The organism is Oceanibaculum sp. (genome assembly GCF_022449305.1).
In the GTDB taxonomy this organism is placed as follows: domain Bacteria; phylum Pseudomonadota; class Alphaproteobacteria; order Oceanibaculales; family Oceanibaculaceae; genus Oceanibaculum; species Oceanibaculum indicum.
Window position 1 is genome coordinate 1 of the sequence record NZ_JAKUSO010000012.1, and the last position, 55,350, is coordinate 55,350.

General features: G+C 65.2%; 57 protein-coding genes and 1 tRNA gene (1 of these 58 only partly in view). 25 read left to right on the top strand and 33 right to left on the bottom strand.

Annotated features, from left to right (window positions below):
• Positions 1-507 (bottom strand): elements of external origin (locus tag MK313_RS05865; protein ID WP_287780443.1); only part of this gene is annotated, 507 nt, incomplete at its 3' end.
• A gap of 98 nt (positions 508-605) precedes the next feature.
• Here MK313_RS05865 and MK313_RS05870 point away from each other — a divergent pair.
• From MK313_RS05870 to MK313_RS05880, 3 genes are all read left to right on the top strand, one after another.
• Positions 606-827, top strand: coding sequence for a hypothetical protein (locus MK313_RS05870; RefSeq protein WP_287780444.1), 222 nt, complete (start codon positions 606-608; stop codon positions 825-827).
• A gap of 94 nt (positions 828-921) precedes the next feature.
• Positions 922-1,494 carry a DUF3489 domain-containing protein gene (locus tag MK313_RS05875; RefSeq protein WP_287780445.1) on the top strand — a complete coding sequence of 191 codons (573 nt, stop codon included), beginning with the start codon at positions 922-924 and terminating at the stop codon, positions 1,492-1,494.
• Between the two features lie 173 nt (positions 1,495-1,667).
• Positions 1,668-1,892 carry a hypothetical protein gene (locus MK313_RS05880; protein ID WP_287780446.1) on the top strand — a complete coding sequence of 75 codons (225 nt, stop codon included), beginning with the start codon at positions 1,668-1,670 and terminating at the stop codon, positions 1,890-1,892.
• A gap of 28 nt (positions 1,893-1,920) precedes the next feature.
• Here the strand turns inward: MK313_RS05880 and MK313_RS05885 are convergent, their stop codons facing one another.
• The 9 genes from MK313_RS05885 to MK313_RS05925 form a co-directional block, all read right to left on the bottom strand.
• Entirely contained in the window at positions 1,921-2,127 is a 207-nt protein-coding gene (locus MK313_RS05885) for a hypothetical protein (RefSeq protein WP_287780447.1), read from the bottom strand.
• Between the two features lie 14 nt (positions 2,128-2,141).
• Entirely contained in the window at positions 2,142-3,455 is a 1,314-nt protein-coding gene (locus tag MK313_RS05890) for a DNA modification methylase (RefSeq protein ID WP_287780448.1), read from the bottom strand.
• Positions 3,430-3,681, bottom strand: a complete 252-nt coding sequence (locus MK313_RS05895) for a hypothetical protein (RefSeq protein WP_287780449.1) — start codon at positions 3,679-3,681, stop codon at positions 3,430-3,432. Before MK313_RS05895 ends, MK313_RS05890 begins: the two co-directional genes overlap by 26 nt.
• Positions 3,682-4,113: 432 nt before the next feature.
• A complete protein-coding gene (locus MK313_RS05900) occupies positions 4,114-4,494 on the bottom strand; it encodes a DUF6362 family protein (RefSeq protein ID WP_287780450.1) in 381 nt (126 codons plus the stop codon).
• Positions 4,487-4,687 carry a hypothetical protein gene (locus tag MK313_RS05905; protein ID WP_287780451.1) on the bottom strand — a complete coding sequence of 67 codons (201 nt, stop codon included), beginning with the start codon at positions 4,685-4,687 and terminating at the stop codon, positions 4,487-4,489. The genes MK313_RS05900 and MK313_RS05905 overlap by 8 nt, the downstream gene beginning before the upstream one ends.
• Complete coding sequence (locus MK313_RS05910) at positions 4,684-5,172, bottom strand: crossover junction endodeoxyribonuclease RuvC (protein ID WP_287780492.1); 489 nt, start codon at positions 5,170-5,172, stop codon at positions 4,684-4,686. Before MK313_RS05910 ends, MK313_RS05905 begins: the two co-directional genes overlap by 4 nt.
• Before the next feature lie 145 nt (positions 5,173-5,317).
• The gene (locus tag MK313_RS05915) at positions 5,318-7,675 is read right to left on the bottom strand and encodes a phage/plasmid primase, P4 family (protein ID WP_287780452.1); all 2,358 of its coding nucleotides are present in this window, start codon (positions 7,673-7,675) and stop codon (positions 5,318-5,320) included.
• Positions 7,672-8,418, bottom strand: a complete 747-nt coding sequence (locus MK313_RS05920) for a hypothetical protein (RefSeq protein ID WP_287780453.1) — start codon at positions 8,416-8,418, stop codon at positions 7,672-7,674. The genes MK313_RS05915 and MK313_RS05920 overlap by 4 nt, the downstream gene beginning before the upstream one ends.
• Positions 8,418-8,702, bottom strand: coding sequence for a DUF6511 domain-containing protein (locus MK313_RS05925; RefSeq protein WP_287780454.1), 285 nt, complete (start codon positions 8,700-8,702; stop codon positions 8,418-8,420). Before MK313_RS05925 ends, MK313_RS05920 begins: the two co-directional genes overlap by 1 nt.
• A 150-nt stretch (positions 8,703-8,852) precedes the next feature.
• Between MK313_RS05925 and MK313_RS05930 the strand changes: the two genes are divergently transcribed.
• The 14 genes from MK313_RS05930 (at position 8,853) to MK313_RS05995 (ending at position 24,287) form a co-directional block, all read left to right on the top strand.
• Complete coding sequence (locus MK313_RS05930) at positions 8,853-10,052, top strand: hypothetical protein (protein ID WP_287780455.1); 1,200 nt, start codon at positions 8,853-8,855, stop codon at positions 10,050-10,052.
• Positions 10,015-11,145 carry a hypothetical protein gene (locus MK313_RS05935; RefSeq protein ID WP_287780456.1) on the top strand — a complete coding sequence of 377 codons (1,131 nt, stop codon included), beginning with the start codon at positions 10,015-10,017 and terminating at the stop codon, positions 11,143-11,145. Before MK313_RS05930 ends, MK313_RS05935 begins: the two co-directional genes overlap by 38 nt.
• 168 nt (positions 11,146-11,313) lie before the next feature.
• Positions 11,314-11,925, top strand: a complete 612-nt coding sequence (locus MK313_RS05940; protein ID WP_287780457.1) for a sigma-70 family RNA polymerase sigma factor — start codon at positions 11,314-11,316, stop codon at positions 11,923-11,925.
• Positions 11,926-12,103: 178 nt separating this feature from the next.
• Entirely contained in the window at positions 12,104-12,397 is a 294-nt protein-coding gene (locus tag MK313_RS05945) for a hypothetical protein (RefSeq protein WP_287780458.1), read from the top strand.
• Positions 12,394-13,290 carry an ATP-binding protein gene (locus MK313_RS05950; RefSeq protein ID WP_287780459.1) on the top strand — a complete coding sequence of 299 codons (897 nt, stop codon included), beginning with the start codon at positions 12,394-12,396 and terminating at the stop codon, positions 13,288-13,290. The genes MK313_RS05945 and MK313_RS05950 overlap by 4 nt, the downstream gene beginning before the upstream one ends.
• Before the next feature lie 2 nt (positions 13,291-13,292).
• Positions 13,293-13,922, top strand: coding sequence for a hypothetical protein (locus MK313_RS05955; RefSeq protein ID WP_287780460.1), 630 nt, complete (start codon positions 13,293-13,295; stop codon positions 13,920-13,922).
• Between the two features lie 11 nt (positions 13,923-13,933).
• Positions 13,934-15,616: a DEAD/DEAH box helicase gene (locus tag MK313_RS05960; protein ID WP_287780461.1), complete on the top strand. Its 1,683-nt coding sequence runs from the start codon at positions 13,934-13,936 to the stop codon at positions 15,614-15,616.
• Between the two features lie 196 nt (positions 15,617-15,812).
• Positions 15,813-16,268, top strand: a complete 456-nt coding sequence (locus MK313_RS05965) for a DUF2924 domain-containing protein (protein WP_287780462.1) — start codon at positions 15,813-15,815, stop codon at positions 16,266-16,268.
• The gene (locus tag MK313_RS05970; RefSeq protein ID WP_287780463.1) at positions 16,265-17,572 is read left to right on the top strand and encodes a recombinase family protein; all 1,308 of its coding nucleotides are present in this window, start codon (positions 16,265-16,267) and stop codon (positions 17,570-17,572) included. Before MK313_RS05965 ends, MK313_RS05970 begins: the two co-directional genes overlap by 4 nt.
• Positions 17,569-18,039 (top strand): hypothetical protein, encoded by a 471-nt coding sequence (locus MK313_RS05975; RefSeq protein ID WP_287780464.1) that lies wholly within the window; start codon positions 17,569-17,571, stop codon positions 18,037-18,039. The genes MK313_RS05970 and MK313_RS05975 overlap by 4 nt, the downstream gene beginning before the upstream one ends.
• The gene (locus MK313_RS05980; protein ID WP_287780465.1) at positions 18,036-18,551 is read left to right on the top strand and encodes a DUF488 family protein; all 516 of its coding nucleotides are present in this window, start codon (positions 18,036-18,038) and stop codon (positions 18,549-18,551) included. The genes MK313_RS05975 and MK313_RS05980 overlap by 4 nt, the downstream gene beginning before the upstream one ends.
• On the top strand, positions 18,490-19,254 hold the full coding sequence (locus MK313_RS05985; RefSeq protein WP_287780466.1) for a hypothetical protein: 765 nt from the start codon (positions 18,490-18,492) through the stop codon (positions 19,252-19,254). Before MK313_RS05980 ends, MK313_RS05985 begins: the two co-directional genes overlap by 62 nt.
• Positions 19,255-19,583: 329 nt before the next feature.
• The gene (locus tag MK313_RS05990; RefSeq protein ID WP_287780467.1) at positions 19,584-21,695 is read left to right on the top strand and encodes a site-specific DNA-methyltransferase; all 2,112 of its coding nucleotides are present in this window, start codon (positions 19,584-19,586) and stop codon (positions 21,693-21,695) included.
• A 3-nt stretch (positions 21,696-21,698) separates the two neighbouring features.
• A complete protein-coding gene (locus tag MK313_RS05995) occupies positions 21,699-24,287 on the top strand; it encodes a DEAD/DEAH box helicase (protein ID WP_287780468.1) in 2,589 nt (862 codons plus the stop codon).
• A 274-nt stretch (positions 24,288-24,561) separates the two neighbouring features.
• Here the strand turns inward: MK313_RS05995 and MK313_RS06000 are convergent.
• Together MK313_RS06000 and MK313_RS06005 are read right to left on the bottom strand one after the other, a co-directional pair.
• Positions 24,562-24,653: transfer RNA gene (locus tag MK313_RS06000), tRNA-Ser, on the bottom strand.
• A gap of 160 nt (positions 24,654-24,813) precedes the next feature.
• Complete coding sequence (locus MK313_RS06005; RefSeq protein ID WP_287780469.1) at positions 24,814-25,434, bottom strand: glutathione S-transferase family protein; 621 nt, start codon at positions 25,432-25,434, stop codon at positions 24,814-24,816.
• A 173-nt stretch (positions 25,435-25,607) separates the two neighbouring features.
• Here MK313_RS06005 and MK313_RS06010 point away from each other — a divergent pair, with 173 nt between their 5' ends.
• Positions 25,608-26,996 carry a tetratricopeptide repeat protein gene (locus MK313_RS06010; protein WP_287780470.1) on the top strand — a complete coding sequence of 463 codons (1,389 nt, stop codon included), beginning with the start codon at positions 25,608-25,610 and terminating at the stop codon, positions 26,994-26,996.
• Positions 26,997-27,081: 85 nt separating this feature from the next.
• A complete protein-coding gene (locus MK313_RS06015) occupies positions 27,082-28,059 on the top strand; it encodes a DMT family transporter (RefSeq protein WP_287780471.1) in 978 nt (325 codons plus the stop codon).
• Here the strand turns inward: MK313_RS06015 and MK313_RS06020 are convergent.
• Positions 28,056-30,494, bottom strand: coding sequence for a mechanosensitive ion channel domain-containing protein (locus MK313_RS06020; RefSeq protein WP_287780472.1), 2,439 nt, complete (start codon positions 30,492-30,494; stop codon positions 28,056-28,058). The genes MK313_RS06015 and MK313_RS06020 overlap by 4 nt on opposite strands.
• A 229-nt stretch (positions 30,495-30,723) precedes the next feature.
• Between MK313_RS06020 and acs the strand changes: the two genes are divergently transcribed.
• Positions 30,724-32,670 (top strand): acetate--CoA ligase, encoded by a 1,947-nt coding sequence (acs, locus tag MK313_RS06025; protein WP_287780473.1) that lies wholly within the window; start codon positions 30,724-30,726, stop codon positions 32,668-32,670.
• Between the two features lie 97 nt (positions 32,671-32,767).
• On the opposite strand, the gene MK313_RS06030 is transcribed toward acs, so the two are convergent.
• The 11 genes from MK313_RS06030 to MK313_RS06080 form a co-directional block, all read right to left on the bottom strand.
• Complete coding sequence (locus MK313_RS06030) at positions 32,768-33,541, bottom strand: ABC transporter ATP-binding protein (RefSeq protein WP_287780474.1); 774 nt, start codon at positions 33,539-33,541, stop codon at positions 32,768-32,770.
• On the bottom strand, positions 33,538-34,569 hold the full coding sequence (locus MK313_RS06035) for a FecCD family ABC transporter permease (protein ID WP_287780475.1): 1,032 nt from the start codon (positions 34,567-34,569) through the stop codon (positions 33,538-33,540). Before MK313_RS06035 ends, MK313_RS06030 begins: the two co-directional genes overlap by 4 nt.
• Entirely contained in the window at positions 34,566-35,426 is an 861-nt protein-coding gene (locus tag MK313_RS06040) for an ABC transporter substrate-binding protein (RefSeq protein WP_287780476.1), read from the bottom strand. Before MK313_RS06040 ends, MK313_RS06035 begins: the two co-directional genes overlap by 4 nt.
• A gap of 497 nt (positions 35,427-35,923) precedes the next feature.
• Positions 35,924-36,901, bottom strand: coding sequence for a Gfo/Idh/MocA family protein (locus tag MK313_RS06045; protein WP_287780477.1), 978 nt, complete (start codon positions 36,899-36,901; stop codon positions 35,924-35,926).
• Positions 36,902-36,921: 20 nt separating this feature from the next.
• On the bottom strand, positions 36,922-37,740 hold the full coding sequence (locus tag MK313_RS06050) for a sulfite exporter TauE/SafE family protein (RefSeq protein ID WP_322095728.1): 819 nt from the start codon (positions 37,738-37,740) through the stop codon (positions 36,922-36,924).
• A gap of 124 nt (positions 37,741-37,864) precedes the next feature.
• Positions 37,865-38,182 (bottom strand): hypothetical protein, encoded by a 318-nt coding sequence (locus MK313_RS06055; protein ID WP_121219027.1) that lies wholly within the window; start codon positions 38,180-38,182, stop codon positions 37,865-37,867.
• Positions 38,183-38,213: 31 nt separating this feature from the next.
• Positions 38,214-40,106, bottom strand: a complete 1,893-nt coding sequence (gene cysC, locus MK313_RS06060) for an adenylyl-sulfate kinase (protein WP_287780478.1) — start codon at positions 40,104-40,106, stop codon at positions 38,214-38,216.
• Entirely contained in the window at positions 40,106-40,900 is a 795-nt protein-coding gene (gene cysD, locus MK313_RS06065) for a sulfate adenylyltransferase subunit CysD (RefSeq protein ID WP_008945195.1), read from the bottom strand. Before cysD ends, cysC begins: the two co-directional genes overlap by 1 nt.
• 85 nt (positions 40,901-40,985) lie before the next feature.
• Entirely contained in the window at positions 40,986-42,161 is a 1,176-nt protein-coding gene (locus MK313_RS06070) for a 2OG-Fe(II) oxygenase (RefSeq protein ID WP_287780479.1), read from the bottom strand.
• A 40-nt stretch (positions 42,162-42,201) separates the two neighbouring features.
• Positions 42,202-42,987 carry an anti-sigma factor family protein gene (locus MK313_RS06075; protein ID WP_287780480.1) on the bottom strand — a complete coding sequence of 262 codons (786 nt, stop codon included), beginning with the start codon at positions 42,985-42,987 and terminating at the stop codon, positions 42,202-42,204.
• 3 nt (positions 42,988-42,990) lie between these two features.
• Positions 42,991-43,518, bottom strand: coding sequence for a sigma-70 family RNA polymerase sigma factor (locus MK313_RS06080; protein ID WP_287780481.1), 528 nt, complete (start codon positions 43,516-43,518; stop codon positions 42,991-42,993).
• Positions 43,519-43,722: 204 nt separating this feature from the next.
• Here MK313_RS06080 and crcB point away from each other — a divergent pair, with 204 nt between their 5' ends.
• The 3 genes from crcB (at position 43,723) to MK313_RS06095 (ending at position 45,771) form a co-directional block, all read left to right on the top strand.
• On the top strand, positions 43,723-44,103 hold the full coding sequence (gene crcB / locus MK313_RS06085) for a fluoride efflux transporter CrcB (RefSeq protein ID WP_008945191.1): 381 nt from the start codon (positions 43,723-43,725) through the stop codon (positions 44,101-44,103).
• Positions 44,100-45,086: an RluA family pseudouridine synthase gene (locus tag MK313_RS06090; RefSeq protein ID WP_287780482.1), complete on the top strand. Its 987-nt coding sequence runs from the start codon at positions 44,100-44,102 to the stop codon at positions 45,084-45,086. The genes crcB and MK313_RS06090 overlap by 4 nt, the downstream gene beginning before the upstream one ends.
• Positions 45,087-45,150: 64 nt before the next feature.
• A complete protein-coding gene (locus tag MK313_RS06095; protein ID WP_287780483.1) occupies positions 45,151-45,771 on the top strand; it encodes a glutathione S-transferase family protein in 621 nt (206 codons plus the stop codon).
• On the opposite strand, the gene MK313_RS06100 is transcribed toward MK313_RS06095, so the two are convergent.
• Complete coding sequence (locus MK313_RS06100) at positions 45,768-46,721, bottom strand: LysR family transcriptional regulator (protein ID WP_287780484.1); 954 nt, start codon at positions 46,719-46,721, stop codon at positions 45,768-45,770. The two genes, MK313_RS06095 and MK313_RS06100, sit on opposite strands and share 4 nt — an antisense overlap.
• Positions 46,722-46,837: 116 nt before the next feature.
• On the opposite strand from MK313_RS06100, the gene MK313_RS06105 reads away from it, so the two are divergent.
• Positions 46,838-47,053 carry an RSP_7527 family protein gene (locus tag MK313_RS06105; protein WP_287780485.1) on the top strand — a complete coding sequence of 72 codons (216 nt, stop codon included), beginning with the start codon at positions 46,838-46,840 and terminating at the stop codon, positions 47,051-47,053.
• A gap of 99 nt (positions 47,054-47,152) precedes the next feature.
• A complete protein-coding gene (locus MK313_RS06110) occupies positions 47,153-48,304 on the top strand; it encodes a trans-sulfuration enzyme family protein (RefSeq protein ID WP_287780486.1) in 1,152 nt (383 codons plus the stop codon).
• 136 nt (positions 48,305-48,440) lie between these two features.
• On the opposite strand, the gene htpG is transcribed toward MK313_RS06110, so the two are convergent.
• The 8 genes from htpG to rplO all read right to left on the bottom strand — a co-directional run.
• On the bottom strand, positions 48,441-50,312 hold the full coding sequence (gene htpG, locus MK313_RS06115) for a molecular chaperone HtpG (RefSeq protein WP_287780487.1): 1,872 nt from the start codon (positions 50,310-50,312) through the stop codon (positions 48,441-48,443).
• 170 nt (positions 50,313-50,482) lie between these two features.
• Positions 50,483-50,908 (bottom strand): 50S ribosomal protein L17, encoded by a 426-nt coding sequence (gene rplQ / locus MK313_RS06120; RefSeq protein WP_008945184.1) that lies wholly within the window; start codon positions 50,906-50,908, stop codon positions 50,483-50,485.
• A gap of 96 nt (positions 50,909-51,004) precedes the next feature.
• A complete protein-coding gene (locus MK313_RS06125) occupies positions 51,005-52,021 on the bottom strand; it encodes a DNA-directed RNA polymerase subunit alpha (RefSeq protein ID WP_121219044.1) in 1,017 nt (338 codons plus the stop codon).
• A gap of 112 nt (positions 52,022-52,133) precedes the next feature.
• Positions 52,134-52,523, bottom strand: coding sequence for a 30S ribosomal protein S11 (gene rpsK, locus MK313_RS06130; protein ID WP_008945182.1), 390 nt, complete (start codon positions 52,521-52,523; stop codon positions 52,134-52,136).
• Between the two features lie 21 nt (positions 52,524-52,544).
• Positions 52,545-52,913 (bottom strand): 30S ribosomal protein S13, encoded by a 369-nt coding sequence (gene rpsM, locus MK313_RS06135; RefSeq protein WP_008945181.1) that lies wholly within the window; start codon positions 52,911-52,913, stop codon positions 52,545-52,547.
• A gap of 131 nt (positions 52,914-53,044) precedes the next feature.
• The gene (locus MK313_RS06140) at positions 53,045-53,689 is read right to left on the bottom strand and encodes an adenylate kinase (protein WP_287780488.1); all 645 of its coding nucleotides are present in this window, start codon (positions 53,687-53,689) and stop codon (positions 53,045-53,047) included.
• On the bottom strand, positions 53,686-55,098 hold the full coding sequence (gene secY, locus MK313_RS06145; RefSeq protein WP_287780489.1) for a preprotein translocase subunit SecY: 1,413 nt from the start codon (positions 55,096-55,098) through the stop codon (positions 53,686-53,688). Before secY ends, MK313_RS06140 begins: the two co-directional genes overlap by 4 nt.
• Before the next feature lie 6 nt (positions 55,099-55,104).
• Positions 55,105-55,350 carry the 3' portion of a 50S ribosomal protein L15 gene (gene rplO, locus MK313_RS06150; RefSeq protein ID WP_008945178.1) on the bottom strand. It continues 237 nt past the right edge of the window, so only the last 246 of its 483 coding nucleotides appear in the window; its start codon lies beyond the right edge, outside the window — the gene reads right to left on this strand; its stop codon occupies positions 55,105-55,107.

A 55,350-nucleotide genomic window follows, 5' to 3' on the forward strand; every position in this document is an offset into this window, starting at 1 on the left:
TTTTTCCAGGACCTTCTGCATGGCGGCTGGCTCAACGCCGAGCTCGGCCGCCATCAGCGCCGCCGCGCGGGACGGCCAATTGACCCATGAGTCCCGTTCCTCGCGCGCGAGCCGAAAGACGAGCGCGGTCGCGCGCGCACGATCGATGAGTTCGCCCTTCATCTTCTGAAGCCGGAGGCGGCGCTCCTGCGCTTTCAGCACCTCGTTCGCCGTCTTGGCTTGCAGGAAGGTCGTGCCACCGCCAGTCGCGGGCGAAGTCAGGCCGCTTTCCCGGAGTGTTTCGCCGACGGCTGAGAGGGCCACGTCGGGCACCGGCTTCAGCTTCGGTGTGGGAGCCTTCCTGGTCTTCGACGGGTCCGTTGTCTCCGCGCGGCGGGCGTCGCTGGCATCGGCATCGATGCTGCCGTCGGAATGGAGGACGAGCCGCTCGGCCGCCTTCGCCTTCTGGATCGCGCCCCGTGAGAGGCCCACACGGGCGGCGTACTGGCGTTCGCTAAGCCCCTGCATATCGACGCAAAATTCCTAATAAAAATGATGCGCTTATCGACTTGATAAGCGCTGCGATCAGAGCCTGTATGGCGTCACCAACAAGGACGGAGACAGCCATGACCAAGACCCCGAACAAGCCGCAGGCGATCGACGCCTTCATCGCCCGGAAGGTGGAGATCGACGCGATGCTGGAGCGGCTCGCCGCTCTCAGCGCGGACCATTTCGACACCAGCCCAGACGAGATCAATTGGGGCCACGTCGGAACGCTCGCCCACTACGCCGCACTTCTGAAGCGCATCACCGACAGCGCCTTCAATGAGGGCGAACACGCCGAGTGATTTCCGGCATCGCCTGAACTCCGGCCGCGCCGCCCTGCGCGGCTCGGGGTCGTAGAAGGGCCGCGATGGTGCGACCCGAGATGGAGACGACCCCATGACCAAGCTTTCCGAGACGCAAGCAGTGATTCTCAGCGCCGCCGCACAGCGCGACGGCCATAATGCCTTGCCGCTTCCGCCAAACCTGCGCGGCGGAGCTGCCGCCAAGGTGGTGGAGACGATGATCGCCAAGGGCCTCATCGAAGAGGTCGACGCCAACCTGCGCGGGGGCAAGCCTGTCTGGCGCGAAACGGGCGACGGCCACGGCGTCACGCTGGTCGCGACCCAAACCGGGCTTGCTGCCATCGGCATCGTGCCGGAGAGCGCCGACAGCGCGCCCACGGGTGACGCAGAAGCGCCCAGCGAGGGAGGAGCGGACAACGCCACGGGCGAGACCAAGGCCGCACCCAAGATGCGAACACCGCGCGAGGGCACCAAGCAGGCCACGCTGATCGCTATGCTCCGCGCACCGGACGGCGCGACCATCGAGGAGATCATGGCCGCGACGGGCTGGCAGTCGCACACAGTACGCGGCGCCATGGCCGGGGCGCTCAAGAAGAAGCTGGGCCTCGCGGTCTCCTCGGAGAAGGTCGAAGGGCGCGGACGGGTCTACAAGTTGCCAGTAGCCTGAAGCCAAAGGATCCGACCACATCATGACCGCCGCCCCGAGTGGGCGGCGGTTTTATCTCCAAGTCCGGCGAACACGTATCTCCTCGAACACCCGCCTGAGCGCATAGCTGCGAGCGATCGACACAACCGTTTATGCTGAGCGCATGATTATGCGGAGTCGTCCGGGCATGCGCGATGCACACGCTCCAGGCCACTGGCGATGTCCGCAAGGTCTCGCTCTGGCTCGGCCATGCCAGCGTCCAGACCACCGAGATGTACCTGCGCGCAGACCCGACCGAAAAGCTCGAGGCACTCACAGCCATGGGTCCGCCAACCCTGAAACGCGGGCGCTTCACCGTGCCGGACAAACTGATGGCGATGCTGAAGGAGGCGAGCAACGACCGGAATTATGCGGAGTGACAACTGCCAAAAGTTCCCGTGGCGCCCGTCAAGGGCGCCACAGACTCCGCATAATCATTCGCTCAGCATAAACGGTTTTATGCCGATCTCGGCATAAAACCGTGAAGATCGCGCCCATCATCATGTTCTGTGCCAACGTCGCATGCAGTCCGAAGAGCGGGAAGACCGCCATCTGCGTCCCCACGGCGACACCGTAGCCGAAAATCACGTTTGCCACGGCCTCGACGAGCGACATGGTACGCGACTGCTTCATGCGGCGTCTGCCGCATCGGATTCACCCAGCCTCTCCTCCCGCACCTCGGAGAAAGTCCGTCCGTCGCCATCGAGAACGGCGGTGCGTCCCGTGTCGGCCTGCCAACGTTCCACGGCGACATCGACATAGGCGGGGCTGATCTCCATCGCGAAGACGCGCCGGCCATTGGCCTCGCCCGCCATGATCTGCGAGCCGGAGCCCGAGAACGGCTCGTAGCAAAGCCCGCCGCGCGACACGTGCTGGCGCATCGGGATCCCGAACGCGTCGAGCGGTTTCGGCGTGGGATGGTCCGGCCGCTCGTCCTTGGCGAAGCTCGGCATCTCCCACGTCGAGGGCAGCGTCTGATCGGCCACCTTCGGCGGGCGGTTCGGTCTGCGCCAGCCCATGAAGCAGGGCTCGTGCTTCCAGAGGTAGTGCGACCGGGTCAGGACGCCGCGGTCCTTCACCCAGATGATCTGTTGATGGACGAAGGCCCCGGCCTTTTCCCAGCAAGCCTCCAGCATCGCCTGGCGGCGCGATGCGTGCCAGCAGTACCAGGCGGCGTCCTCGGTGATGGCTTCCGCCACAGCCGCCGCGATGAAGCCGTCGTAGAGTTCGGCCCCCTGCGAGGAGTCGTCCCAGGTCGTGCCGTAGGACTGCGACCAGTCCTTGTTTCGTGTCGGGTGGTTCGAGCCGTCGTAATCCACCAGATACGGCGGGTCGGTCGCGAAAAGGATCGCTCGCTCGCCGTTCATCAGGCGGCGCACATCGGCAGCGCTGGTGCTGTCGCCGCACAGGAGGCGGTGGTCGCCAAGGATCCAGAGATCACCCGTCCGCGATGCCGGGTTGCGCGGCGGTTCAGGGATGGTCACCGGCGGCACGGAGCCCCCGGCACCACCTTCTTCACCGCCGTCTTCCGCAACGTAGGCCAGCAGCTTGTCGAGCTCGCCGTCGGAGAAGCCGACCAGCGACAGGTCGAAATCCTCGGCCAGCAGATCGTTCAGCTCCGCCGACAGCAGAAGTTCATCCCACTCCGCCCAGTTTGCCGACTGGTTGGCCAGCAGGCGGAACGCCTTGATTTGCGTCTCCGACAGTTCGTCCGCGAGAACGACGGGCACGGTCTCGAGACCGAGCAGACGCGCAGCTTTCAGCCGCAAATGACCATCGACCACCAGCCCGTCGCTGCGCGCGACGATCGGGATGCGGAAGCCGAATTCCACGATGGCCTGCGCCATCCGGTCGACCACATCGTCGTTCTTCCGCGGATTGCGGTCGTATTCGATCAGCCGACCGATGGGCCAGTCTTCAAGCTGCAGGGCGGTGGTCGGCATGGGCGGAACTCTTGAGCATGTGCAGGGTCACCGTCCGGCGCGCATGGATGCTGCAGAACAGGACGAGCTTGGTGACGGGCAGCGGCGGATCGACCGCCTCGACATCGTGAAACACCGTCTCCACCCGCTTATGGCAGGCGCGGCAGAGCGGGATCAGGTTGGTCCGAGACCTGGCGCACGGCGCGACGGCGCCCGCGCTCGCCGCAGTGCCGTGCGCGAGGGTCATGCAGGTTCCTGTCGATGGTCGATCGGCGTCGCCGGGGTGGATACCCGGTGGCTTCCGGACTCCGGATGCCGGGCCGGACTCCACACGGGGTCCAGCAGGTATCCACCTGCGGGGTCCGGCTAGGCGTTTGATTTTACGAAGGTTTCAGGCGATCTGGGGTGGATTCCGGCCGGGGTGGCTTCCCAAAAATCCGGCCCTGTCGCTGGCGATATGCCGCGCTGAGCCCTCCCGAATACAGAGTCGCCAGGAAGGAACCGGAAACTGCCGTGGGGTGGACCCCGGCCGGACCCTCGCTGGACCCCGGGGTCCAGAAGGCCCTGCGTCAACGCAAAGGGGAGAGCGAGCTTTCCAGCGCACTCTCCCCATCTTGCCTTCGGAATAGCATGGATCTGTTGCAGATGTCGAAGGGAAAAGTGTTGCAACACATTGGAGTCAATGTGCATTCAGGCGCGCAGCGATCTTGGTCAGCGCCAGCTGCCAGCGCCGCCAGGCGGTTGTGCGGTCGCAACCCAGCTCGTAGCTGACCTGCTTCCACGGCACGCGCGCGGCACGGGACCAGACCAGCTTGCGCTCCGCTTCCTCGATCCAGAGCACCCAGTCGAAAGTCTGCTCAAGGCGCGTGATCGCAGCCGCCGACGGCCAGATACGCATCGGCTCCGGTTCCATAGCGGCGATCTCGCGGCTGGTCCGCACGATGTCGGGCCAGGTGTTGAAGTAGCCCTGCGCCTTCACCGGCGGCAGCTTGCGCAGGGTGCGGAACGCCTCCTCGAAATGATCGGCGACGCAGTCGGCGGTCCATTCACGATCAGTCATGGCGCGCCTCCCTGTCGCAAGGGCGCGGGCCGTAGAGCTTCTCGCCGAGCTGGCGGACCAGTTCACGCTCGGGCCAGGTGAGGCGGTCGTCATCGGCGGAGACCGCGAGGACGCCCTGTTCCCGCCAGCCATCGCGCTTGACCTGCTCGGGATCGCGGCGCCGGCCGCCGTAGCCATGGGAATGCCATCTCATGCGACACCCCCGTTCGTCTCGATGACCCAGAGCAGCAGCGCGATGGCATCGGCCTCATTGTCATCGGCGGGGCTGAAGCCGCGGGCGCGGACGGCGGCGATCATGGCGGCCTTGTCGGCGTTGCCCTTGGCCGTCGCGTGTCGCTTGATCGTGCCGACGGGGACGCCCTCGTAGGGCACGCCGCGCAGTTCGGCCCATGCAGTCAGCGTGGCCATGAGCCCGCCGTAGATGTGGCTCGCGTCGGTGCCAGCATGGCGGCGGACCTCCTCGAACCAGATCGCGGCGACAGGACCGGACAGCCGGTCGATCTCGGTCAGCCAGTTGGTGAAGCGCAGGTAGCGCATGCCGCCACCGTCGAAGCGGCCGGGACGCAGCGAGACGGTGCCGCTGGTGATCAGGCCGTCATGGCCGCGGATCGCCCAGCCGGTCGAAGTGCCGAGGTCGAGCGCGAGGATGCAGCGGAGCAGTCCACCACCCTCCCGCATCGGAACCGGAGGGTTGGTGACGGGTGTGACGGATGTGACGGATAGTTCCTTATCCGCTCCATAGGCGCGCACATGCGCGCGCGTAACGGTCTTATAGGTATGATCCGTCACATCCGTCACACAGTCTGATTTCATTGGCATTTTCCTATTCTCCCGAGAAAAGGTCAGAGTTGCTGTCGTCGAGGGCGATGCCCCGGAATCCTTTGGCTGCGCGGGTGTTGTGACGCTCGAATCCCCGGACGATCAGGGCTTCCGAGAAGCGCTTGACCGAGCCTGCGAACTCGCCGTTCGCATCGGCCCACGCCTTCCAGTCGGCGAACATCGCGGAGGTGCTGGCGCTGAGGTGCAACCCGACAGAGCAGCGCTCGTCGATCCAGCGACCGATGGCGTCTTCCGCCTCGAAGTAGTCCTCTGTCGCGGCCATCACGGCGGGCGGCGGGCGCAGCCCCGTCCGCTGCCATTCGATGCAGCCCTCGAGCGCCCATGCGAGGATCCCGTCGCGTTCGGCCAGCAGCCTGTCCGCCAGGTGCTTGTCGCGCCGTGCGGGCGGGATGGTGACCGTGAACGGCACCATGTGCAGGCGCCGCTTCATCGCCTCGTCGACGTTGCGGATGGAGGGCTTGTGGTTGCCGACGATCAGCAGCTTGAACTGCGGGATGAACTCGAAGAAATCCTGCCGCATGAAACGGGCCGTGATCTTGTCACCCCCGGTCAGCGCCTTCAGCTTGCTCTCGGCCCAGCGACTGCCTTGTTCGGTCTCGATGGACGTGACGATGCGCGCCCCGCGCAGCCCGGCCATGTCGGTCGGGTGGCGATCACCCTGCGTGGCCATGAACATGTCCATCGGCGCGACGGTGGCATAGTCGCCCAGGATGGCGGTCAGGGTGTTGGCGAAGACGGATTTCCCGTTGGCGCCGGTGCCGTAGAGGAAGAACAGCGCGTGCTCGGTCGTGACGCCGGTCAGGCAGTAGCCCGCCATTCGTTGCAGGTATAATTGCAATTCGCCGTCCCCGCCCGTGACGGTTTCGAGAAAGCCGAGCCAGACGGGGCAGGCGTCGGCGACGGACGCCCCGGCGATCCGGGTCATGAACAGCTCTGGTTCGTGCGGCAGGGATGCGCCGCTGCGCAGGTCGATCACGCCGCCCGGCGTGTTCAACAGCCAGGGATCACGATCCCAGGGCTCGGTGGTGGTGGCATGACGGCGATCGGAACGGGCGAGCCGCTCCACGGCGGAGACTGTCGCGGCGCTGGAGAGTTTCGCCTTGAGCCGTGCCGAGCCCGCGCGCGCAGCTGCCTCACGGCAGATCATCCGGGCCAGATCGAAGGCCTGCAGCGTCTCCTCGCGCCGCCACAGCTTGCCCGACCAGGTCAGCCATTGGCCCCAGCCCGCGACGTAGCGCCATGTCTCGGCGTGGCGGACGGCGAAAGCTGCGGCGAGCGCATCCTCGGTGAAGCGCACCGGCACCGGCCCATCATGCCCCCCGCCAGCAGGGCCGCCGCCATCGGGACCGTCATCCTCGTCATCGATCTCGCCGTTGCGTGCGGCATCGCGTTTCCAGAGGCGTTCGGCTTCTTCGCGCAGCCGTGCCTCCGGCCAGGGAGGGGCAACGCGGGCCGTGTTGTAGGAGACGATTTCCTCCCACGCCTGTTCGCGCGGCACGTGGCCTTCGCGGGCACGGCGGATCCAATAGCCGATGACGCGCGACAGCGCGTCGAACCGGGTGGTGCCATCCACGCCGCCTTCGCGGACCTGGCGGCCGAAAATCTCGGTCACGCTGCCGCGCTCGGTGGCGGCCATGTTGAAGTCGAGCCCGGTCTCGCCCTCCAATGGCGGCATCGCGATGATGGCCTCGAGCAGTTCGCCAAGGTCGTGATCGCGTGGATCTCGGTTCAGGATCTCCACCAACCGCCGCCGGCCCTGTTTGGCATGGATCGATCCTGCCACCCGGATCGGCTGGTGCGCGGAACGGAAGGAGGGATCGCCGCCGACTTTCGCGGCGATCATGTGCCGGGCGCGGCAGACCGTGGCGATGTCGTCGCCTTCGGCGGGTTCTGTCAGGCGCCAGTAGAGGTGCAGCTTCCGCTGCCCCTCGGCGGTGACGCCACCGGACGCGACTTCGAGTGTCGGACATCCGAGATGCTGCACGAGATGGTCGCGCTTCGCGCCGATGTCGCCATGGTCGAGATCGACCAGCACCACCTGCGTCTGCACGATGCTCTCCGCCCGTGCGTCGCCGGGAGCGGCAACGGTGCCGGGGGCCACGAACAGCGCCATTCCGACGCCGCTGGCCCATGTCGCCTGCAGCGCGAGTTTCGCGGCGAGCGTGCCATCCGCTTCGATGAAGGGCACGTGCGGCGGGCCATCGCCCGCGCCTTTCTCGGCCAGAGCACGAACCGGCACCCAGCCGTCGCAGTAGCCGAAAACGACATCTGCATAGACCGCGATCATTTCGGCGTCGGGCGCGACGTCGTCGGGTGCGATGGTGTCGGACGGGACCGTCATGCCCAGCACCGTTCCCGCCACGCACAGAAGCGGCATTCGAAGTGGTCGGGGTCGGCCGTGTGGCGGGGAAGAAGCTCACCCGCATCACAGGCACGCAGGATCGTCACCGCCTTGTCGCTGGCGGACTGGGCGAGTGCGGCATCGAACGGCACGAGTTCGTGCCAGTTCTCGCATGTGTCCTTGTTGACGGCGGTGAAGAGCGCGGGCGTCTCGGTCAGACCGAGATACGCCTGGTAAAGCGCGATCTGCGCGGCGTAGACCGGCTTGGCCTTCGCGACACCGTGCTTGGCGATCTCGCGCCAGTTCTTCGCGTTGGCCGACTTGCACTCCCAGAGCGCCGGAACCGCCATGCCGTTCGGCGCCGCGACCACCACGCCGTCGGCGTGCCCCTGAACACGTCCGCCCACGACCGAAAAGCCGAACTGATCGCCGTGTCGATTGCGCGTGCGAAGGTCGAACCCGGCCTTGCGCAGCCAGGCGATGGCCAGATCTTCCAGGACGTGCCCGAGCGCGAAGATCCGCAGGGACTGACCCGAGAACCCGGCGCCCGGGTCTTTCGGCGTCTTTAGGTATTCGTACTGCAGCCTGCGCTGGCAGACGTCTCCGAGCCTGCTGCCCCCGAGATAGTCGCGCTCGGGGCGTTCGGCCTGTTCCGCGACGAGGGCGTTGTCGATGCAGGCATTGACGGTGTCCGCGAAACTGGGCGGCTTCTCCCGATGGTTGAAATCGAAAGCAGCGTCCATCAGAACGGCACCTCCGGATCGGGCCGGGGTGCGCTGGTCGCCATGGCCTCCTGGAAGCCGTCGACGGTGGCGGTCGCGAGCGCGAGCGCCTGTGCTTCGGACAGATCGGCGAACCGCGTGGTCCAGCCGATCTCGGCCATCAGTTCGGCCATGTTCCTGAGGGCAGCGCGAAGGGCTGCCTGTTCGCGTTCGTCGGGATCGATCATGCGCCGACCCCCGAGGGTGGGCGCCGCTGGCATGCGGGAATGCGGGGTGGCGCGGCGCGCCGAATGGATGCCGGTCATGGGAGAGCTCCAGATGCTCTCCTCACCTACCGGCGGGGGCTTCGGACTGTCGGATCGCGCGCACGGAACTTGCCGTGAACGCAATCTTGTGACGAGCAAGATTCCTTCCTAGTCTTGCGAAAGACGATAATTTCAGGAGCAGCGAGGCCGATGCCCGCATTCAACCCGAGAATTTTCAGCAACCCGGATCGCCTCAAGCAGATCGCCCCTGCGAGACTGAAGGCATTTCTTGAACCGTGGCAGGACTACTTTCAGTCCCGCGGGCTCGACGTTGCCGCGTGGTCGACAGATGACATGCCGCTCGAAGCCATCGCGAATGTCCTGATGAACCCAGACGCGTCGGTCCCTGAGGATATGGTCAACGCGCTCTATTACGTGCACGAAACCGCATCCCATGAGGCGATGGACGAACTGCTCGACCGCGCCGCAGCGGCGGGTATCGAGATCGAAAAGGATCACGAGGTTTCTGTGGCCGATGTCTCGGTCCAGATCTGGCTTGCGCAGCCCATGCTGCTGCAAAGCCAGCATGCCGAGACCGTGGCGTTTCAACGCTCCAACTTCATGTATTTCGCCGGTTCGCGTCCGAAGAAAAAGGCCGCCGAACTCCCGGCCATTACCGACGCCATTGCAAAGACTATGCAGGACCGGATGAACAACTGGTTCGAGGTAAAGCGCCGCGGGCGCAACAGCCGGATATTTGCGTTTCCGCGCGGTGGAAAGATTTGGCTGCTCGTGCGGCACGGCATGCCGATGCGCCGGGAAGGCAAACACCCGGACGACGGTGAAAGTGGGATCGCATTCTATCGGCCTCAACAACATGATGTCTTGATCTACGACAGCGAGACCGACGAGATCGGCGTGAACGCCGGAACGAAGGGCGAGCGGGAACTTTACCTCAAAGTCTTTGGCGAGGCGTTGTTCGGCAGCGAGGATTATTTCGATCGCTCCGAGCGCTACACGCTGGATCCGCTGCGCGAGCTCGGACCGGACTCGATGGCCTATGGGGATATTGAGGGAATTGCCGGTGTGCGTTTCGTGGAGTTTGGCCGTCGCTGGCCGGGGAAGATTTCAGAGATGGAAATCCGTAAGTGCGAGGATCTATTCACGGCCTACGGCGAAAACTGGGGGAAACGGCTTGCTGGCGGCGCGTTCACGCATGCGACGTTCAAGTTTGCGTTTGAAGGGAGCAAACGGGAGCGGTCCGTGACGATCAGGCCCGCGAACATCGCCCGGTATGAGCGGGAATCGGACGAGGAGGTCATCGAAGCCTGGCTGAAGGCGCGCGGGTTCTGGGCTATTGCGGCAGGGACGGATGATGATGAGGATTTCGAAGTTCTGGAAGACGCTTGATGCGCTGACCGATGCAGCGACCGACCGGCGCGAGTGGGCCAGCCTGTTAGGCGATGAATTCGGCTGCGTGGTGGTCGACGAACCTGACTGCCCTCTGCCACTGGTGCGATCGACCGGAACGCCAGCGACGAGTATCTCCTGCCCGTCACCGGGCGGCGAGGGATGTCCCCGTCGAATCGTACACCACGAAGATGGCAGCATCCGTGCTGTCTGCGGAGACAGTCCCAAGGCCTGCGCCGACCTCGATCTGAACATGAGCGACATCATGGTCTATAGCCTCGACCGTGTGGGGTTGGCGCGCAGCATCGCCAGCGCACTCGACCTGTCCAACAGCCCTGCGAGTTTCGACCGCCGCGCGGTCTTCAAAATCGGCTTTCATGATGTGTTTGCCGGCCGTGGCTTTCCGATATTCCTCACAGTGCCTGGACCGGTCCCAAGTGAGGATGCCGCGCAATTCGACGACGTGCTGGCCCACCCGGGCCCGAAGCTGCTGCTGGCCCCGACCACGTCATCCATCCCGGCGCACCTCGCCGCTGGCCTCGATCGGAATGGCGTGTCGCGCCTGGCCCTCGACGATCTGCTCGAACTCAATGATCGCGGGGATTTGCGGCCTTGCCAGCCGACGACCGTAATGTTCGCCGACCTACGCGCTGAGCTCGCACGCGGGATGGAGAACGCGGATTCGAACCTGGCATGGGCGCTGCCGACCGATGCGCGGTGGGAAGAGATCGGCATCCGCTTTGTCGCCGATGAGGTCGTCAATGTGAGCTTCCGGGGCGAGACCCGCAGGTTCGAACCCGATGGTCTCGGGATGAAAAGCGCCAAGGACGGCAAACCGAAAGCAGCGTGGACCTATCTGAAGGCCATCGCGATACAAGGCGGGCGGCTCCCCGTCCATCATGCCAGGAGTGCCGACACCTCGAAGCACCAGAAACAGAAACAGGCCTTGTCCAAGGCGCTGCGAGCCGCATTCGGGATTCCTGACGATCCGCTGCCCACGGTCGGAAGCGATTACGTTGCCCGTTTCGTGGCGAATGCCGACGATCTCCAGCAAGGCATTCAGGGACAGTCCCGACGAAAATTCGCTGGCTGACCTCAAGAATTTCTTCGAAAAAGTTCGCCTCTCAAGCCGCTGAAATCCAACCGGGTTTCAGCGGTTTCTCCTTGTGCTGAGCCCGCCAAGGCCACCGCTCCAACGAAATTTCGCCGGTCCCGGTCACTCGGGCCGCGTGCCCGTCCACCTGGACGAAGGCGAAACTTCATGGAGCGTTTCCACCCCATTTGCGACGCGCGCTCGCGCGTCTCCCGCAACATCACCATCCGGGCTGAACGGCTTGCCCGATCAGGTTCGGTCCCCGGCATGGAGGCCGAGGACATCAAGCAGGACCTGCGTCTGCACCTCTATCGCCGGGATGACAGGTTCGACCCCTCCCGCGGTCAGTACGACACGTTCGCCGACCGCGTTCTGGCCAACCGCATCGCCACGCTGGCCGCGCCGACCGAACGCCTGCGGGCTGAGCGGGCGTGGGTCGATTTCGACACCCCGCCCGAGGGTTGCGGCGATGACGAGACGCTGCCGCTTGCGGAAACCCTGCCTGACAGCGCGATGCCGCATGCCGCCGTCGCGCGTGCGCCGGACGAGGCGTTCGGGCTGGTCCGCGATGTCCAGCGGCTTCTCGCGGGTCTGACACCGACCTGCAGGGATGTCGCGCTGGCGCTGATCGACATGTCGCCCACGGAAGCGGCCGAAGCCCTCGGGATCCACCGCAGCACAGTCTACGCCCGGCTCGGCACGATCCGGAAGGCCGCCGAGGCGCTTGATCTCGCGGCATATCTCGGCGCCGCCCCGACAGTCTCGGAGTCCCGCCGGTAGGTGACAACAGGACCGGCGATGACCCGGTTCCACCAAGTTTCATGCCGGGCCCTCGGAGGAATGCAACACCCCCACGCGGGGAAACACTCCGACCGCAAGCTCCAGGGCGGCGTCAGGCCCGGCAGCAGTCTTGCCGACGATCCCTGGACACCAACCGACGAAAACACGGAGCATCACCATGTTCACGACTTCCCCCCTGAAACGCCTGCGCCAGTCGAGCTGGATGGAGGCGATCCCCGACACGATCAACGTTCCGGCCCTGTCCGACAGGCCGAACCGCGCGGTGCCGATCGAGCGCGCCACTGTGGACGACATCGAGTTCGCGCTTGTCGCCTTGGCTCGGCAGCAGTCCGAGCTCTACCGGCTGACGAATGCGCTTGGCGACGTGTTGAAGATGTCGCGCCGCCAGGGCGCCTGTGGCGCGGACATCGCCATTTCGGCCGCTGTGCGGGATCTGGAGGTCGGCAAGTGAGTTCCCCTTTCGGCGGCGGGCCGCTCCGCATCATCACGGCCGACGAACGCCTGCGCGAGGCGCGCGGTATCAAGGGGGTGCTCACGGGCACCTCCGGCATCGGCAAGACCACGCAACTGCTGACCCTCGATCCGCAGCGAACGCTTTTCCTGAACCTCGAGGCGGGCGAGCTGGCCGTGCAGGGCTGGCCTGGCGATGAGGTCCGCATCCGCGACTGGGAGGTCGCCCGCGATCTCGCCGCCTGGATCGGCGGTGCCAACCCGGCCATGCGGGACGACCAGTCCTATGGGCCCGGGCACTTCGCGCGGGTCTGCGCGGCCTTCGGTCCCGCTAGCCAGCTCGACAAGTACGACACCGTCTTCGTCGACAGCATCTCCGTCGCCTCTCGCATTTGCCTTCAGTGGTGCAAGGGCCAATCCCAGGCCCAGTCCGACCGCACCGGCAAGCCGGATCTCCGCGCGACCTACGGGTTGCTCGGCCAGGAGATGATCGGCTGGCTCACGCATCTGCAGCACACGCCCGCCAAGAACATCTGGCTGGTCGGTCTTCTCGACCGCAAGCTCGACGACTTCGGCAAGCCCTTCTTCTCGATGCAGATCGAGGGATCGAAGACCGGCCTCGAATTGCCCGGCATCGTCGACGAAGTCGTGACTCTGACCGAACTGCGCCCCGAGAAGGGTGACCCGTTCAGGGCATTCATCTGCACCACCATCAACGATTTCGGCCTGCCTGCGAAGGACCGCAGCGGCCGGTTGTCGATGATTGAGCCCGCCCATCTCGGGCGGCTCATGGCGAAGATTCGTGGTCCACGCCCCGATGGCGCTGCCCGCCTGAACTTCGATCTGCCCGCAGCCGCCACCGCACCCAATCCCCCGACGACGAAAGGAGCATGAAAATGGCGAGCGACATGGATTTCAACGGCGCGGACACGCAGGACGCCGCTTTCGACCTCATTCCGGCCAACACGCTGGTCAAGGTCTGCCTCACCGTCCGCCCCGGCGGCGCGGGCCCGGAAGGCTGGCTGACCCAGAGCAAGACCAGCCCAGCCCTCTACCTCAATACCGAGGCAGTCGTGATGGAGGGGCCGTTCGCGCGGCGTCGCATCTACACGCGCATCGGCTTTCGCGGAAAAGCTGCGGGCGGTCCCGGCGACGACACCTACGGCAACCGCGGGCGCGCCATGATCCGCGGCATCCTCGAATCCGCCCGCGGCGTGCGTGCCGACGACCAGTCGAACGCCGCCCGCGCCGCGCGGATGATCCGCAGCCTCGGCGAGTTGAACGGGCTGGAGTTCGTGGCGCGCATCGGCATAGAGCGCGACAAGGACAAGCCCGACGACACCGGGCGCAACGTCATCAAGGCGGCCATCGGCGCCGACCATGCCGAATACGCTCGGGTGATGGGCAGCGTACCCCAGCCACCGCAGCAGGGTCAGTTCACCGCCTCGGGCCCGCAGCTTGCGGACAACGGCATGGGTCAGTCGGGCGCGCCGTCCTCCGGCTCCGCGCCCTTCTGGGCACGCTGAGGGGGACGGCCATGATTCCGCGCGACTATCAGAGGGCGGCGGTCGATGCCGCCCGCGACCGCACCGCCGCACATGGCAACACCATGCTGGTGCTGCCCACCGGGGCGGGAAAGACCGCCATCGCCGGTTTCTACATCGGCGAGGAACTGGAGCAACGCAAACACGACCGCGTTCTGGTGCTGCAGCACACCGACGAGTTGATCGATCAGAACCGCAGCGCCATCGGCACTGTCACCGGAATGCCGACCTCGGTGGTCAAGGCCGAGCAGGACGACTGGGGCGGCCGCATCGTCTTCGGAAGCGTCCAGACGCTGGCGCGCGCCAACCGGCGCGAGCGGATGGCGCCGGTCTCCCATCTGGTCATCGACGAATGCCACCGCTCGGCCGCGCAAAGCTATCAGGCCGTCATCGACGAGGCGCGGGCGCTTAATCCGGAGATCAAGCTGCTCGGGCTCTCGGCCACGCCGGGTCGCGGGGATGGGCGCAGCCTGCGCCGCACCTTCAGCAATGTCGGTTACCATCTGAAGATCGGCACGCTGATCGGTCGCGGTCTCCTGGTGCCGCCTCGCACCTACACCATCGATCTTGGCGTCGAGGACGAGCTGGCCGGGCTGGAGGCCACTGCGGGCGATTTCGACATGCGCGCGGCGGACAAGGTGCTGAACCGCTCGGTGCTGAACGAGGCGGTCGTCGAGCATTGGCAGGCCAAGGCGGCAGACCGGCGCAGCATCTTCTTCTGTGCGACGGTCGACCATGCCGATGCGGTGGCCGAGGCCTTCCGCACGGCGGGCGTCACGGCCGAGACGATCTCCGGTGACATGCCATCGCGGACGCGCGCCGACCTCATCGCCCGGTTCGACCGGGGCGAGGTGCAGGTGCTGACCAACTGCATGGTCCTGACCGAAGGCTTCGACAGCCAGCCGGTTGGCTGCATCGGCATCCTGCGCCCGATGCTGCACAAGGGCACCTTCATCCAGGCGGTCGGGCGCGGCCTGCGCCGGGTCGATCCCGTGCGGTTCCCCGGCATCGTGAAGACCGATTGCGTCGTGCTCGACTTCGCGGGCGCAGCCCTGCGGCACGGGTCGCTGGAGCAGGAGATCACCCTCGACGAGGACGATCCCGAACCCGGCCAGGCCCCGTGGAAACTATGCCCCACCTGCGACGCCGAACTGCCGCTCGGCGCATCGGTCTGCGACTTCTGCGGTCACATCTTCACGCGGGAACGCAGTGAGGCCCGGCTGCTGACTGCTTTCGACATGATGGAGATCGACCTTCTGGAACGATCCCCCTTCGCCTGGTGCGACCTGCATGGCGACGGCCAGGCGATGATGGCGAGCGGGTTCAATGGCTGGGTCGGCGTGTTCCACGACGGCGCGCTCTGGCATGCGCTCGGGCAGCCGAAAGGCAGGGCGATCCGGCCGCTCGCCATCGGCACCCGGGTCCAGGCGCTGGCCGCCGCCGACGATTTCCTGCGCGCCACGGAAACCGGGACCGCCTCGATCAAGAGCCGCCGCTGGCTCAACGACCCGGCAACGATGAAACAGATGGACCTGCTGCAGCGCGCGGGTCACGAGGCCAACGGGCTGGATTTCAGCCTGTCGAAATACGCCGCCAACTGCCATCTGAACTTCCGCTGGAACCGCAGCGCGATCACCGCCGCCGTTCTTGGCCGTGCGGAGCGGTCGGCCGCATGAAACGCCCCAATCCGCTCCCGCCCGACCAGATGACGCCCGCAGAGCGCCGCGCCGAGCTGTGCGGCCTGCTGGCGCTCGGGCTGGTTCGGCTCAAGGCGCGTCAGTCAAGGCAAGTATCTGGCGACCACGGAGAACGTTGCCTACACTATCCGCCTGACCAATGCCGTCATGCAACTCCAACTCACCGGAGAAATGCATGAACAAGCCCGATCCGATTCCCGCGCGCCTGGCGGCGCTCAAGACCACGCCGACGCCCAACCTGAAGAAGCAGTGGCGCGACCTGTTCGACAGCGAGCCGCCACCATTCAATCGACGCTACCTGGAGTCCCGCCTGGCATACCGGATCCAGGAACTCGCCTATGGCGGACTTAAGCCGGAGACGATCCAGCGGCTGGAGCGGCTCGGCGAGGAACTGGACGGCGGCGACCGGGCGAAGCGGAGCATCCGCGCCGATCGCGACCGCCCGATCACCGGCACGCGGCTGATCCGCGAATGGCAGGGCGTCGAGCACGCCGTCACAGTCAAGGCCGACAGCTTCGAATGGCAGGGGCGGCCTTACAAGTCGCTCTCGGCCATCGCCCGTGCCATCACTGGCACGCGCTGGAACGGGTGGGTGTTCTTCGGGCTCAGGAACCGGCGGGGGCAGAGATGACCGACGTGAAGATCAAGCGCCGCTGCGCCGTCTACACCCGCAAATCTTCCGAGGAGGGTCTCGATCAGGAGTTCAACAGCCTGCACGCCCAGCGCGAGGCCTGCGAAGCCTATATCGCCAGCCAGCGCTCCGAGGGCTGGGTGCTGGTCCGCGATCGCTATGACGACGGCGGCATATCCGGCGGCACGCTGGACCGGCCCGGCCTGCAGCGGCTGCTGGAGGACATCGAGGACGGGCTGGTGGACGTGGTCGTTGTCTACAAGATCGACCGACTCAGCCGCTCGCTGGCCGACTTCGCCAAGCTGGTCGAGGTATTCGACCGTAACGGTGTGACCTTCGTCTCGGTGACGCAATCCTTCAACACCACAACGTCGATGGGCCGTCTGACGCTGAACATCCTGCTGAGCTTCGCCCAGTTCGAGCGCGAGGTCACCGCCGAGCGCATCCGTGACAAGGTCGCCGCCAGCCGGAAGAAAGGGATGTGGATGGGCGGCGTCCCACCCTACGGCTACCGGGTGGAGAACCGGAAGCTGGTACTGGACGACGAGCGCGCCGAACATGTCCGCTGGATATTCGAACGGTTTCTTGAGATCGGCTCGGGCACCGAACTGGCGCGCGAGGTCGCGATGCGCAATATGCGCACGCCCCGTGGGAACAGCGTCGACAAGAAACATATTTACCGGATGCTGAACAACCGTACCTATATCGGCGAAGCGATCCACAAGGGCAGCAGCTATCCCGGCGAACATGACGCCATCATCGATCGTAAGACATGGGACCGCGTCCACATCATCCTGCAGGAGAGCCCCCGTAGGCGCGCCGCGCGAAGCCGCGCCAATACGCCGGCACTGCTGAAAGGCCTCCTGTATGGTCCCGATGGCGCCGCCTTTTCCGCCACTCATACTCGGAGGGAAGGCAGGCTCTACCGCTACTATGTAAGCCAGACGGTACTGAATCATGGCGCCGGGTCCTGCCCTGTGGGGCGCGTCCCCGCTGGCAAGATCGAGGCCGCCGTTATCGACCAGCTTCGCGTCGTATTCCGCCAGCCGGAGATCATCGCCGGAACGTGGAAAGTCGCGCGTGCGCATGCCGACGACATTACCGAAGCCAACGCCCGCGCGGCCTTGCAGCAGCTCGACCCGCTGTGGGACGAACTCTTCCCCGCCGAGCAGGCGCGCATTGTCACGCTGCTGGTCGAGCGCGTGGACATCGGCACCGGTGGACTCAATGTCCGGCTGCGCGTCGACGGCCTTGGTGGCCTCGCTCGCGAGATGCTGGCCGGGGGTATCGGAGAAGCGGCATGACCCGCGCGACGCCGATTTCTGAAACCGTGACGCTCCACGTCCCATACCGCGTCGTGAAGCGCGGCGGGCGCAAGGAAATTCAGCTGCCCGATGGCGTCCAGCCAGACCGCAAGGCGGACAGCACGCTGGTCAAAGCGCTGGCTCGCGCCTTCCGCTGGAAGCGGATGCTCGAGGCGGGTGAGTTCGCCACCATCGCCGAACTAGCCGAGCGCGAGGGAATCGCCGCTCCATACCTCACGAGGATGATGCGCCTGTCGCATCTGTCCCCAGAACTGGTTGAGTCGATCCTCGACGGACATCAGCCGCGTCACCTGACACTGGAAGTCCTGCGGCAACCTCTGCCGGAAGACTGGACCGAGCAGAAGCGTTCGCTTGGCGCACCTGCGACACCTCAAGATCTGCAGCAAATCAGGGGATTCACGTCGGAACCAAGGCATGTTACCGTCAAAGAAAAGAGGCAGGCATGAGCGTAGTATTCACGGTTGGCTATGAGGGAACCGACATTGTTCAGTTCGTCCGGACGCTGAAAGCGGCTGGCGTTGAAAGGTTGGCCGATGTTCGCGCGGTCGCTGCCTCGCGCAAGGCCGGCTTCTCAAAAACCAAGCTGGCCGCGCGTCTTGCCGACGAAGGCATCGAGTATTCGCATTTCATCGCCCTTGGCGATCCCAAGCCCGGCCGCGAGGCAGCCCGGGCCGGAGATTTTGATCTTTTTCGCTCCATTTACGGCGCGCATATCGAAACGACCCCAGCGCAAGAATCGCTGCGGGAATTGATCGATTTCGTTCAGGATGCGCCGACTTGCCTGCTCTGTTTCGAGCGCGATCCGGAAACCTGCCACAGGACAATCGTTGCGCACGAAGTGATCGAAGAGACGGGCTTCGAGGTATTCAATCTGTTTGCTGATGATCCGGAGCGATATGTCCGTCACGCTGCAAAACTGCCGCGTTTCCATTCTGGTGAAGGCCTTACCGCAGCGTAGCGCCAACCACGGGGAAACTGTCTGCTGCGCCGGGGTAACAGCCCACGGTGAATTCAAGCGCCTGTTCCCAATCCGATTTCGACACCTTTCCGACGGCGCTGCGTTCAAGCGCTGGGACTGGGTCGATTTCAAGTTCAGGCCGCCGACCAGCGATCGTCGTGCGGAGAGCTGCCATGTGATGGAAGACAGCATCACCGTGAACGGCAGCATGTCGCCGAAGGATCGAGCGTCGTTTCTCAGCCCGCTCGTGTCTGCCTCCATCAAGGAAGCCGAGGCGGGTGGCAGGTCGCTTGCGCTGATCCGGCCGCGACACACGCGATTTTTCTACAAGGCGAAGAAACCAGAGGAGATCGCGCAGGAACGGCGATTGTATGCGGAGGCCGCGCGCCAGGGGTCGTTCTTCGATGAGCAACTGAAAGCGCTCGAACCCAGTCCCTATGATTTCCGCTTCAAGTTCGAAGATGCCACGGGCCCCCACGACTGCGCGAATGGCGATTGGGAAGCCCACGCCATGTTCTTCAACGGCCGTCGGCGGGAGGGCTCCGACCAGGCTGCGCTTGACTGGATGAGCAAGACCTTCAACGAGAAATACCCTCGGAAAGGCATGTTGTTCTGTGTCGGCAACATGGCCAAGCGCCCTCATACATGGCAGCTGCTCGGTGTCCTTCGTGTGGACGACACCGGCCAGACGTCGCTGTTCTGAAAATCGGATGGCCATTGTTGTCCATCCTGGCGCAGACAGTAGCCGAGGACTGCGGGCGCAAGCCGCCATTCGGCTTGCTTCATCATGCACTTGCGGTTTAGTCTCCGCGCGTAAACGGCGGCTCTGTCAGCTCATTTTCGCAGGGCGTTCGGCAAGTCCGTCGCCGCCTGACAGGACATAGAATTGATGACAGCCGCGACCGCGATCCCTACCACCTTGCCTGCCCAACGGTCGCCTGCGGTCGAACGCGCGCATGCCTTGCTCCGCATGTCGCGCGCGGGGCATCACGGGTGCGGTGCAGCTGCGGGTGAGGGGCACGAGGACTGGCAATGTCGCGTCTGACGGATCTGATTGCCCGGGCAAAGGCCAGGGACAGCGCTCTGGGAGAAGAGCTCGAGCGGGAGTTCAAGGCGCTGGCGTCGCGGCGGGCCTTTGGTCTGAACTTCGAACGACACCGCCCCGAAAGCGTGGAACTGCCCGGCCGCCCCGTGCGGCGGGGCGACAAGGTACGCATCCTGCCGCCGCGGGGCTCTGTCCAGCGCGCAGACCAGCGGCTGTGGCGCGTCAAGCGAATTGAAGGCGAAGGCGAGACGCGAATGGCGCTGGTCGAGCTGATCGACGCCGAGGCGCCAGCGACAGTGGAGGTCGCGGTCGCCGATCTGGTCGTGGTGGCCGAGTTCCGGGATTACATCTACCCCGGCCTGGTCAGCACCGGGCGGGTGGAGCGCAGCGTCGACAAGCCGTTCCACACGGTGATCAACGGCGAGAACTTCCATGTGCTGGAGGCGCTGACCTATACCCATCGCGGCAAGATCGACGCCATCTACATCGACCCGCCCTACAATACCGGCGCGCGGGACTGGAAATACAACAACGATTATGTCGAGGCAGAGGACTTATATCGGCACTCGAAATGGCTGGCAATGATGGAGCGACGACTGCAGGTAGCAAGGCAGCTCCTAAATCCTATGTCATCCGTTCTCATCGTCACAATTGACGAGAAGGAAATTCATCGAATCGCACTTCTGCTGGAGCAAATGTTTCCGGATGGAAATTTGCAAACGGTCGCTGCTGTGATTAACCCGCAAGGCACCGGACGGGTAAATGAATTCTCCCGCACCCATGAATACGTCATCTTTGTCATGTTTGGGGACATTCAACTCATTCCCCAAAGCGACAATATGTTCGATCGCGATGAGCGTGAGAACGATGTTCCGATCGAATGGCGCAATCTGCGAAGGAGAGAACGAGAAAGCGTCCGTGGGTCTCGCCCAAACCAGTTCTATGCAGTCTTCGTAGATATCGAGTCCGGCTTGATTCACTCCGTGGGGGACCCGCTGAGTGACGATATAGATATCACAACGATAGTCGCGCCAGCAGGAACGCGGGCGATCTTTCCAATGACGCCTGACGGCAGAGAGATGATTTGGGGCATTGTCCCCGACAGGCTCCGCTATCTGGCGAGCAAATCGTTTGCTCGCGTAAAGAACGGCGATCTGGTTCAGTTTCTTAATGCCGGGACTGTAGGGGCTATCGAAGAAGGCAGGGTCGAAATATCGGGAAAGGATCGATGGGGTGGCGTAGATGCGCGTTATTCTGCGGGAAGCAAGAGACTTATGCCCAAGACGGTATGGGTTCGCGAAGCTCACAATGCACAGGCATCCGGCACGCTCTTGCTCAAACGGTTGATCGGCTCTCGGACCTTCCCATTCCCCAAGTCGTTGCACGCTGTAGAAGACTGTCTTCGCTTCTTCGTTTCAGCGAAGACTGATGCCATTGTCCTCGACTTTTTCTCCGGCTCGGGCACCACGGCACATGCAGTCATGCGCCTCAACCGGCAGGATGGTGGGCGACGACAGTGCATCTCGGTTACCAACAACGAGGTCGCGGCCGACGAACAAGCTGCCCTGCGTAGGTCGGGCCTTCGACCAGCTGATCCGGATTGGGAAATGTGCGGCATCTGCGATTACATCACAAAGCCTCGCATAGCATCAGCGATTACCGGCAAAACGCCGGACGGCAAGGACATTGAAGGTGAGTATCGGTTCATCGACGAATTCCCGATGGCCGAGGGGTTCGAAGAAAACGCCGAGTTCTTCACCTTGACCTACGAAGCACCCGTTGCCGTCAGCCACAACCTCGCCTTCCAGCGCATCGCGCCGCTGTTGTGGATGCGCGCCGGATCGCAGGGGCGCCGCATCGACGATCTTCCCGCCACCGGCTGGGACGTGGCCGACACCTACGGTCTGCTCGTCGACCTGGACCGCGCCGCCGCGTTTTGCGACGCGGCAGCCGCCCAGCCGACACTGCGCATCGCCTACGTCGTGACAGATGACGACCGCCGGTTCCAGGCGGTGGCGCGCGCGCTGCCCGACAGCGTCGAGCCGGTGCGGCTCTACGAGTCCTACCTCTCCAATTTCCGCTTTTCTATGGGCCGCTGAGCCATGAAGTTCACACTCAAGGATTATCAGGAAGAAGCCGTTCGGGAGGTTCTGGTCAACCTCAAGAAGGCGTCGCGTCGCTGGCGCGAAGACGGCGACAAACATGCCTTCTCGCTGACGGCCACCACGGGCGCGGGCAAGACCGTCATGGCGGCGGCCGTGTTCGAGGCGCTGTTCCACGGCGACGACAATTACGACATCGAGCCTGACCCGGGTGCAGTGGTGATCTGGTTCAGCGACGATCCGTCCCTGAACGAGCAGTCACGTTTCCGCCTGCTCGAGGCGTCGGACAGACTGTCGATCTCGGACCTTGTGGTGGTGCAAAGCACGTTCCAGCGCGAGGTGCTGGAACCGGGAAAGGTCTATTTCCTGAACACACAGAAGCTGAGCAAGTCTAGCCTCCTGGTGCGTGGACACGATCCCGACGATGAGGGGATCGAGAAGGACGGCCAGATCCGGCTGATGCCCGACAGTCGCTCCTTCACCATCTGGGACACGATCCAGAACACCATCGATGATCCGGCGCTGACGCTTTACCTCGTGCTCGACGAGGCGCATCGCGGGATGCGCGCCGCGACCGGCGCGGGCGAGAAGACCACTATCGTCAAGCGGTTGATCAACGGCTCGGGACCGGTCCCCGGTATCCCGGTCGTCTGGGGCATCTCGGCGACGGTCGAGCGGTTCAACGCGGCGATGACCGACATGACGGGCCGCGCGACCCTGCCGAACGTGGTGGTGGATTCCGCCAAGGTCCAGGCGTCAGGTCTGCTGAAGGATACGATCATCCTGGACGTGCCGAAGGAGGCGGGGCAGTTCGATACCGTGCTGGTGCGCCGCGGCACCGACAAGCTGAAGGAGATATCCTCCGCTTGGGAGGCTTATGGCCAGCAGCAGGACGATGCCGGAACAGTGCTGCCCCTGATGGTTTTGCAGGTCCCTAACGCCCCCGATCACAACGACATCGGCAGAGCACTCGACACCATCTTCACGCAGTGGCCGGACTTGCCCGAGGATGCGGTGGCGCATGTGTTCGGGGAACACTCCACCCAGACCTTCGGCCGCCACACCGTGCCCTACATCTCGCCCGAACGCGTTCAGGAATCGACGTGGGTCCGGATCCTGATCGCGAAGGACGCCATCAGCACGGGTTGGGACTGTCCGCGTGCCGAAGTCATGGTGTCGTTCCGGCCCGCTCGGGACAAGACGCACATAACGCAGCTGCTGGGGCGCATGGTGCGCACACCACTGGCGCGGCGGATCCCGGGCAACGAACGACTGAACTCCGTCGATTGCCTGCTCCCGTTCTTCGACGAAGCCTCGGTCAAGGACGTCGCTAAGGCGCTGATGTCCGGTGGGGACGGTGGCGACGACCTGCCGGGTCGCCGCGTGCTGATCAACCCCGTCGAGTTGAAGCCGAATCCGTCGATCCCGGAGTCGGTGTGGGACAAGCTGCTCTCGCTGCCGTCCCAATCCCTGCCAAAGCGGCATGCCCGTCCAGTCAAGAGACTGACCTCGCTGGCGCATGAGCTGGCCGTGGATGGCCTGCTCGAGGACGCTGGCAAGGCTGCCCATGCGGAAATGCACAAGGTGCTCGATGGCGCCAGAGCGCGCTACAAGACGGAAATCGAGACTGCCCGCAAATCGGTCCTGACAGTCGAAGGCAAGAGCCTGAAGGCCGACCTGAAAGGCGGGGGCATGTCGTTCGACGACTTCCTCGAGGAAGCGGACTATGCCGTGATCGAGGACGCGTATCGCAGGGCGGGCCGCGCGATCAGTCCGGATCTCGCGACGTCGTACAGCGACTACCTGGCGCGGAACGAAGGCGATTCGGACGACATGGAAGCCGCTCTCATCGAGGCGCATGTCACGATTGGCGCTCTGGGCTTGGTTCCCGGTATCCGAGAGACGCTTGAAGCTGAGGCCGAGAAGCTGGCGAACCAATGGCTCACTCGCTTCCGCGTCGACATCAAGAACCTCTCCGACGAGCGTCAGGACGTGTATCGGCAGATCCGGGAGATGAGCGCCAATCCCATGGATGTGGATCTGGCTCGACCGACGTCTTGGATGCAGCCGACGACGATCCGCGAGGCGAACGGCTCAGAGACCCCGCTGCCATCGTTCGAGCGGCACATGCTGTGCGATGATCATGGGATGTTCCCCGAGGACTTCAATTCCTGGGAAGGTGAAGTCGTGAAATCCGAGCTCGCGCGGGCAGGAGCCGTCGCCTGGTACAGGAACCCGTCGCGCGCCAGCCAGGACTCACTCGGTATAATCTACGAGGATGGGGGGGAACCGAAGATAGTCCGGCCCGACTTCATTTTTTTCGTTCAGCAGGACGATGGGACCGTTGCCGCCGATATCGTCGATCCGCACGGCATTCAGTTCGGCGACGCGATGCCGAAGCTCAAGGGCCTGGCGCAGTACGCCGAACGCTTCGGCGATCAGTATCGTCGGATCGAGGCAGTTGCGAAGATCGGCGACAAGTTCCGTGTTCTAGACCTGAAGGAAGCCGCGACGCGCGCTTCGGTCTCTACCGCGACAACCATCAAGGCGCTGTATGAAAGCGCGGATGCATTCGACTACTTGCCCTGAACATCACAGAGTTCGACGCCGGTTCCCTGCGGCATGGATATGGCTTCCACAACGGTTACACATGATCTGCGACCCAAAACCATTGATTATCAATATCTTGATCGGCTTAACCGGACCGCGCGCGGTTAACAGGTCTGGAGAATATCGGCCCGGAGAGAACGCATGCGCGCGCTTCGGGGCGTAGGCCGGTTAACAGCCCCTCCCGCATAACCCTCGGCAACAACAAAAAAATCCGGCCGGAGCCGGATCGGTAGAAGTATTCTTCAAGGTAAATTGGCGGAGGGGATGGGATTCGAACCCACGATACAGTTTAACCTGTATAACGGTTTAGCAAACCGTCGCCTTCAGCCACTCGGCCACCCCTCCGCCGTGAGCGGCTTACGTTCACGACGTATGCGGAGGCCCCTTCTATAGACCGCCCCTGCCCCTGTCAACGAGAGATGGCGTATCCGTCTGAGGGGGCTGAAAAAAGCCGGAAGAGCCCGCCCCGGCGCGCGATCGGCCGGGGCGGAATCGTCTCTGAGGATCAGGCCGGAACCGCCATGCCCTTTTGCACGGCAGGCCGCGCGCCAACATCATCGAACCAGCGCTTCAGGTTCGGATAATTGGCCCAGTCGATGCCGTGCCATTCCCAGCGCGAAACCCACGGATAGGTGGCCACATCGGCGATGGTGTACTCCTGCCCGGCAAGGTAGGGCACCTCGCCCAGCCGCTTGTCCATGACGCCATAGATGCGGTGCGTCTCGTTGGTGTAGCGGTCGATGGCGTAGGGCACCTGCTCCTTGGCGAAGCGGCGGAAATGGTGAGCCTGGCCGAACATCGGGCCGACGCCGGCCATCTGGAACATCAGCCACACCATGGTCTCGTAGCGGGCAGCCGGATCGGCGGGCAGCAGCTTGCCGGTCTTCTCCGCCAGGTAGAACAGGATGGCGCCGCTCTCGAACAGGCTGATCGGCTTGCCGCCCGGCCCCTCCGGATCGACGATGGCGGGAATCTTGTTGTTCGGGCTGACCTTCAGGAAGTCCGGCGCGAACTGCTCGTCCTTGCTGATGTTCACGCTGTGCGTGTTGTAGGGCAGGCCGACCTCCTCCAGCATGATGGAGACCTTGCGGCCATTCGGCGTACCCCAGGTATAAAGCTCGATCATTTCGGTTCCTTAGTGATGGTTAAGGATGGATGGCCGCACCTTAGTGCATCGGCCGTCCTGTGGGAACCGGGCGGGGCGCCGAAAGGGCCCTCTTGACGGAAGCCGGTCGAAGGCGCATTTCTCCGCTGCCCCGCCGGATTTCCCGGCGGGCTTTTCATGGACAGAACGCACCCATGTCGTCCGCGTCGTCGCTTCCTTCGGCGCTGCCGCCCTTTCTGGCGGCCCTTCCCGAGTCCGAATCCTCCGCTCCACTGCACGCCGGCGACGGCATCGCCGCCGCGCTGACACTGCGCGAAGCGAACGCGCCGGGGGCAGCACTCGACCGGCTGACCGCCGTGCTGCGCCACTGGCCGGCCGAGACCGAGGCCTGCCTGCTCGCCGGAGAGATATTGCTGGAGCTGGGCCGCTCGGCAGAGGTCGCCGGCATCATTGCCCGCGCGCTGGCGCTGGCGCCCGGCGATACGCGTCTCCGCCTCGCCCATGCCGAAGCGCTGGCCCGGTCCGGCCGTCCGGCGGCAGCGATCACTGCCTATGAGGCGCTGCTGCGGCTGCGGCCCGGCCATGCCGGCGCCCTGCTCGGTCTGGCGCGATTGCAGGCGGTGACGGGCGAGCAGGAGCGCGCCGCCGACACCTACCGCGAACTCTGCCGGATCGATCCACGCGATCCCGTTGCGGCGCAGGAGCTGGGCGCGCTGCTGATCGGGCTGGATGCCCTGCCGGAGGCCGTGGAGACGCTGCAACGCGCGCTGCGGCACGGCCCCAGCAATGCAGAGAGCCATGCCCATCTCGGCCGGGCCTGGATGCTGTTGGGCGAGCGCGAGAAGGCCCGCGCCAGCCTGGCCCGGGCGCTTGAACTCGACTCCGCGGACCGGCTAGGCGTACAGAGCCTGCTGGAGGCGCTGGACGCGCCGAGCGACAGCCTGCCGCCCTCCTATGTCCGGCACCTGTTCGACCAGTATGCTGAAGCGTTCGACAAGGCGCTGCTGGAGGTGCTGGACTATCAGGGTCCCCGCCTCCTGCGCCGGGCACTGGACCGGCTGATTCCGACGGAAAGCCACGGCCATCTGGCGATGCTGGATATCGGCTGTGGTACCGGGCTGACCGGCCGCGAGCTGCGCCCCTTCGCCCGCCACCTTGCCGGTATAGACCTTGCCCCGCGCATGATCGAGCAGGCCGCCCGCACCGGCGTCTATGACGCGCTCGCCGTGGCTGATGCGGTCGCCGCGCTGCGCAACGGGGTGGAAGAGTGTACGCGTTGGGATGTGGTGGTCGCCGGCGATGTGCTGGTCTATCTGGGTGACCTCGCCCCGCTGATGGAGGCGCTGGCGGCAGCGCTGGAACCCGGCGGGCTGTTCCTCGCCACCGCCGAGGCCCTGCCGGAAGGGTCGGACGGCCCCTTCCAGCTGAAACCGACCCGGCGGTTCGGCCATGCCGAAGGCTATATCGCGCGGCTGGCCGCGGAGCGCGGCCTGTCCGTGGTGCTGGCCGAGCAGGCGGTGCTGCGGCTGGAAAAACGCCAGCCGGTGCAGGGCTTCGTCATCGCCCTCAAAAGAAGCGCATAAAGCAGGGCTGCCCCGACGCTTTCCATCTGGCTGCGCGGCGGGTTTGGCCGCAGAGTGACAAAAACGCCGAGGAAATGCCCCGCCCGTGACCGCCACCCCCTCACCCGCCCCGGCCCCGACGCTGACCGAGGCCGACCGCCCTTTTACAGCCATCGCCTTCACCTTGGCGGCGATGCTGCTGTTCAGCGTGATGGACGGCATCGCGAAGCACATGACCGCAAGCGTTCCACCGCTGCAGGTGGTCTGGGGGCGCTATTTCTTCAACACGCTGTTCCTGCTGCCCTGGCTGCTGCTGCTGTGGCGCGACCGGCCGCTTGCCACCGGCCAGCCGAAGCTGCAGCTGACGCGCGGCCTGTTCATGCTGGGCTCCTCCACCTTCTTCGTCACCGGGCTGGCGCACCTGCCGCTGGCGCAGGCAACCGCCATCGGCTTCGTTGCCCCGCTGATGGTGACGGCACTGTCGATTCCGCTGCTGGGGGAAAAGGTGGGGCTGCGGCGCTGGCTGGCGGTGCTGGCCGGCTTCATCGGCATGCTCATCATCATCCGGCCGGGCAGCGACCAGTTCGACCCGGCAGCCTTCTTCCCGATGTTCTCCGCGACCAGCTGGGCGCTGGGGCTGATCATGACAAGGCGCATGCGCCATGCGGAAAAACCGGTGACGACGCTGTTCTACACGGCGCTGGTCGGGGTGGTGATCATGAGCGCCATCATGCCCTTCCTGTGGGTGCCGGCCGATGCCGCCTACTGGGGCTTCATGGTGGTGATGGGCTTCCTGTCAGTGACCGGCCAGTACCTGCTGATCCGCGGCTTCAACCTGGCCTCGGCCTCGCTGCTGGCGCCATTCTCCTACAGCAACCTGATCTGGACGACGGCCATCGGCTATCTGGTGTTCGCCTCGATCCCCGATGGCTGGACCTGGGTTGGGGCCAGCATCGTCATCGCCTCCGGAGTCTATGTCTGGCATCGCGAGCGGGTGAACGCCCGGCCGGTGGTGGTGGCGGGCGCCTCCATCGCACCCACCACGACACCTGCCTCACCGAAACGGCGCTGGCGCAGAGGCTAGCTCTTTTTCTTTTCCTTCTCCGCGGCCTCCTCGGCCTGCTTCTCCTCCGCCTCTTCCTTCGCGGCCTGAACCTTGGCGTCAGCGGAATCGCGCATCTCCGGCGGCGGGCCCTTGGGCTGCTTCGCCTCGGATGTGGCGGCATCGGGGGCCGGCTCGTCCTTCTGCACCGGCTTGGCGCGCTTTGTCCGGTCGATCAGCAGCCGCGCCGGCGGCGAGCCGCCCTCCTTGTCGATGCCGAAATACAGCGTCTGATGCGGGAACGGAATCTCGATGCCCAGCTCGTCGAAGCGGTTCTTCACCCGCCGGTTCATCTCGCGGCTGATGGCCCACTGCATGCCGGCCTTGGTGGTGAAGCGGCAGCGGATGACGACGGCGGAATCGCCGAGCGCCTGCACGCCGAAAATCTCCATCGGCGCGGTGATATTGGCCTTGAAGTTCTCGTCCTCGGCCAGCTCTTCGCCGATCTTGCGCAGCACCTCAATGACCTCGTCCACATTCTCCCGGTAGGCGATGCCGACATCGACCACCGCGCGGCCGAAATCCTTGGTCATGTTGGTGATGATATCGACCGAGCCGAACGGGATGACATGCACGTTGCCGCCCAGGTCGCGCAGCCGGATGGCGCGGATCGACATGCCCTCGACCACGCCGGACTGGCTGCCGACCTGCACCACGTCACCGACATTGATGGTGTCCTCGACCAGCAGGAACAGGCCGGTGATCACATCCTTCACCAGCGCCTGCGAGCCGAAGCCGATGGCCAGGCCGATGACACCGGCACCGGCCAGCAGCGGCGCGATATTGACCCCCAACTCCGACAGCACGATCAGCGTGACCAGCGTGATCAGCACGATCAACAGCGCGTTGCGCACCAGCGGCAGCAGGGTCTTGGCGCGGGTGTTGGTCTGGCCCTGATCGTCCAGCCGCTTCAGATAGCGCTCCACCATCAGGCTGACCGCCTCCCAGATCGCGGCGGCCACGCCGAGGATGATCAGGATGGTCAGCACCGTGGTCACGAAACGCTGGCCGCCGGTTGAGGTGACATAGGCGAAGGCGTCCAGCCCCCAGACCTGCAGCAGCGCCACGGCGGCGATCACGACGATGAGGCCATGCAGCACGGTGCTGAGCACAGGCACATAGCGGTTGGCGCGGGCCTCCAGGCTGGGGAAATCCTGGCGCATCTGCTCGCTGACCGAGAACAGCTGCGTGACCGCCCGGTCGATGCCGGTCCAAGCCAGACGGGCCAGGACCAGGATTATGCCGGAAATGATTGTCGCGCGGATCACGAAGGTGAAGCCGCCCTGCACCTCAAGGATCAGGATGCCGAACAGCGCGAAGATGTAGAGCAGCGCCACAAAGTGCCAGATGCCGGCAATCCGCCGACGCATCCGCCGCATCGCGCGGGCGGCGGCGGGCAGTTCGGGCTGCGGCTCCTCACCTTCGGCCTGCCAGGCGGTCGCCGGGTCACCGCCGCGCAGCGCATCGGCCACCGGCTTGCGGTTCTGCAGCACGAAGATGACTGCCATGACCGCCAGCACGACATAGATCAGCTTCACGAACACCTCGGCCACCGCGTTCGGCAGGCCCAGCGGTACCGCGGCCTCGACGGCGAACAGGCCGAACACGGCAGTAATGGTGAAACGGCGCAGCCAGATATGCAGATAGGCCGCGGTCTCGTCGGTGATGCGCAGATGGCGGCGGTCGCGATGCTGCGGCGACAGCAGCAGGTCGATGGCAGCCATCACCGCCTTGTACACGACGAAGGCGAAGATCAGCGCAACCGACGCCAGCCGTACGGAAGGCGGCATCTGCGCCATAACGATGACTGCCTGGGCGGCACCGAAGAAGGCCACGACCGGGATCAGGTCGAACACGCCACGCACCAGAAGCATCAGCCAGCTGAGCCAGCGGGTCTGCGTCTCCTTCTCCGCCGCCTGACGCCGCAGCCGCCGGAACAGCAGGCGCACCACGTAATAGGCGACATAGCCCGACAGCACGACGACGAGGATCTTGCCGAGGCCGAGCAGCAGGCGCTCGCGGCGCTGTTCGTCCCGCGCCAGCGTCATGCCCCAGTCGAGAACGCGGTCATAGTTGAACACCGCCTCGATGCCCTGGACCAGCGCGCCGCTCAGCACGCCGATGCGCGCCGACACGCGGCCCAGCAGGCTGGACACCGGCACCGGCTCCTGCGCCTCGCCGCTGGCATCCTGAACCTTGACCAGCGCCTCGATCTGCTCGATCAGCGCCTGGCGCTTCTGCTCGTCCTTCAGCGTATCGGCCAGCTTCTGCAATTCCTGCTGCGCCGGCACCTGACCCGATTCCTGAGCAGCTTCCTGCGCCTGACCGGGTTGCTGCGCCAGCGCACCGGCGGCCGGCACAAGAAGGGCGCAGGCAAGACTGAGGGCAAAAAGCGCGGTCCGCAGGGCAGAAAGCATTGTGGAATTTCTCCTTCGTGATTCGCCGTCACTATAGGGCTTCATTCCCGCCGCTCAAGGGCGGGGCCGATTTCCCGGCAGAAGCGAGCGATTTCGGCGGGCTTGTTTCGCGCCGTGCGAGCATGGATAATCGCCCCGCTAACCGCGTGATTGGCCAGATCGCTGCGAGCCCCCGGACAGCCCGTACGGTCAAATAAACGCATCCGGAAATTAGGGAGACGGCCGCATCATGTCAGACGCCTCAGTGATACCGATTCGCGAAGACCGGGCTAAATCCGCCTGGGTAGATGAAAAGGGCTATTTCGACCTCTACGAACGCTCGATCAAGGACCCGGACGGCTTTTGGGCCGAACACGGCAAGCGCATCGACTGGATCAAGCCCTACAGCAAGGTCAGGGACATTTCCTTCGATCGCAACAACCTGCACATCCGCTGGTTCGAGGACGGCACGCTGAATGTCGCGGCCAACTGCATCGACCGGCACCTGGCCAAGCGCCGCGATCAGGTGGCGATCATCTGGGAAGGCGACGATCCGTCCGAACACAAGAACATCACCTATGGCCAGCTCCATGAGGAGGTCTGCCGCTTCGCCAATGTGCTGAAGGCACAGGGCGTGAAGAAGGGCGACCGGGTGACGATCTACCTGCCGATGATCCCGGAAGCGGCCTATGCCATGCTGGCCTGCGCGCGCATCGGCGCCATCCATTCCGTGGTGTTCGGCGGCTTCTCGCCGGACGCGCTGGCAGGCCGGATCGTGGATTGCGATTCCACCGTGGTCGTGACCTCCGACGAAGGACTGCGCGGCGGCCGCAAGGTGCCGCTGAAGGCGAACACCGACGAGGCGCTGAAGAAGTGTCCGGGCGTGAAGAGTGTCGTCGTGGTGAAGCGCACCGGCGGCAAGATCGACTGGGCCGACGGGCGCGATGTCTGGTACCACGAGGCGGCCTCCAAAGTTCCGGCAGACTGCCCGCCGGAGGAGATGAAGGCGGAGGACCCGCTCTTCATCCTCTACACCTCCGGCTCGACCGGCAGTCCGAAGGGCGTGCTGCACACCTCGGGCGGCTATCTCGTCTATACCTCGATGACCCACCAGTATGTCTTCGACTATCACGAGGGCGATATCTACTGGTGCACCGCCGATGTCGGCTGGGTGACCGGCCACAGCTACATCGTCTATGGCCCGCTGGCGAACGGGGCCACCACGCTGATGTTCGAGGGCGTGCCGAACTATCCGGACGGCTCGCGCTTCTGGCAGGTGGTGGACAAGCACAAGGTGAATACCTTCTACACCGCGCCGACCGCCATCCGCGCCCTGATGCGCGACGGCGAGGAGCCGGTAAAGAAGACCAACCGCAAGAGCCTGCGCCTGCTGGGCTCGGTCGGCGAGCCGATCAACCCGGAAGCCTGGCTGTGGTACTACCGCGTCGTCGGCGACGAGAAGTCGCCCATCGTCGATACCTGGTGGCAGACTGAGACCGGCGGCATCCTGATCAGCCCGCTGCCTGGCGCCACGCCGCTGAAGCCGGGATCGGCCACCCGCCCGTTCTTCGGGGTTCTGCCGGTGCTGGTGGACCATGAAGGCAACGAGCTGAAGGGCGCCACCGAGGGCAATCTCTGCATCGCCGACAGCTGGCCCGGCCAGATGCGCACCGTCTATGGCGATCACCAGCGCTTCATCGACACCTACTTCTCGACCTTCCTCGGCTACTACTTCACCGGCGACGGCGCGCGGCGGGACGAGGATGGCTATTACTGGATCACAGGCCGCGTCGATGACGTGATCAACGTGTCCGGCCATCGCATGGGCACGGCCGAGGTGGAAAGCGCGCTGGTCGCCCATCCGAAGGTGGCGGAAGCCGCCGTGGTCGGCTACCCGCACGACATCAAGGGCCAGGGCATCTATGCCTATGTGACGCTGACCGCCGGCGAGGAGCCGACCGAGGCGCTGCGCAAGGAACTGGTGCAGTGGGTGCGCAAGGAAATCGGCCCGATCGCCAGCCCGGACCTCATCCAGTGGGCGCCCGGACTGCCAAAAACGCGCTCGGGTAAAATTATGCGTCGCATTCTGCGCAAGATTGCGGCAAATGAATATGACGCCCTTGGCGATACCTCAACGCTGGCCGATCCCGGCGTCGTGAATGATCTGATCGAAAATCGGATGAACCGCGCGTCCTGACAGGCAGCGGGTTGAGGTGGGGTAAAACGCCCCGCCGCCAAGACGCGAACGCACACCGACAAAATTCGGCCCGGGGAGCAATCCCCGGGTTCTTTTTTTATGGACGAGTCACGGCGATGGCGACCTGGCCGCCCAGCGTGCCGACCGTCGCCTTGATGCCATAGGCGGCGCGCAGGTTCTCCGGCGTCAGTACGGTCTCAGCAGCGCCTTCGGCCAGCAGCGTCCCCTCGGACAACAGGATGAGCCGCGTGCAGAAGCGCGCCGCCAGTGTAAGGTCGTGCAACGCCACCACTACGGTTCCCCCGCCTGCGGCCCGGCGCGCCAGCAGCGCCATCACGTCCAGCTGATGGCCGGGGTCGAGCCCGGCCACCGGCTCGTCCGCAAGCAGCAGTTGCGGGTCGCCGGCCAAGGCGCGGGCCAGCAGCACGCGCGCCCGCTCACCGCCGGAGAGCTGCGTGACGGGCCGACCGGCGAGACCGAGCACGCCGGTAAAGCGCATCGCCGATTCGATGGCCGACAGGTCGTCCGCCGACAGGCGACTCCAGGGCGTGCGGTGCGGCAGGCGTCCCAGCGCCACCAGCGCCTCGGCCGCCAGCGGCCACTGGCACTCGTTCCCGGAGGACAGATAGGCCAGGCGACGGGCCAGCACCGGCGGGGCAATCGTCGCCAGCGGCGCGCCATCCAGCGTCACCGCCCCCGCCTGCGGGGTCTGCAGCCCGGCCAGGGCGCGCAACAGCGTCGTCTTTCCGGCGCCGTTCGGCCCGAGCAGGCCGACCAGCTCTCCCGGCCCCGCCGCAACATCCACCCCGGACAGGACAGAGCGGCCGCCGAGCGAAACGGTGAGGCCAGTGGCGCGCAAAAGGCCGCTCATCGCATCTGCCTCCGCGTGGTGTAGAGCAGATGCAGGAAGAACGGCGCGCCGACCAGCGCCGTGACCACGCCCAGCTTCAGCTCCATGGCGCCGACCGGCAGGCGGACGGCGATGTCGGCGGCCAGCACAAGGGCCGCTCCGCCCAGCGCGCTCAGCGGCAGCAGCCGCGCCGGGTCATAGCCCACCAGCGGGCGAAGCAGATGCGGCACGACCAGCCCGACAAAGCCGATGGCACCGCTGACCGACACCGCCGCCCCCACCGCCAGCGCGGTGCCGCCGATCACCAGCAGGCGCAGCCGCCCCAGCCGCACGCCCAGGCTGCGCGCGGTATCCTCGCCGAGGCTGAGCGCTGCCAGGCTGCCGCCGCTCGCCAGCAGCAGCACCATGCCGGCCAGCATGAAGGGGGCGGCCAGCCAGACCTCCCGCATGCTGCGGTCGGCCAGCGAGCCCAGCAGCCAATAGACGATCTCCAGCGCGGCATAGGGCGATGGGGCCAGGTTCAGCGCCAGCGCTGTCAGTGCACCGGCAAGGCTGTTCAGCGCCACCCCGGCCAGGATCAGCGTCAGCACGCTGGCATCCCGTCCCGCCAGCGCATAGAGCAGCAGCACCGACAGGGCAGCACCGATCAGCCCACCCAGCGGCAGGATCAGCGACAGGCTGCCGGCGAGCCCGAAATAGAACACGGTGACCGCCCCCAGCGCGGCACTGGCCGAGATGCCCAGCAGCCCCGGCTCCGCCAGCGGGTTGCGCAGCAGCCCCTGCAGGGCGGCCCCCGACAGGCCCAGCGCCGCGCCCACCAGCAGGCCCAGCAGCGCGCGCGGCAGGCGGATATCCAGCAGGATCGACCGGGCGATGGCCGCTTCCTCCCCCCCCATGCTCAACAGTTCGAGCAGCGCCAGCGGTGCCCGGCCGATCAGCAGGGAAGCGGCGAAGAGAAGCACGACCAGCAACGCCAGCCCCAGCCCGACATACCAGGCGGAGCGGCCAGCCCGCGCCAGCGAGGCCGAAATATCAGCGGATACCGTCACGGGCGCGCCTCCGCCAGAACTTCCGCCGCCACCGCCAGCCCCGGTCCGGGGCAGGTCAGCAACCGCCCTTCCAGCGCGATGCGCCGCTGTGTCGAAGCCTGCAGCGCCGCATGATCGAGGCGATGCCGCGCCAGCGAGACGCCTTCGCCCATCGCTTCCTCCAGCACCAGCACATCCGGGCGGGCGAGCAGGATATCCTCCAGCGTCAGGAACGTGCCTTGGCGGGCGACTGGTCCATCCGCGAGATTGCGGAAGCCGGCCTGCTCCAGCAGGTGACCGGCCAGCGAATCCGGCCCGCTGGCATAGAGGTTGGGTTGCAGCAGAAACGCGCCTGGCCGATCCGCCTTGGGCGACGGGCGGGCAGCGGCAATGCGCCGTTCCAGCGATTGCGCCAGCGCCTCGCCCTTCTCCGCCGCCCCGATGGCGGTGGCGACGCTGCGGATCTGCGCCAGCGCCCGGTCCAGCGAGTCCGCCGGTGGCAGCTCCAGCACGGCAACACCCAGCCGGCGCAGCATGCCGTTCGTCATACGCTGCTGATAGGTGCCGGACAGCACGAGGTCCGGCTGCAGCGCCACGATCTCCTCCGCCCGGCCGCTGTTCAGGGGAATATCCCCCGCCCGGTCGGCCAGCGCCGACACGGCAGGATCGGCGGCAAGATAGGACAGGCTGGCGATCTGCCGGCGTTCCGCCAGCAACAGCAGCAGCTGGTCGCCGCACAGATTGATCGAGGCCAGGCGCCGCGGCGGTTCAGCACGGACCGGTTCGGCATGGGGCGATTCGGCATTGGCGGGGGGCGCACTGGCCGTCAGCAGCGCCACAGCGATAGAGATGGCTATAATGACGATACCCCGTTTCATAAGCCGCGCGGTCCCCGCATCCGCTGGCCGACAGCGCCAGCGCCGCGATCTTCCCCGCAACGAGCCGCGCCCGCAACCCGCTTGGCGCAAACAAAAAAAGGCCCTCCCCCGCGCAGGAGAGGGGGAGGGCCAGTGGTGGGGAGGCACACCTCGCAGAACGAGGGTGCATTTCGAGGCCGTACGGCTAAACGACCACGAAATCAGTAGGGTCACGAGGGAACGCCGAACCCGATCCTGTCCTCTCGGACAAGCCGGCTACCCTTGCAACGATAGACGGCACACCAAAAAGTTCATCTCAGGAGAGAATGATATGCCAAGCCGGTATCCCGGTAAACATGAAAAGTAATTCCCAGAAAAACTTTTTGAACAGAATGCCATTTGAACAAAAACCTTCCGAATGAATGGCAGTCAAACCACTGCCCAACCCTTTGACTCCAGACGAAAAAGCCCGCCGGCGATGCCGGCGGGCACATTCCGATCAAAGAAAGTGAGGTGGGTCAGGCGGTCGTATGCTGCCCCAGCAGTGCCTCGACGCAGCCCTGCACGGCATAGCCTTCCTCGAAGGTGGCCAGCCGGTGCGGCTTGCCCTGCAGCATCAGGGAGAGCTGGTTCAGCTGCTGCTGCACGGAGCGCGGGCGCAGCGTGTCGGCGGGACCGAGATCGACCGTTTCCCAGCTGGTCGCCCCGAACCGCTCCGCAGTCATCCAGTCGCAGATGCGCATGGCGCCCTTCTCGCCGGTGACAGTCCAGCGGTTATGGTCATCCTTCTCGCCCTCGACGCGGCCCTGAAGCCGCACCGGGACGCCGCCCGCCATCATATCGGCCTCGATGGCGACCTCTGCCGTCACACCGTCTTCCGGGTGCTCCACGGTCACGCTGCGGATCGACAGCGGGCCGATCAGCCGGCGGGTCAGGAACAGGAAGTGCGACAGCACCTCGCGGGTGAAGCCGCCCTGCTCGCGCCGGGCCAGCCAGCCGACAGCGCCTTCCTGCCAGCCTCGCGGCCATTTCGCGAAGGCGACCTCTATCTCGACCTGCTTCACGGCACCCAGCGCTCCCGACTCCAGCGCCTCGCGCATCGTCGTACCGGCCAGCGAGGAGGCGAAGGGGAAATTCACCGCCGCCTTAAGCCTTTCCTTCATCACCCGGTCCGTCACCTGCCCGGCTTCTGCCAGATCAACCGCCAGCGGCTTCTCGCAGAACACCGCCTTGCCGGCATCGAAGCTGGCCATCGCATAAGCCAGATGGCTGGTCGGCGGCGAGGCGATATAGACGCACTCGATGGCCGGATCGGCGATCAGCGCTTCGGCGCTGGCGGCGCGGCGGATCTGTGGCCGGTCCTTGGCCAGCGCGGCCATCGCCTCGGCAGACGGATCCCAGGCCACCGCGACCTCGAAGCCCTCATGCACCGCCATGCTGTTCAGCATGCGCTGCCCCATGATACCAAGGCCGATGATTCCGATCTGGTGCGCCATTTTGGCTGCTTCCTTATGGTTCAGGCGAACAGGCTATAGAACATCCGCGCCGAGGTGATGGCGAGGAAAAGGGCGAAGGCGCGGCGCAGCCACTTCGTGCTCATCGCATGCGCCATGCGCGCGCCCCAGGGGGCGGCCAGCATGGTGGCCGGCACGATCAGCGCGAAGCCGATCAGCGAGACATAGCCGATACTTAGCGGCGGCCGGTTCGGCATGCCGATACCGCTGTAGAGGAAGCCGATGGTGCCCGGAATGGCGATCACCAGCCCCAGCGCCGAGGCGGTGCCGACGGCCCGCTTGATCGGGAAGTTGAACAGCGACAGCGTCGGCACGCTGAGCGTACCGCCGCCAATGCCCATCATGGTCGAGAAGCCGCCGATGATCACCGCGATCAGATGCTTCAGCGGTGCCCTGGGCAGCCGGTCGGAGATATGCATGCCTTCCCGCGCGAAAGCCATGTGGGCGGCGACGATCAGCGCAACCACGGCAAACACGCCGGTCAGCACCGCGCCCTTCACATAGACCGCGATGACCGTGCCGATCAGCGCGCCGATCAGCGCCATCGGCGCCCAGGACTTCAGCAGGTCGAAATCGACCGAGCCGCGCTTGTGGTGCGAGCGCGCCGACATGATCGAGGTCGGGATGATGGTGGCGAGCGAGGTGCCGACCGCCAGATGCATCTTCACCGACGGGTCGATGTTGAAACCGGTCAGGATATGGAACAGCACCGGCACGATGACGATGCCGCCGCCCACGCCGAGCAGGCCAGCCAGAACACCGGCGAACAGGCCGGTCGCGAAAACCGCAAAGGCGAGCGCCAGCAGCGTCGCGTCGATCACGCTTGCATCCATGGGAAGGCTCGAAAGTAGTGGGCGGGACGATCCGTTAGACTATCCGATGTCATAGGCGAGGCAGCGGAACGGCACAAGACCGGTGTTGCCGGCCAGCCTGCATGGCTGGCCCTCAGGCGGGGCGGCCGAGGCCTTCCAGCGCCGTGGCGACGGCGGCCTCCGGCTGGCTGAAATCCAGCTGGTGGAAATCCGCGTCATACAGCACGGGGATGGCGTTCTGCTGACAGAACTGGCGTGCGGCACTCAGGGCTTCATCGCGGCTTGGCGCCAGCTTGTCGGCGATGCGCTGCACATCCAGCTTGTCGCCGCCGCGCCGGCACCAGTTCATGACCGTATAGCAGCCCTTCTGCCCCTGCGGCGCCGGCAGGGTGACACAGATCAGGACATTATCCTCGTCCCACAACGGGTCGAACGGTTTTTCTTCCGTCATCCTAGCCTCCCTGATCCACGGACCCCGGATATTAGCCTGCCGCGGCCGTCTTTGTCGTCAGCCGGAAATGCGTGGTGACATAGGCCAGCAGTTCGGCCACCGACTGCTCGATGCTCTGGTTCGCCGTATCCACCACCAGCTCCGGCGCCTGCGGCGGCTCGTAGGGGGCGGAAATGCCGGTGAAATCCTTGATCTCGCCGGCCCGCGCCTTCTTGTACAGCCCCTTCGGGTCGCGCAGCTCGCAGGTGGCGACATCCGCCTTCACATGGACCTCGTGGAACAGCGTCCCGGCAATGTCGCGCACATGGTCACGGTCGGCCCGGTAGGGCGAGATGAAGGCGGTGACGACGATCATGCCGGCTTGGGCGAACAGCGCCGAGACCTCACCGACGCGGCGGATATTCTCCGCCCTGTCGTCTGGCGAGAAACCCAGATCGGCGGACAGGCCGTGGCGGATATTGTCGCCGTCCAGCACATAGACCTGATAGCCCTTGCGGTGCAGTTCATGTTCCAGCGCCAGCGCCAGCGTGGTCTTGCCCGCCCCGGACAGGCCGGTCAGCCAGATCACGCCGCTCTTGTGGTTGTTCTTCTGCCAGCGATCCTCCATCGCCACCCGGCTTTCCACCGCGTGGATGTTGGTGGAGACCACGGTGCGCTGGGCGCGCTGGTCGGGATAGCCTTCCATCGAGACGATGCCGCCGCCGACAATGTCGTAGCCCGCGACCAGCACGAAGCGCCCGGTGCGCGGGTTGCGCTGGAACTCGTCCAGCGCCAGCAGCGAGCGGGACCGCAGCACCACCTCGGCAACGCCATTGCGCTCCACCGCCTCACTGGCGCTGAGCGACAGGTCGCCGACATCGATGACCGTCTCGATCCGCTCCACCTCGACCGGGAACTCGCCGGTCGCCAGCTTCATCTTGTAGGTCTTGCCCTGGCGCAGCGGCGCATGGCCCAGCCAGAACAGCCGCGCGCGGAACACGTTGGTCTCGACCGGCGCGGTCTCGGCATGGCTGACGATCTGCCCGCGCTCGACGAAGATCGGCTCGTCCAGCGTGATGCCGACCGACTGGCCGGCGCTGGCACCGGTCACTGGCGCGGCGGCATTCCACGCCTCGATGCTGGCGATGCGCGCGCTCTTGTTCGCTGGAGAGACCAGGATACGGTCACCGACCGACAGGCTGCCGCTTTCGATGCGGCCGGCGAGGATGCGGCGCTGGTCGAACTTATAGACATCCTGCACCGGCAGGCGCAGCGGCAGATCGACCGGCGGTGGCGGCGGCACGCAGCCATCCAGCGCCCCAGTAACCGTCGGCCCCTGATACCAGGGCATGGCGTCCGAGCGGCGGGCGATATTGTCGCCCTCGCGCGCCGAGACCGGCACCACCTGCAGCGGCTCTACCCCGATGGAGTCCAGATAGGAGCGGATATCCGCCTCGACCTGGGCAAAGCGCGCGGCATCGTAGCCGGAGAGGTCCATCTTGTTCACCGCCACCACGACTTGGCGCACCCCCAGCAGATGCAGCAGATAGCCGTGCCGGCGGGACTGTTCCTGCACGCCATCCACCGCATCGACCACCAGCACGGCGGCAGCAGCAGCGGACGCACCGGTGATCATGTTCTTCAGGAATTCCTTGTGGCCCGGCGCATCGACGATGAGGTAGGGCCGCGTCTCGGTCTTGAAGTGGATCTGCGTCGTGTCGATGGTGATGCCCTGGTCGCGCTCGGCCTGGAAGGCATCCAGCAGGAAGGCCCATTCGAAGGGCATGCCGCGCTTTTCCGACATCGCCCGGATGGCTTCCAGCTTGCCGTCTGGCATGGAGCCGGTGTCATGGATCAGCCGCCCGACCAGCGTGGATTTACCGTGATCGACATGGCCGACGATGACGATGGTCAGCGGAGCCGTGCCCTGGATCGTTGCCGTCATCACATATACCCCGCCGTGCGCAGCCGCTCGAAGGCGTCCTCGGTCTCGGTATCCATGGCACGGCCGCTGCGCTCCGGCACGCGGGTCTGCTCCAGCTCGGCGATGATCTCCTCGATGGTCGCCGCCTCGCTGGCAACCGGATGGGTGATGTCGGTATCGCCCAAGCTGCGGTAGCGCTTGCCGTTCTTCGAGAAATAGAGCGGCACCACGGGGATCTTCTCGCGCTGGATGTAGCGCCAGATGTCCAGCTCCGTCCAATGCAGGATCGGATGGATGCGGACATGCGTGCCGGGTGCGAAATCGGTGTTGTACTGGTCCCAGAATTCCGGCGGCTGGTCCTTGAAGTTCCAGGCCGCATCGACGCCGCGCGGGCTGAACACACGCTCCTTGGCGCGTGTCGGCTCCTCGTCGCGGCGGATGCCGGCAACCACCGCCTGGAAGTCGAATTCCGCGATGGCGCGCTTCAGCGCCTCGGTCTTGCGCGCGGCCGACCGGGCGGCAGGCGGCAGGGTCGCGTCGATCTCCTCGATCGGCGGGCAGTCCCGTACGACAAGGTTCAGTTCCCACTCCTGCCGGTAGCGGTCGCGGAACTCGTACATTTCCGGGAACTTCTTGCCGGTGTCGCAGAACAGCAGCGGAAACGGGATATGGCCGAAGAAGGCCTTGCGGGCCAGCCATATCATGACGTTCGAATCCTTGCCCAGCGACCACAGCATGGCCAGCCGGTCAAACCGGTTGAACGCCTCGCGGAAAATGTAGATCGACTGGCTTTCGAGCGCGTCGAGATGATCCATGGGGATGTCGGCTTTCTCGCAATCGAAGGCGGCGTTCTAAGGTATCGGCCCCCGAAAGTCCAGCCAGCTGAGCCTTTATCCCCTGCTACCCGTCATTCCCGACGGCCTTCAGCCGTTCATATTCGGGCGTGCCGCGCACCGTCTCGTGCCCGATGCCATGGGTCTGGGCGTACTGTTCGCGCACCCTGGCCTCGCGCTCGCCATAGAAGAAGGAGAGCAGCGCGAAGCGGCGCCCGCGCGTGACCGGCTGCACCTCATGCATCAGATAGCCCGAGAACAGCACCGCATCGCCGGTTCCGGGACGGTAGAGATGCGGCCCGAACTCCGGGAACACCAGATGTCCGCCCTCATACTCCTCGGCGTTCAGATTGATCGTCATGGCGAAGGCGCGGTGCGATTCCGGCCCGGTGAAATCCCGGTGCGCCTTGAAATAGCCGCCGCCATCCTCGCCGTCATAGCAGGCAATGCAGAAGCGCTCGACCCGGCTGATCTGGTAGTGATAGGCGCGCGCCACCATCGGCACGATGCGCTGCGTGACGATGTCTCTCAGATTTACATAGAGCGGCGACTGGTTCGGCAGGAAATGATCGCGGCGGCGCTTGCGGCTGTGGTCGATATAGCCGACCAGCTTGCCCTTGCCATCGCGCTCCATATAGCCGGACTCGGTATTGCCTTCCTGCTCCCAGGTCTCGATCAGCGTCCGGCAGAGCTGCCGGTCGATCACATTCGGCACCTGCAGCACCGGCGCGCATTGTTCGACCAGACGCGGGGCGGGCCGCGGCGGCAGCGCATCGATCCGCGCGAGTGTCCGCGCGACATGCGTCTTCGCATCGCCCAGCGGAATCCAGTCAATGACCCGCAGATTTTCGTCCAGCAGACAAACAGCCGGCGCATAGGACCAGTTGGCCATGACCGCGCCCGGGCCCGCACCCGGCGCCATCTGCCGCTGCGCCACGCCGAACAGGCTGCTGATCTTCATCTCCGCGTCCCACAGGGTGACGAAGTCCTGCCGTGCATCGATCAGCCGGGGTTGCTGCCGGTCACGCGGATCGACACTCACCCCGATGACACGGAAGCCCCGCGCCGCGAACTGCAGCCGCGCGGCGAAAAAGGCCTCCCACAGCTGCGCCATGAGCGGCGTTGCGAACGATCCGAAGAAAAAGACCGCAATCGGCTTGTCCGCGACCGAAGGAAAGAAGAAACGCGGATTGACCGTGGAATCGCAGGAAAACCAGGGAACGGGGTCGCCGGGTGCCAGCATGGCCTGTTCATACTCTCGTTGGCGGTAGGGAAAGGCCGGTTCAGCCGCGCCGCTCGGTTTCATGTTCGATATGCGTGGCATAAGCGTTCAGCACGGTTTCCGGCAGATCGCCGCTGAGCGCGAAGGCCATCCGGCCGCTCTGCCAGTACACCATCGGCACGCCCTTCAGCGTCACCGGGCGTGGGTCCAGATGCGCCGCCTTGCGGGGAACGGCAACGAACAGGGTGACGCGCTGGCCGCCATCGGCTTTCTCGAACACGAATTGCAGCGCCGTACCTTCATCCCAGGGGACCAGCTGCGCGCCGCGGACCAGCAACCCATCCAGAGACAGCGCCCGTACCGGCAGGTCGGCCTGGTCGTGCCGGGCGAGATAATTGACCAGCGCCATCGGCTCCGCACGCAGCACCTCTGACAGTGGCAGATCGATTTCGGCGACCGTCTCATGCGCTTCGGACGCTTCATTGGCGAAGACCGGCAAGGCGGCGGTTGCCGGCAAGATGGCCAAATCCCGTGCCCCCCAGCCCAGCGCGACCAGCAGGCAGGCGGCAATGCTGCGCATTAGCCAGGGGCGCGCATTCCGCAGCGCCAGCGCCTGCGACAGGCGCCTGGACAGCCGTTCGGTGCGCAGCGGCTTCACCTGCATTTCCGCATCCAGATAGCGGGTGATCTCCAGCCGCTGCAGGGCGTAGGCGCGCACGCGTTCGGCCTCTTCCGGATGGGCGTCGAGATAGGTCTCGACAGCGCGCATCCGCTCTTCCTCCAGCCCGCCATCGATATAGGCGTGCAGATCGGTTTCACTGATCGAACGGTCGATGGGCGTTTCCATGTCTCACCTCACCAGTTTCAGCCCGCCCGGGCGTTTCTCGTCACGGTCCACCGCCTGCCGCAGGGCTTCACGGCCACGCGCCAGGCGCGACATCAGCGTGCCCAGCGGGATATCGAGGCGGGCGGCGGCCTCCTCGTAGGACAGGTCCTCAATGGTCACCAGCACCAGCACCTGGCGCTGCTCCTCCGGCAGCTCGTAGAGCGCCCTCAGCGTCTCATTCAGCTCCATCTGGGCGGCGGGCGTGCTCGGCGACGAACGGGGCGACTCCAGCAGCAGCCCGATATGGCGCAGTGCCCGCTCGCGCGACTGCGCACGGCGCATGCCAGTGGCATAGAGATTGTGCAGGATGCTGAACAGCCAGGGTCCGAGCGGCCGTGACGGGTCCCAGGAAGAAGACCGTTCGATGCCGCGCAGCAGGGTCTCCTGCACCAGATCCTCCGCCTCCTCCCGGCCACGGACCAGGCTGCGGGCATAGCGCCGCAACCGGTCAGTCTCTGTGGCAAGCAGATGGGAGAGGGAATGGCGCGGCATCGAACGGCTCAAGGTCGGGTCGGGGAAACCGAAGGATAGCGCGGATTTCCTTCCGCACTCGTGAAGGTATACGCCTGAGCCCCTGCCTCTAATCCCGGCTGGATGCGATTTTTTTGCATTTTTCCTGCCCACGGGTGTACAGGCTTGACCCAAGGCACGGTCGGCGCAGGATCGACCCGACGGAAAGCGAGCAGAAGAACGCCCATGAACATGCTGATAGCAGTCGCGCTGGGCGGCGCGGTGGGTGCCGTGGCGCGCCACGAGGTGAACAGGCTGATGGGCCAGTGGCTGGGCACCGGCTTCCCCTGGGGGACGCTGACGGTGAACCTGATCGGCTGCTTCCTGATCGGCGTGCTGGTCGAGGGGCTGGCGCTGAAGTTCCAGGCCTCGCCGGAGCTGCGCGGCTTCCTGGTCACCGGCTTCCTGGGCGCGCTGACCACTTTCTCCGCCTTCTCGCTGGATGTCGCCGTGCTGTCCGGGCGCGGTGCCTACGGGCCGGCCTTCCTCTATGTCGGCGCGTCGGTCATCGGTTGTCTGGCCGCCGTCTTCCTGGCCATGTATCTGACAAGGCAGGTGCTGTCATGAGCGGCGTCGAGACCCTGACCATCACGCCGGAGGATGCGGATACCCGCCTCGACCGCTGGTTCCGCAAGCATTATCCGGCGCTGGGCCATGGCCGGCTGGAAAAGCTGCTGCGCACCGGCCAGGTGCGCGTCGATGGCAAGCGCGTGAAGGCGAACCACCGGCTGGAGGCCGGGCAGGCCGTGCGCGTGCCGCCGCTGGGCGATCTCGACTCCGCGCCCCCGCCAAGGACGCCGCAGCGCCCGAAAGCCGATGCGAAGCTGGAGGCGATGCTGCGCGACGCGGTGCTGTACCGCGATGACGAGGTGCTGGCGATCAACAAGCCGGCCGGCCTTGCCGTGCAGGGCGGTACCGGCATGACCACCCATATCGATGCGCTGCTGGACGCGCTGACCTTCGATGCGAAGGAACGGCCGCGCCTGGTCCACCGGCTGGACAAGGACACCAGCGGCGTGCTGCTGCTGGCACGCACAGCCGCCGCCGCGCGCTGGCTGACCGCGGCCTTCCGCGCCAAGGATGCGGAAAAGCTGTACTGGGCGATTACGGCGGGCATCCCGAAGCCGCGCGAGGGCCGCATCGACCTGCCGATCGCCAAGCTGCCCGGCAAGCGCGGCGAGAAGATGGATATCGACGAGGAAGAGGGCAAGCGCTCGATCACCGACTTCATGGTGGTGGAGGCCGTCGGCAAGCAGGCCGCCTTCGTCGCCATGCGCCCGGTCACCGGCCGCACGCACCAGCTGCGCGTGCACATGCAGGCCATCGGCACGCCGATCCAGGGCGACGGCAAATATGGCGGGCAGGCGGCCCTGCTGGCCGGCGACGGGCTGTCGCGCAAGCTGCACCTGCATGCGCGGCAGATCACGCTGAAGCGGCCGAACGGCAAGACCCTGACCGTCACCGCGCCGCTGCCGCCGCACATGGCGCAGAGCTGGGCCTTCTTCGGCTTCTCCGAACCGAAAGGCTCCCCCTTCGAGCCTCTGGCGTAGGACGCAGGAGCGGCATACCCTCGGCAGCAGTTCCATCTCCGGAACAGTCTCAACCGAGGAAACCATGTCCAGCTACACCCTCTACGGTACCTTTCTGTCCATGCCCTGCGTGAAGACCGGGCTGATGCTCGACCTGTGCGGCCTGCCCTATGACTACAAGCACGTCAATCTGCGTGCCGGCGAGAGCAAGACGCCCGACTTCCTGAAGCTCAACAAATGGGGCCAGGTGCCGGTGCTGGTTGCCGATGGCACGCCGATGACCCAGTCCGGCGCGATCCTGCTGGAGCTGGCGGCAAAGACCGGCAAGTACGATGGCGCCAATCCGGAGGAAAAGCGCCAGGTCCGCGAATGGCTGTTCTGGGAGGCTGACCTGATGTACCCCGGCATCGCCGCCACCCGCGCCCAGCGCCTGTTCTACAATGGCCCAGCCGACGTGATCGCCTTCTTCAAGGGCCGGGGCGAGCGCGCGCTCGGCATGCTGAACGAGGCGCTGACCGGCAAGGACTATCTGGTGGGTGCGAAGCCGACCGTCGCCGACATCGCCTGCTATGTCACCGCCGCCTATGCCGGCGATGCGGAGCTGTCGCTGGAGGCCTATCCGGCCATCCAGGCCTGGATGACGCGCATGGCCGCATTGCCCGGTATGAAGGTGCCGCAGGAGGCGCTGCCGAAACCGGCAGCCTAATCCGCCTCGACCAGTTCCGCTCTGGGAGCAGCAGCGGGCATACGGTCCGCACACTCCCAGGGCGGCATCGGGCTGAAGCGCGCGACCATGAAGTCGATGAACGCCCGCACCTTGATCGACAGGTGGCGCGAGGACGGGAACACCGCCTGGATCACCGTGTCCGGCACGGTGTAGTCCGGCAGCACCGGCACCAGCCGTCCGGCGATCAGATGGTCGCAGACCATGTAGCTGGGCAGCACCGCCAGCCCACCACCGGCGAGGCAGGCGGCCAGCACACCCTCCACAGAATTCAGCTGGATATCGCCCAGCAGGTGCAGCGAGCGGACCTCATCCCCGCGCGTCAGGGTCAGGTCCAGCAGCGGCGAGCCGGGCGGCATCGTCACCAGCGCGTGCTGTTCGATGTCCGATGGCGTGACAGGCAGGCCGTGCCGGGCGATATAGTCCGGCGCCGCGTAGATCTTGCGGTGGTTGGAGGCCAGCTTGCGGGCGACCAGGCTGGAATCGCGCAGGTTGGCGATGCGGATGGCGAGGTCGAACCGCTCCGCCACCAGATCGACCACCCGGTCCTCCAGGAACATCTGCACCACCACCTCCGGGTGCTGCACCCGGAAATCCGGCAGCGCCGGGGCCAGATGGCGCTGGCCGAAACTGATCGGTGCGGAGACGCGCAGCACGCCGCGCGGCGCGCCTTCCATGCGGCTGACCATGCCGTCCGCCTCCTCCAGATCGCCCAGCAGCCGCGCCGTGCGCTCGTAATAGGCTTCGCCGGCCTCGGTCAGGCTGACGCGGCGCGTGGTACGGTTCAGCAGTCGCGCCCCCAGCTCCTCCTCCAGCGCCGCCAGATTCTTGCTGATGGCGGAGGGCGACAGCGCCAGTTTGCGGCTGGCGCCGATCAGGCTCTCCTCCTCCACGACCGCGTTGAAGATGCGCAAGGCGAGAAAACGATCCATCGCTTTATTTCCCTAATGGAAATTAATCGGCCACATTTCAGCGGATTATCATTTAATTGGCAATGAATAATCTTGGGGACAGGCATCTTCCCGCCAAGCACCGACAGGAGGAAGAGATGAGCACACCCCGCATTATCATCCTTACCGAATATCCCACGCCAGAAATCGTGGCAGCCCATATCCGCCATGCCCATCATTTGCGGGCCGAGACCAACGCGCAATGGCTGCGCTCGCTCGGCCGGGGCTTAAAGCGCCTGTTCGCCCCCCGGCAGCGCATCGCCGTGAAGCGCCCGCAGCCGCCGCTGTCCCTGCCGCGTATCGCCTCTTTCTGAGGCGGGTTTCTGAACCGGGTGGGCCGCACCAATATCAGCGTGCGGCCCATGCGCGCAGCGCACTTGCCGGGGATAGCCGCGCCGCGCTAGTGCTAGCGCATGAGCAAGAACTTCCCCGATGCGTCGCCCGAGACGCTGGCCGCCCAGGCGCTTGGTTTTGTCGAGCCCCTGACCGGCGCCGTCACCCCGCCCGTCTATATCGCCAGCACCTATGAGCGCGAGGCGGACCTGACTTACGCCCGCGGCCATATCTATGGCCGGCCGGACAACCAGACGGTCCGCCTGGCCGAAGGCGTGCTGACCAAACTGGAGAACGGGGCCGCCAGCCTGCTGGTGGCGTCTGGCATGTCGGCGGCGACCGGCATCTTCATGGCGCTGAAGCCGGGCGACACCGCGCTGGTGCCGGAAGTGATGTACTGGGGCGTGCGCAAATGGCTGAACGAATGGGGCGTCGAATGGGGCGTTAAGATCGTCTATTACCAGAATGACGATATGGCGGCGCTGAAGGCGCTGACCGAGCAGCACCGCCCGGCGCTGATCTGGGCGGAAACGCCCTCCAACCCGATGTGGACGGTGACCGACCTGGCCGAGGCGGCGCGGATCGCCCATTCGGTGGGTGCTAAGCTGGCAGTCGATTCGACGGTGGCGACGCCTGTGCTGTCGCGCCCGCTGGAGCATGGCGCCGACCTGGTCATGCATTCCGCCACGAAATACATCAACGGCCACAGCGACGTGATCGCCGGCGCCATCGTCACCGCCAAGGAGGATGATTTCTGGCGCCGCATCGTCGCCATCCGCAAGGATGTCGGCACCATCATCGGCCCGTTCGAGGCCTGGCTGCTGCTGCGCGGCATGCGCACCCTGCACATCCGCGTGCGCGCCGCCAGCGCCAACGCCATGGCCATCGCCCAGCATTTCGAGAATCATCCGAAGCTGGAAAAGATGCTCTATCCGGGCCTGCCCGCGCATCCCGGCCATACCATTGCGGCGCGCCAGATGAGCGGCGGCTTCAGCGGCATGCTGTCGATGCGGGTAAAGGGCGGCGAGCAGAAGGCCATCGCCCTGGCCGCCGACCTGAAGCTGTTCAAGCGCGCCACCTCGCTGGGCGGCGTGGAGAGCCTGGTGGAGCATCGCCGCTCCATCGAGGGCGACACCAGCCCGGTGCCCGGCGACCTGCTGCGCTTCTCCGTCGGCATCGAGAAGATCGAGGATCTGATTGCCGATCTGGAACAGGCGCTGGCGGCGATCTGACGCCACGGCCTTCATACCCAGATTGTCACCCCCGGGCTTGACCCGGGGGTCCAGGGGCGGTGCTCAGCCTGAGACGCTTCGGTCTGTAGCCCTGGATTGCCGGGTCAAGCCCGGCAATGACAAGGTGAGTGCTATATCAGGCCAGCCCTTTTTCCAGGAAGGCGGACAGGCGGGTGGCGAAGCCCTTGGCGTCGCGCAGCGGCTCGCCTTCCAGGATGCGGGCCTGATCGAGCAGCAGCAGAGCGGCATCGTCGATGCTGGCCTCGCCGCCCTTCGCCGCCACATGGGCCGCCAGCTTGCGGATCACCGGATGGGCGGGGTTCACCTCCAGGATGCGCTTGAAGCTGTTGTCGAGCTGCTTGTGCTGGCGTAGCAGCCGTTCCAGATGCATGTCCATGTCGCCCTCGTCGGCGACCAGGCAGACCGCGCTGTCGGTCAGCCGTTCTGACGCGCGGACATCCTTCACCTCATCCTTGAGCGCCAGCTTCATCAGCGCGACCAGGCTGCCGACATCATCCTTGTTGTCGGCCTCCTCCTGCTTGTCCGCGTCCGACTTCTCAGCCCCCTTCACCTTGGCGAGGTCGGTGCCGCCGCGGGTGACCGACTTGAACTTGTGCCCCTCATATTCGACGACGGAGGGAATCCAGAACTCGTCGATCGGGTCGGTCAGCAGCAGCACCTCGACGCCCTTGGCGCGGAAGCCTTCCAGCTGCGGGCTTTCCAGCAGGGCCGCCGCATCCTCGCCGGTGATGTAGAAGATGGTGTCCTGACCTTCCTTCATGCGGCCAGCATAGTCGGCAAGGCTGACCAGCCCGTCGCCATTGCTGGAGCGGAAGCGCGCCAGCTTCAGCAGCTGCTCGCGGTCGCCGCCATGCTCGCTGTAGAGCCCTTCCTTCAGCACCGGGCCGAAATTCTCCCAGAAGCCGGCATAGGCCTCCGGCTCCTTCTCGGCCTTCTTCTGCAGCTCGCCCAGCACGCGCTTCACGATGCCCTGGCGGATTTTCTGCACCACGGGGCTCGCCTGCAGCATCTCGCGGCTGACGTTCAGCGGCAGATCTTCGGAATCCACCACGCCGCGCAGGAAGCGCAGATATTCCGGCACCAGTTCCTGGCAATCGTCGGTGATAAAGACGCGGCGGACATAGAGCTTCACCCGGCTCTTGCGCTCCGGATGGAACAGGTCGAACGGGCGCGATCCCGGCACGAACAGCAGGCCGGTGTAGGAGATCAGCCCCTCGGCCTGCCAGTGCAGCGTCTCCCACGGCTCATCAAAGGCGTGGGCGGCATGGTGATAGAATTCCTTGTATTCCTCCGGCGTGATCTCGCTCCTGGAGCGCGTCCACAGCGCCGAGGCGCGATTCAGCGTCTCGGTCTTGTCGCCGTCCACCAGCCGGATCGGGATGGCGATATGATCGGAGTAGCGCTTCACGATCTGGCGCAGCCGGTCGGCCTCCAGATATTCCTCGCTGCCCTCGCGCAGATGCAGCGTGATCAGCGTGCCGCGCCCAGCCTTCTCGCTCTGCTGGATGGTGAAGTCGCCGCGCCCGTCGGAGGTCCACAGCCAGGCGGCCTCCTCCCCCGCCTTGCGGGTCAGCACCTCGACCTTCTCGGCCACCATATAGGCGGAATAGAAGCCGACGCCGAACTGGCCGATCAGGTTGGTGTCCTTCTTCGCGTCTCCGCTCAGCTCGCCGACGAAAGCCGCCGTGCCGGACCGCGCGATGGTGCCCAGATTGGCGATCAGCTCGTCCCGGTCCATGCCGATGCCATTGTCCGAGATGGTGAGCGTGCGCGCCTTCGCATCCGTAGTAAGCGTGATCGCGAACGTCGCGTCATCGCCCAGTAATTCGCCCTTGGTGAGCGCCAGATAGCGCAGCTTGTCGCAGGCATCAGAGGCGTTGGACACCAGTTCGCGCAGGAAGATTTCCTTCTCGCTGTAGAGCGAGTTCACGACGATATCGAGGAGGCGGCTGACTTCCGCCTGGAAGGAGAGCTTTTCTGCCGACATGACCGTTTTTCTGTTCTTGCTGTTGGGGGAAAAGGATGCGGCAGATATGTGAACTGAAAGGCTGGCTGCAAGCCCCTGCGAATGATGGGGTCATATGCACGGGATGAGGGGGATAAACGAAAAGGGCGCCCCGAAGGACGCCCTTTTGCGTAATTGCCTGTGTGCCGGCCTTAGGCGGCGACCGCCTCAGCCTCGTCAGCGCCCATCACCGGGCCGCTGTCCTGGCCCTTGGCCTCCGGATCGCGGTCCACCAGCTCGATGATAGCCATCGGGGCGGCATCGCCATAGCGGAAGCCGGCCTTCAGCACGCGGGTGTAGCCGCCCGGACGCTCCGAATAGCGCTGGCCCAGCGTCTCGAACAGCTTGGCCGTGGTGGCGTCGTCGCGCAGGAAGGCGAAGACCTGACGGCGGGCATGGATGCCGCCGCGCTTGCCCAGCGTGATCAGCTTCTCGACCACCGGACGCAGCTCCTTGGCCTTCGGCAGCGTCGTCTTGATCTGCTCGTGCTTGATCAGTGCCGCCGCCATGTTGCTGAACATCGCCTGACGGTGCGACGAAGTGCGATTGAGCTTCCGACCGCTCTTACCGTGACGCATTTCTAAAACTCCCTCGCGACGGCTTCCCGCCGTTGCTTCTGAAACCAGGCCGGGGATGTACCGCCAACCGCGACCTAACGCAAGACTGAAACCGGCTTAGTAGGGCTCTTCCAGCCGCTTCGCCAGTTCCTCGATGTTCTCCGGCGGCCAGTTCGGAATTTCCATGCCGAGGTGCAGGCCCATCTGCGACAGCACTTCCTTGATCTCGTTCAAGGACTTGCGGCCGAAGTTCGGGGTCCGCAGCATCTCGGCCTCGGTCTTCTGAACCAGGTCGCCGATATAGACGATATTGTCGTTCTTCAGGCAGTTGGCCGAGCGGACCGACAGTTCCAGCTCGTCCACCTTGCGCAGCAGGTTCTTATTGAACGGCAGTTCGGAGGATTCCTCCTCCGAGCCGCGTGCCTGCGGCTCCTCGAAGTTGATGAACAGCTGCAGCTGGTCCTGCAGGATGCGTGCAGCCAGGGCCACCGCATCCTCAGGCGTCACCACGCCGTTCGTCTCCAGCACCATAGACAGCTTGTCATAGTCCGTGGTCTGGCCGACGCGGGTGTTCTCCACCTTGTAGGAGACCTTGCGCACCGGGCTGAAGATGGCATCGACCGGGATCAGACCGATCGGCGCATCCTCGGCGCGGTTGGCCGACGACGGGACATAGCCCTTGCCGGTTTCGACGGTCAGTTCCATCACCAGATGCGCATCGGCATCCAGCGTGCAGATATGCAGCTCCGGATTCATGATCTCGATGTCGGCACCGGTCTCGATCATGCCGGCGGTCACCTCGGCCGGCCCGTCGACGCGCAGGCGCATCTTCTTCGGGCCTTCCGCATGCATCCGCAGGGCCAGCGCCTTGATGTTCAGGACGATGTCCGTCACATCCTCGCGCACGCCCGGGATCGAGGAGAACTCGTGCAGCACGCCATCCACATGGATGGCGGTCACGGCCGCGCCCTGCAGCGAGGACAGCAGCACGCGGCGCAGCGCGTTGCCGAGCGTCAGGCCGAAGCCCCGCTCCAGCGGCTCGGCGACAATGGTCGCCTGCCGGTCCGCGTCGCCGCCCTGCTGGACGTCGAGCTTGTTCGGTTTGATCAATGCCTGCCAGTTCTTCTGGATCACTGGAGCAACCTCACACAATCTGTGTCAAAAGCGGGCTTCCTTGCTAACACTGACGCGGCCGTCTTTCTTGAAGCAACGGCCGCGGCAGGAAACCCGGAGAAAATGGCCTCGATCAGACCCGGCGCCGCTTGGGCGGCCGGCAGCCATTATGCGGGATCGGGGTCACGTCGCGGATCGACATGATCTGCAGACCAAGCGACTGCAGTGCCCGCAGCGCCGACTCACGACCGGAGCCCGGACCCTTGACCTCGACATCGAGGGTCCGCATGCCATGCTCCTGGGCCTTGCGGCCCGCATCCTCAGCCGCCATTTGGGCAGCGTAGGGGGTGGACTTACGCGAACCCTTGAAGCCCATCATGCCAGCCGACGACCAGGAGATCGCGTTGCCCTGGGCATCGCTGATCGTGATCATCGTGTTGTTGAAGGAGGCGTTCACGTGCGCCACGCCAGAGGAGATATTCTTGCGCTCTTTGCGGCGGCGCTGCTGCGGCTGCTTGGCCATAATTCTTGCGTCCTTCCAGTCTTACTTCTTCTTGCCGGCGATCGGACGCGCCGGGCCCTTGCGGGTGCGGGCGTTCGTGTGGGTCCGCTGACCGTGCACCGGCAGCCCCTTGCGATGACGCAGGCCGCGATAGCAGCCGAGGTCCATCAGGCGTTTGATGTTCATCGCGGTCTCGCGGCGCAGATCGCCTTCGACGATGAAATCGGCGTCGATGGTCTCGCGGATGCGCAGGACCTCGTCGTCGGTCAGTTCGTTCACGCGGCGCTCGAAGGGAATGCTGAGCTTGGAGCACAGTTCCTTCGCCTTGGTGCGGCCGATGCCGTGAATGTAGGTAAGGGCGATTTCCACACGCTTCTGCGTCGGAATGTTCACGCCAGCAATACGAGCCACGAGACCTGCTCCTTAAACAACAGACAGGGGCTGAACATCAGCCCTGATTTCAGACACGACAAACGGTACGGAAGCTGCGCAACCGCGGGCGCGGATTATACGGCCCTTCGATCCGGAGTCAACCAATACCGTCACCCAATAATCGCCTCGATCTGACGAGTGACCTCGTCGATCTCCGCCATGCCATCGACCGCCTTCAGCACACCCTTGCCCCGGTAGTAGGGAAGGATCGGCGCGGTCTGGTCACGATAGGCAACGAGGCGCGCGCGCACCGTTTCCTCATTGTCGTCGGCGCGGCGCTTGAACTCGGTGCTGCCGCAGCTGTCGCACACGCCGTCGACCTTCGGCTTCTGGAACCGGTCGTGATAGCCGGCACCGCACTTGGCGCAGCTGTACCGGCCGGTCACGCGCTCCACCAGCGCCTCTTCATCGACCTTCATCTCGATCACATGGTCGAGCTTAAGGCCCTTCTCGGCCAGCATACCGTCCAGTGCCTCGGCCTGAGCCGTGGTGCGCGGAAAGCCGTCCAGGATGAAACCATTCTTGCAATCCGGCTGGGAGATGCGGTCGGCGATCATCGCAATCATGATGTCGTCGGACACCAGCTTGCCGGCATCCATGATCGCCTTGGCCTTCTTGCCCACCTCGGTGCCGGCGCTGACGGCAGCGCGCAGCATGTCGCCCGTGGACAGCTGGACAAGCCCATGCTTGTCCTGCAGACGCCGTGCCTGGGTTCCCTTCCCAGCGCCCGGCGCCCCCAGCAGTATCAGATTCATCCCCGCCTCCCCCGAAGCTTCGACTTCTTGATCAGCCCTTCATACTGGTGTGCCAGCAGGTGGGACTGTATTTGACCGACCGTGTCCATGGTCACCGTGACCACGATCAGCAGGCTGGTGCCGCCGAAATAGAACGGCACGGCATACTGGCTGATCAGCAGTTCCGGCAGAATACAGACAATGGCCAGATAGGCGGCGCCAACCACGGTCAGACGGGTCAGCACATAGTCCAGATAGTCGGCCGTGTTCTTGCCCGGACGGATACCCGGAATGAAGCCGCCATGCTTGCGCAGGTTCTCCGCCGTGTCCGCCGGGTTGAAGACGATCGCCGTGTAGAAGAAGGCGAAGAACACGATCAGGAAGATATACAGCGCCATGTACAGCGGCTGTCCATGGCCCAGCAGGCTGGTCACGGTGCTCATCCAGGCCGGGCCCTGGCCCGCCGTGAAGTTCGCCAGCGTGATCGGCAGCAGCAGCAGCGACGAGGCGAAGATCGGCGGAATGACGCCCGAAGTGTTGAGCTTCAGCGGCAGGTGCGAGGTGTCGCCCTGGAACATGCGGTTGCCGACCTGGCGCTTCGGATACTGGATCAGCAGCCGGCGCTGTGCGCGTTCCACGAATACGATCAGCGCGAACACCGCGATGACAACGACGAGAATCAGGCTGCGGCGCTGCGCGCGCTCCATGAAGCAGACGAAGGCGATAACCGCCACCGCGCCGACCAGAAGCAGGATTATCAGGCCGGCCGACAGCGCACCGGTACGGCCCAGTTCCAGCGTGTTCACCAGGGCAGCCGGCAGATTGGCGACAATGCCCGCGAAGATGATCAGCGAGATGCCATTGCCGATGCCGCGCGCGGTGATCTGCTCGCCCAGCCACATGAGGAAGATGGTGCCGCCGACCAGCGTGATGACCGCGGTCACGCGGAAGAACCAGCCCGGATCCACCACGGCAGAACCGGCCGAACCGCTCATCCCCTCAAGCCCAACCACGATGCCGAAGGCCTGCGCGGTCGCCAGCACCACCGTCAGATAACGGGTGTACTGGTTGATCTTCTTGCGGCCTGACTCGCCTTCCTTCTTCAGCGCCTCACGCGTCGGCGCTACCGCCGTCATCAGCTGCGGCATGATGGAGGCCGGGGTGTACGGCATGATGTTCAGGGCGAAGATCGTCATGCGCCCCAGCGCACCGCCGGCGAACATGTCGAACATGCCCAGAATACCGCCGGAATTCTGGCGGAAGATTTCCGCCAGAATCACCGGGTCGATACCGGGAATCGGGATATAGGTGCCGAGACGGTAGACGATCAGCGCACCCAGCGTGAACCAGATGCGCTTCTTCAGTTCCGTCGCCTTGGAGAAGGCGCCGAAATTGATCTGAGAGGCGAGCTGTTCGGCGGCAGAGGCCATGAGGCGTTACTCGCTCGCGGCCGGCGCGGACGCCTCCGGGAGCGTGACGGAGCCGCCGGCCTTCTCAACGGCGGCCAGCGCCGTCTTGGAAGCCCGGTCCACGGCCAGCTTCACCTTGGCCTTCAGCTCGCCCTTCGCCAGCAGGCTGACCTTGTCGCCAGCGCTGCGGATCAGGCCGGCACCAGCCAGGGCCGCCGCGTCGATGTCCTTCTTGGCGTCCAGCTTGCCATCGTCGATGGCGGCCTGCAGGCG

Coding starts and splice junctions, on each gene's coding strand:
- MK313_RS05940 (WP_287780457.1), top strand. CDS start 11,314: ATGGAGCGTTTCCACCCCATTTGCGACGCGCGCTCGCGCGTCTCCCGC.
- cysD (WP_008945195.1), bottom strand. CDS start 40,900: ATGGATCATCTCGACGCGCTCGAAAGCCAGTCGATCTACATTTTCCGC.
- MK313_RS06090 (WP_287780482.1), top strand. CDS start 44,100: ATGAGCGGCGTCGAGACCCTGACCATCACGCCGGAGGATGCGGATACC.
- MK313_RS05955 (WP_287780460.1), top strand. CDS start 13,293: ATGGCGAGCGACATGGATTTCAACGGCGCGGACACGCAGGACGCCGCT.
- rplQ (WP_008945184.1), bottom strand. CDS start 50,908: ATGCGTCACGGTAAGAGCGGTCGGAAGCTCAATCGCACTTCGTCGCAC.
- MK313_RS05895 (WP_287780449.1), bottom strand. CDS start 3,681: ATGACCCTCGCGCACGGCACTGCGGCGAGCGCGGGCGCCGTCGCGCCG.
- MK313_RS06070 (WP_287780479.1), bottom strand. CDS start 42,161: ATGCTGGCACCCGGCGACCCCGTTCCCTGGTTTTCCTGCGATTCCACG.
- MK313_RS06005 (WP_287780469.1), bottom strand. CDS start 25,434: ATGATCGAGCTTTATACCTGGGGTACGCCGAATGGCCGCAAGGTCTCC.
- MK313_RS05975 (WP_287780464.1), top strand. CDS start 17,569: ATGACCCGCGCGACGCCGATTTCTGAAACCGTGACGCTCCACGTCCCA.
- MK313_RS06080 (WP_287780481.1), bottom strand. CDS start 43,518: ATGCCGCGCCATTCCCTCTCCCATCTGCTTGCCACAGAGACTGACCGG.
- htpG (WP_287780487.1), bottom strand. CDS start 50,312: ATGTCGGCAGAAAAGCTCTCCTTCCAGGCGGAAGTCAGCCGCCTCCTC.
- MK313_RS06055 (WP_121219027.1), bottom strand. CDS start 38,182: ATGACGGAAGAAAAACCGTTCGACCCGTTGTGGGACGAGGATAATGTC.
- MK313_RS06020 (WP_287780472.1), bottom strand. CDS start 30,494: ATGCTTTCTGCCCTGCGGACCGCGCTTTTTGCCCTCAGTCTTGCCTGC.
- MK313_RS05965 (WP_287780462.1), top strand. CDS start 15,813: ATGAACAAGCCCGATCCGATTCCCGCGCGCCTGGCGGCGCTCAAGACC.
- MK313_RS06075 (WP_287780480.1), bottom strand. CDS start 42,987: ATGGAAACGCCCATCGACCGTTCGATCAGTGAAACCGATCTGCACGCC.
- MK313_RS06030 (WP_287780474.1), bottom strand. CDS start 33,541: ATGAGCGGCCTTTTGCGCGCCACTGGCCTCACCGTTTCGCTCGGCGGC.
- MK313_RS05915 (WP_287780452.1), bottom strand. CDS start 7,675: ATGACGGTCCCGTCCGACACCATCGCACCCGACGACGTCGCGCCCGAC.
- MK313_RS05890 (WP_287780448.1), bottom strand. CDS start 3,455: ATGCCGACCACCGCCCTGCAGCTTGAAGACTGGCCCATCGGTCGGCTG.
- MK313_RS06105 (WP_287780485.1), top strand. CDS start 46,838: ATGAGCACACCCCGCATTATCATCCTTACCGAATATCCCACGCCAGAA.
- MK313_RS05980 (WP_287780465.1), top strand. CDS start 18,036: ATGAGCGTAGTATTCACGGTTGGCTATGAGGGAACCGACATTGTTCAG.
- MK313_RS05900 (WP_287780450.1), bottom strand. CDS start 4,494: ATGACTGATCGTGAATGGACCGCCGACTGCGTCGCCGATCATTTCGAG.
- MK313_RS06040 (WP_287780476.1), bottom strand. CDS start 35,426: ATGAAACGGGGTATCGTCATTATAGCCATCTCTATCGCTGTGGCGCTG.
- MK313_RS05880 (WP_287780446.1), top strand. CDS start 1,668: ATGCACACGCTCCAGGCCACTGGCGATGTCCGCAAGGTCTCGCTCTGG.
- MK313_RS05960 (WP_287780461.1), top strand. CDS start 13,934: ATGATTCCGCGCGACTATCAGAGGGCGGCGGTCGATGCCGCCCGCGAC.
- MK313_RS05970 (WP_287780463.1), top strand. CDS start 16,265: ATGACCGACGTGAAGATCAAGCGCCGCTGCGCCGTCTACACCCGCAAA.
- rpsK (WP_008945182.1), bottom strand. CDS start 52,523: ATGGCCAAGCAGCCGCAGCAGCGCCGCCGCAAAGAGCGCAAGAATATC.
- MK313_RS05870 (WP_287780444.1), top strand. CDS start 606: ATGACCAAGACCCCGAACAAGCCGCAGGCGATCGACGCCTTCATCGCC.
- MK313_RS05885 (WP_287780447.1), bottom strand. CDS start 2,127: ATGTCGCTCGTCGAGGCCGTGGCAAACGTGATTTTCGGCTACGGTGTC.
- MK313_RS05925 (WP_287780454.1), bottom strand. CDS start 8,702: ATGACCGGCATCCATTCGGCGCGCCGCGCCACCCCGCATTCCCGCATG.
- MK313_RS06110 (WP_287780486.1), top strand. CDS start 47,153: ATGAGCAAGAACTTCCCCGATGCGTCGCCCGAGACGCTGGCCGCCCAG.
- MK313_RS05875 (WP_287780445.1), top strand. CDS start 922: ATGACCAAGCTTTCCGAGACGCAAGCAGTGATTCTCAGCGCCGCCGCA.
- MK313_RS06100 (WP_287780484.1), bottom strand. CDS start 46,721: ATGGATCGTTTTCTCGCCTTGCGCATCTTCAACGCGGTCGTGGAGGAG.
- MK313_RS05935 (WP_287780456.1), top strand. CDS start 10,015: ATGATGATGAGGATTTCGAAGTTCTGGAAGACGCTTGATGCGCTGACC.
- acs (WP_287780473.1), top strand. CDS start 30,724: ATGTCAGACGCCTCAGTGATACCGATTCGCGAAGACCGGGCTAAATCC.
- secY (WP_287780489.1), bottom strand. CDS start 55,098: ATGGCCTCTGCCGCCGAACAGCTCGCCTCTCAGATCAATTTCGGCGCC.
- MK313_RS06140 (WP_287780488.1), bottom strand. CDS start 53,689: ATGAATCTGATACTGCTGGGGGCGCCGGGCGCTGGGAAGGGAACCCAG.
- MK313_RS06010 (WP_287780470.1), top strand. CDS start 25,608: ATGTCGTCCGCGTCGTCGCTTCCTTCGGCGCTGCCGCCCTTTCTGGCG.
- MK313_RS05905 (WP_287780451.1), bottom strand. CDS start 4,687: ATGAGATGGCATTCCCATGGCTACGGCGGCCGGCGCCGCGATCCCGAG.
- MK313_RS05930 (WP_287780455.1), top strand. CDS start 8,853: ATGCCCGCATTCAACCCGAGAATTTTCAGCAACCCGGATCGCCTCAAG.
- MK313_RS05945 (WP_287780458.1), top strand. CDS start 12,104: ATGTTCACGACTTCCCCCCTGAAACGCCTGCGCCAGTCGAGCTGGATG.
- MK313_RS05910 (WP_287780492.1), bottom strand. CDS start 5,172: ATGCGGGAGGGTGGTGGACTGCTCCGCTGCATCCTCGCGCTCGACCTC.
- MK313_RS05990 (WP_287780467.1), top strand. CDS start 19,584: ATGTCGCGTCTGACGGATCTGATTGCCCGGGCAAAGGCCAGGGACAGC.
- MK313_RS05920 (WP_287780453.1), bottom strand. CDS start 8,418: ATGGACGCTGCTTTCGATTTCAACCATCGGGAGAAGCCGCCCAGTTTC.
- MK313_RS06095 (WP_287780483.1), top strand. CDS start 45,151: ATGTCCAGCTACACCCTCTACGGTACCTTTCTGTCCATGCCCTGCGTG.
- cysC (WP_287780478.1), bottom strand. CDS start 40,106: ATGACGGCAACGATCCAGGGCACGGCTCCGCTGACCATCGTCATCGTC.
- MK313_RS05985 (WP_287780466.1), top strand. CDS start 18,490: ATGTCCGTCACGCTGCAAAACTGCCGCGTTTCCATTCTGGTGAAGGCC.
- MK313_RS05995 (WP_287780468.1), top strand. CDS start 21,699: ATGAAGTTCACACTCAAGGATTATCAGGAAGAAGCCGTTCGGGAGGTT.
- crcB (WP_008945191.1), top strand. CDS start 43,723: ATGAACATGCTGATAGCAGTCGCGCTGGGCGGCGCGGTGGGTGCCGTG.
- MK313_RS06045 (WP_287780477.1), bottom strand. CDS start 36,901: ATGGCGCACCAGATCGGAATCATCGGCCTTGGTATCATGGGGCAGCGC.